Consider the following 57,671-nt stretch of genomic DNA (forward strand, 5'->3'; position numbering starts at 1 on the left):
CGGGCGTGGGCGTGGGCTCGGCGGTGCTGGCGGAGTCCTCGTGCACCTCGTCGATGAGGTCTCTGGGGGAGATCGCGGGCCGGGACGGCGTCCGGGGCGCCACGGGGGTGGGGCGCGGCGCGCTCAGCGCGAGGGCGGAAGCGGGCGGGGCCGAGGGCGGGGCCCCCAGGGGCCGGGTGGGCCGGGGCATGCCCACGGCCATCGACGCACTGCGGCCCGGTTGATACCTCCGGGGCATGCTGCCGCTGAGGCAATAGGAGAGGGCGGTGTTGCCCAGGTTGATGAGGTGCAGGCCCGTGCGGGCCAGCAGCTCGCTGGCGGCGCAGCGCACCCGGGTGAAGGCCACCAGCAGGTGCATGCAGTCCGTCTCGCGCGCCCCGCTGCTCTGGGCGATCTCCCTCGAGCGCATGCACAGCTCGCGCACCAGCCCGTCCTGCTCCGAGGGCTGGGCAGTCATCTTCTCGAGGAGGCTGTCCTCGTCGACGCCCTTCTCCTTGAGGAGCAGCTGGGCCCGGTTCTCCACCGTGAAGAGCGCCAGCAGCAGATGCGCCGAGGTGGCTTTCTGTGCCACGCTCTGCGCGATGTCGTTGGCTTCGTGGAGTACCTGAGCGAGATCCGTGCTGTCGACCATTCGTGCTCCGGCAAGCGGGCAGGCGAGCAAATACACCCTTCGGATCTCCCCGGCAAAATTTCCGCTACAGGTCGCTACACCTCCTACTCCCGGCATGGGTCGGGGCAGGGGAATGGGCCGCCTGCCTGCCTGTTCGGCCCAATTGTCACCCGGCTTGCAATAGGGGGTGCTCCTGGGCGTACATACCGTCGCCCGCCACCACACCTTATGAGCTCAATCGTCCAACCGACTCGCGTGCTCCTCGATCCGCTCGACGCGACGAGTGCCGCCATCGAGGCCCGCCGCTGGTTCTGGCCTCTCCTGCTTCTCGCCGTGTGCGTGTCCGCTTCTGGGACCGCCTTTTCCCTCCGCTGGGACGCCGGCCCCGCGGTGCTGCAGGAACTGCAGATGACCGGCAAGCTGGAGCGGATGACGGAGAGTGAGATCTCCGAGGAGATCCAGACCGCTTCGCGCAAGGCGCTGGTGGCGGGGATCGCCAAGGGCGTCTTCGTCATGCCCTTCTTGACGCTGGTGCTGGCGGCGGCGCTGTGGGTGGTCGCGTGGCTGTTCGACAGGAGCGCGCCCTTCGGCCAGCTCATGTCGGCGGCGGCGCTGGCCATGCTGCCCATCGCGCTCTACCACGGGGTCTTCACCCTCTGCGCGCTGGCGCAGCACTCGCTCACCGAGGCGCGCGTGATGGACCTGGTGCCCTCGAGCCTGGCGGTCATCGGCGGGCTGTCCAAGAAGATGGAGATGGTGCTGCGCGCCGTGGACTTCTTCAACCTCTGGAGCGTGGGCCTGCTGGGGCTGGGTTTCTCCTCGGCCACGGGGATGCGCAAGGACCGGGCGCTGCTGCTGTGCCTGGTGCTCTACGTGCTGTTCATCGGCGTGTTCTACATCGGCCTGCCCGCGATGATGGCCGGAGGGCCCGGTGGGCCGGGCGGCCGTGGTCCGGGAGGTGGCCGATGAGCGCGCTCATGCTGGCGATGGTGCTCAGCGCCACGCCCATTACCTTGGAAGATGCCCGTGCGCGCAGCCGGGAGAACACCCAGGCCCTGACGGCCGCGCTGCAGGCCTCCACGGCCGAGGCGGACGTGCGCATCGCCCGCTCGGGGCTGCTGCCCCAGCTGCGGCTCTCGACCGGGGCGAACGTGACGTACATCGGCCCGCAGCGCACCTACAACATCGTGCCCGTGGAGGGCGGTGGCTTCGAGCAGCAGCCCGTCGACGTGCCGAGTGTGACGATCCCCGGCTTCAACCTCGGCCTCTCCGTCACGCAGCTCATCTATGACCGGGCCGTGTGGGCGCGGCTGGCGCAGAGCGGCGCACAGGCGGAGGCGGCGCGGGGGGATGCCCTCGAGCAGCGGGCCTCCTCCGAGCTGGAGGGCATCCAGCGCTTCTTCGCGCTCTTCCGCACCCAGGCCACCATCCAGGTGCTGAATGCCAACGTGCAGCGCAGCGAGCAGCAGCTCGAGCGTGCCCGGGCGCTCTTCCAGGCGGGCCGGGTGGGCAAGGCCGAGGAACTGTCCGCGCAGGTCAACCTGGGCAACGATCGCATCGCCGTGGTGTCGCGCCAGTCGCAGCTCGCCACGGACCAGACGCAGCTGGCCACGTGGCTGGCCCTGCCGGGCGCGGAGGCCGTGGAGGCGGTGGATCCGGGCGTGCTGAACCAGGCGCCCGCGCCGGCGCCGTCCCTGGAGCAGGCGCTGCAGGAGGCGAGGGCCCGCCGGCCGCTGCTGGTGGCGCTGCGCGAGCGGCTGCGCGCCGCGGAGCTGCAGGAGAGCATCGCCCGCGCCGGGTACGTGCCGCGCTTGTCCCTCCAGGGCGGCTACCAGCGCAACGGTCCGGATCCAACCACGGTCTTCGGCGATCCGAGCCAGCAGAACTCGCTCAACGCCGGCATCGCCCTGCAGTGGGATCTCTTCAACGGCTTCAACACCCAGGCGCAGGCGAGCCGGGCGCAGTACCAGAGCCGGATCTCCGAGCTGAACCTGCGCCAGTCGGAGCGCGAGCTGGAGGGCGGGGTGCGCCAGGCGTACGTGGTGCTGCTGTCGCAGATGGCCTCCGCGGAGCTGGCCGCGACCAACCGCAAGGCGGCCGCCGACGCGTTGGTGCTCGCCGGAGAGCGCTTCAACGCGGGGGTCAGCTCGACGCTGGAGGTGCGCGACGCGCAGCTCAAGCTCACGCAGTCCGAGCTGACCCTGCTCGAGAACAGAATCAACGTGGAAATCGCCCGCTTCGCGCTGATGCGGGCCATGGGAGCTCTGGCCCCGAGGGAGTCGAAATGAAGTGGTGGAAGGCGGTCATCGCAGGCGGACTGTTCCTCGGCGGCGCGGCCATCACCGCGGGTGGGCTGAAGGACCGGCCCCCTCCCACGGTCGAGGCGCAGGTGACGAAGGCCCGCAAGGGCAGCATCACCCGCACCATCACCGGCGCCGGCAAGGTGCAGGCGGCCACCACGGTGAAGATCTCCTCCAACCTCTCCGGCGATCTCGTCGAGCTGCTGGTGAAGGAAGGGGGGCGGGTGACGAAGGGCCAGGTGCTCGGCCGCATCGATCGCAAGCGCTACGAGGCGTCGACGAAGCAGGCGCAGGCGGCGCAGAACGCGGCGCGCTCGGACGCGCAGGTGACGCAGGTGGAGGCGGACCGCACCGCCGCCGAGCTCGCCCGCGTGGACGAGCTGGGCAAGAAGGGGCTGGCCTCGGCGGCCGAGGTGGATCAGTCGCGGGCGGCCCGGGACTCCGCCCTGGCGCGCCTGGCCTCGGCCCAGCAGCGCCTGGCCCAGGCCTCCGCCGCCTACGAGGAGGCCCAGAGCAACCTCGCCAAGACGACGCTCCTGTCCCCCATCGACGGCAACGTCATCGAGATGTCGCGCGAGGTGGGTGAGCGCGTGCGTGGCTCGGACTTCTCCGAGGACGTGGTGATGACCATCGCCGCGCTCAACATCATGGAGGTGAAGTTCGAGGTGGGCGAGCACGAGGTGGTGCACCTCAAGCCCGGCCAGCCCGCGGACATCACCGTGGACGCGCTCGAGGGCGAGACGTACCAGGGCCAGGTGGTGGAGATCGCCCAGAAGGCGCTCATCAAGAACCCGGGCACCGAGGCCGAGGTCACCACCTTCCCGGTGACGGTGGCGCTCAGCACGCGGCCGCCGCGCGTACTGCCCGGCATGAGCGCCGAGGTGCGCATCACCGCCGAGAAGCATGACGACACGGTGCTCGTCCCCATCCAGTCGGTGACGGTGCGCCCGGAGAAGAGCCTGCCGGACTACCAGCCGCCGGTGGAGGGTGCCCTGGCGGTGGCCCGCCGCGCGGAGTCGCTGTCCAAGGTCGTCTTCGTGGTGGGCGAGGACAACAAGGTGCAGCTCAAGCGGGTGACCACGGGCATCGCGTCCGATACGGACCTCGAGATTCTCGAAGGCATCAAGCCGGACGAGAAGGTGGTGGAGGGCCCCTACCGCACGCTGTCCAAGGAGCTCAAGCACGGCGACATGGTGCGCGAGCCCAAGCCGGGCGGCCCGGGTGGCCCGGGTGGGAAGAAGTCGTGAGCGAGTCCAACGGCGCCGGGCCCTCCCGGCTCATCGATGTGCGGGACGTCACCCGCGTCTTCCACGTGGGTGGCGAGGAGGTGCGCGCGCTGCGCGGCGTCTCCTTCGGCATCGGCCGTGGCGAGTGGGTGGCCATCATCGGCCAGTCCGGCTCGGGCAAGAGCACGCTGATGAACGTGCTGGGCTGCCTGGATACGCCCAGCAGCGGCCGCTACATGCTCAACAGCAAGGACGTGTCGCGCATGACGGACGACGAGCTCGCCGTGGTGCGCAACGAGGAGATCGGCTTCATCTTCCAGACGTTCCAGCTGCTGCCCCGCGAGACGGCGCTGGCCAACGTGGAGCTGCCGCTGGTCTACCGGGGCATCCGCGCCAAGGAGCGGCGCGAGCGGGCCAGGGCGGCGCTGGCCAAGGTGCACCTGGAAAACCGCATGCACCACAAGCCCAACGAGCTGTCCGGCGGTCAGCGCCAGCGCGTGGCCATCGCCCGGGCGCTGGTGGCCGAGCCCTCCATGCTCCTGGCGGACGAGCCCACGGGCAACCTGGACTCGGCCACGGGCGAGGAGATCGTCCGGCTGTTCGAGGAGCTGCACCGCACGGGCAACACGCTGGTGCTCGTCACGCACGAGCCGAAGCTGGCGGCGCGCTGCCCGCGGGCCATCCGGCTCAGTGACGGAGAAATCGTCGCGGACGGTCCCGGGCGGCAGGTGGCCCTGGGCGACGCGGCCCCGGCCCCGGCGCAGGCCGCGGGGGGCGCATGAGCAAGAGCAAGGCGGTGCGAGTGGACATGCTCGAGGGGGCGCGCATCGCGTTCTTCTCGCTGGGGGCCAACCGCATGCGCACGGTGCTCACCACGGTGGGCATCGGCATCGGCGTGGCCACCCTGCTGGCCATCGTCGGCATCATCCAGGGGCTCAACAGCTCCTTCGAGCGGCAGCTGGCCAGCATCGGTGCCAACACCCTCTACGTCTCCAAGTTCCCCTGGGTCATCAAGGGGGACTGGTGGAAGTACCGCAACCGCAAGGACTTCACCCTGCCGCAGTTGGAGCAGGTCCGCTCGCAGGCGACGTTCCTCTCGGGCCTGGCGCCCGTGGTGAGCCGGCAGGGGGACGTGGCCTTCGGCGGCGAGCAGCTGTCCAACGTGGACATCTCCGGGACGACGCAGGAGTACTTCTCCATCGCCGCCTACGAGGTGGTGGCCGGACGCGCCCTCACCGACGCGGATGACGCCGTCACCCGGCCGGTGGCGGTCATCGGCGCCACCGTGGCCGAGGGCCTCTTCCCGGGGCTCAATCCCGTGGGCCGCACCATCCGTGTCGAGGGCAGGCCCTTCCAGGTGGTGGGGACGCTCGGGCGCAAGGGCAAGCTCCTGGAGATCGATCAGGATCTGACCGTGCTGATCCCCTTCAAGACGTTCTACGCCAACTTCGGCAAGGGCCGGCCCTTCAGCATGGCCATGTCCGTGGAGCCCGCGGATGATGTGCACAAGGCGGAGGATCAGCTGATAGGCATCCTGCGGCGCATCCGGGGCACGCCTCCGGGAGAGCCGGACGACTTCTCCATCAACAAGCCGGAGATGCTGGCCCAGACGTACGAGCAGCTCACCGGCGCCCTCTATGGCGTGGCGGTGGGCGTGGGCCTCATCACCATGCTGGTGGGCGGCATCGGCATCATGAACATCATGCTGGTGTCGGTGCGCGAGCGGACGCGGGAGATCGGCATCCGGCGGGCGCTCGGGGCGCGCAAGCGCACCATCGTGCTGCAGTTCCTCATGGAGGCCTCCGCCGTGTCCGCGGTGGGCGGCATGCTCGGCACCGTGGTGGGGCTGGGGACGGCGAAGGTGGTATCCCTCATCACCCCGCTGGCGGCGGACGTGCAGTGGCTCACCATCGTGGGCGGCGTGGGCTTCGCCGCGCTGGTGGGGCTGCTGTTCGGCATCTGGCCGGCGGCGCGCGCCGCGAACCTGGACCCCGTGGAAGCCCTTCGCTACGAGTGAGCACGACCGTGAGCACCAAGTCCCGACGCTTCCAGTCCAGCCTGTTGGCCGTGGTCGACAACCTGCGGCTGGCCATGGGCACCTTCCTGGGCAACCCGCTGCGCTCGCTGCTCACGCTGCTGGGCATCGTCATCGGCGTGACGACGGTCATCGTCATGATGGCCCTCATCGAGGGCCTGCGCCTCAAGGTGAACAACGATCTGTCGCAGCTCGGCGCCAACACCTTCCAGGTGAGCAAGTGGCCCATGGGCTTCGGCCGGGTGAACTGGCAGCAGTACGCCAAGCGCAAGGACCTGACGCTCGACGACATGCGCGCCATCCAGGAGTCGTGTCCGTCGGTGGGCGTGGTGTCCTCCGCGGACAGCCGGGGCGCCCAGAAGATCTCCACGGCGACGCTCGAGACGCGGCCCTCGGTGCGCGTCACGGGAGCCTCCGCCGAGTACATCGACACCAGCGGCATCACCATCGCCTCGGGGCGCTTCTTCGGCCAGGTGGAGGCGGTGGATGGGCGGCAGGTGGCGGTGCTGGGCCTGGACATCGTGGACACGCTCTTCCCGAACATGGAGCCGCTCGGGCAGGAGGTGCGCATCAAGGGCCGCCCCTTCACCGTGGTGGGCGTGCTGCAGCGGCGCGGCAGCTTCCTGGGCATGGCGAGCATGGACAACGTCGTCATCGTCCCGCTGCGCGCCTACGAGGTGCTCTACGGCACGGTGAACTCGGTGAGCCTGTCGGTGCAGGCCCAGTCGCCCGAGCTGCTCTCCAAGGCGCAGGACGAGGTGACCAACCTCATGCGCCGCCGCCGGGACGTGGCCCCGCTGGAGCCCAATGACTTCGAGGTGCGCACCAACGAGTCCATGACCGAGACCTTCAACCAGCTCTCCCAGGTGATCACGATCGCCAGCTTCGGCGTGTGCCTGCTGTCGCTGGTGGTGGGCGGCATCGGCATCCTCAACATCATGCTGGTGTCGGTGACGGAGCGGACGAAGGAGATCGGCATCCGCAAGGCGCTCGGGGCGCGCAAGGCGCGCATCCTCGGCCAGTTCGCCACCGAGGCGGTGATGATGTCGCTGCTGGGAGGCGCCATGGGCGTGGCGCTCGGCTTCGGGCTGGCCTTCCTCGCGCGGTGGATGCTGGGCTTCAACACCATCGTGCCGCTCTGGTCGGTGTGGCTGTCGCTGGCGATGAGCTCGGGCGTGGGCCTCATCTTCGGCATCTACCCCGCGGCACGCGCCGCGAGGTTGGATCCGGTGGAGGCCATGCGCTCGGAGTAGGGCGCACGGCCTCGGGCCGCCCTGCTACGGCGCGGCGGCCACGCCCACGGGGCAGCTCACGCCGGTGCCCCCCAGGCCGCAGTACCCGTTCGGGTTCTTCGACAGGTACTGCTGGTGGTAGTCCTCGGCGTAATAGAACTCGGGCGCCTGGCGCAGCTCCGTGGTGATGGCGTCGTGGCCCGCCTGCGTGAGCACCTTCTGGTACGCGTCGCGCGAGGCCTCGGCCGCCTTCCGCTGCGCCTCGGTGGTCCAGTAGAGGGCCGAGCGGTACTGGGTGCCCGCGTCGTTGCCCTGGCGCATGCCCTGGGTGGGATCGTGACTCTCCCAGAAGACCTTCAGCAGCTTCTCGAAAGACACCTGCTTCGGGTCGTACACCACGCGCACCACCTCGGTGTGGCCGGTGCGGCCCGAGCACACCTCTTCATAGGTGGGGTTGGGGGTGTGGCCGCCCGCGTAGCCCACCGAGGTGGAGTACACGCCGGGCGTCTGCCAGAACTTGCGCTCGGCGCCCCAGAAGCAGCCCAGGCCGAACACGGCCTCCTCGAGGCCCTCGGGGAAGGGCGGCTCCAGCGGCGCGCCGTTGACGTGGTGCTTCGGGGGGACGGCCATCCGGGTGGAACGGCCCGGCAGGGCCTCCTCCGCGGAGGGCAGCTTCAGCTTGTTGGGATTGAGGATCCGCCACATGCCCCGAAATTAACGCGGAGTCCGGGCGCGTGCCGGGAATGTGCCGCGCGTCCCGTCTCGTGGCTCACAGGAGGGGAGCACCCCAGGGGACGCTCCCCCTCCCGCCGGGGCTCCTAGCGCAGCTGCTTGCCGTTACCGGAGAAGACGCCGGGGACGCCCTCGAACTGGAGCTGCGCCTTGGACATGACGTGCCGCACGGCCACCACCTGGAGGGCGGAGTTGCGGATGCCCTCGGCCAGGGAGGGGTTGGCCAGCGCGCGGCGCGCCTCGTCCACCGACAGGCCGAAGGGCACCACCGCCTCCTCCAACACCTCGTTGAGCTTCTCCGGGGAGAGCTGCAGCCGGTCGCGCTCGATGATGGCCTTCAGGGCGAAGGCGATGCGCAGGCGGCGCTCGGCCTCCAGCCGCGTGTTCGGGTCCTCCAGCCAGCCGTCGAGCGCCTCCTGCAGCTCGTCCGGCGCGAAGTCCTTCTGGGCCAGCAGGCGGGCCTCGGTGGCGCTCCAGGCCTGGCGGATCTCCTCGTCCACCATCTCCACCGTGAGCTCCACCTCGGTGCGCAGCACCAATTCGTCCAGCACGCGCTCCTGCGCCTCCAGCCACATGTCATCGGCGCGCTCGTCGGCGATCTCGTCCGCGATGGACTCCATCACCGACTCGAGCGTGGTGCCGCGGCCGAGCGAGCGCACGAAGGCGTCGCTCTCGGCGTCCACCGGCATCGTCACCTCGCGGGCGGCCACCACGTCCACCAGGAAGGTGGCGCGCACGCCGCGCAGGTGCTCCACCGGGTAGGTGTCCGGCAGTGTCACCTCCACCTCCTGGCCACCGCCCACGGGCGTGCCCACCAGGCCCTCGCACAGGCCGGGGAGCAGATCCGACGGCGCCATCTCCAGCTCCAGGCCGCTCCGGGCGCTGAAGGGGATGAGGCGGCCCTCGGCGTAGCCGAGCGTGTCCAGCACCACGGTGTCGCCCATCTGCACGGGCTCGCCGGGCGCGCGCTCCCGCGTCTTCGAGCGCGAGCGGACCATCTCGTGGAAGCGCATGAGGAGCTCTTCCTGCGTGATGTCCGTGTCCTGGGGGACGGAGACCTGGATGTTGTCCAGCGAGGGCGCCTTCACCGTGGGCAGCTTCAGCTCGTTGGGCCTGGTCGCCCCGCCAGAGGCGCGCGCCGCCGAGGCCCGCAGCTCACCCGCCAGCGCCGCCGTCACCCCGCCGTTCCCCGTGCCAGTCCCCGTGGGCGCCGTGCCCTTCTGCTGCGCCGGCCGCTGGCTCGCACCGCCCCCGTTGCCCTCCAGCTTGCGGAGGATGTGATCGCCCTCGATGGAACCGGTGCTGCCGCGGCCGGATCCCGATCCATTGCCATCGTTGCGAGAAGACACCCTGACTCCTTGTGGCTCGTTGTCGAGCCCGGCTGCTGGTGCAAAACGGAGAGCGGGCGGCACCTGGGGGGCACCGCCCGCTCGGTATGCGGGATTAGAGCAGAATTCTGGATTGGATGGCACGGGGGGCTCTCACCCCCGGGGCGCCTAGAAGAGGCCGCCGATGAAGCTGGACACCATGGAGACGCCGGCGCCCACCTGGCTGACGATGGGGATGTTGGTGGCGGCGGCGATGGAGCCCAGGGCGGTGACGCCGCTGGTGATCTTCGCGCCGACGCTGGCCTTCGGGTCGCGCAGGGTATTGACGAACGAGGCCGTGTCGATGGCGGCCATGGCGATGTTGACGCCCGGGGCGAAGCGGCCCGCGGCCTTGCCCAGCGCCTTGGCTCCGGCCTTGGCGACGGCCGAGCCGGCCACCTTGCCCGCCACCTTGGTGAGCACCTTGCCACCGGCCCTGGCGGCGACCTTGCCGGCCACCTCGGCGACGCGGGCGGACACCTTGGGGGCCACGCGCTGGGCCACCTTGCCGAGCACGCGCAGGGCCTGGCGCGCCTTGGGAGCGGCCTCGGCGATGTCCTTCACCGAGGTGAGCACGCCCTTGGTGGAGGAGAGCGCCTTGTTCACGTCCTCGGCGGTGCGCGTCTTGATGGCCTGGCGGATGTCGCGGATGGCACCGGGGGCCTTGGTGGCGGCGCCGTAGACGCCCTGGCCCAGCTTGAGCAACTGGCCACCGGCCGCGCCAATGGCGCGCGAGTTCTGCTTCACCCGCTGCAGCGCCTTGCCCACGGGGGACTGGGTCGCGCGCGAGACGAGCTTGCCGAGGAAGCTCTTGCCACCCCCGGCGGCGAGGTTGCCGAGGCCGAGCTTCTTGGCGACGTTGCCCGCCGCGCTGGCGGCCTTCTGGTACTGCGCGCCGAGCCGGGAGGCGGTCTTCGGGAAGGTCTTCTTGAAGTCGTTCTTGATGGAGCGCAGGGCCTCGCGGGCCTCGCGCGATCCGGTCACCACGTCCTTGGCGGACTTCACCGCGTCCCACGAGGACTTGAGCGCCGTGCCCGCGTCCGAGAGGCTGCGGTTGCGGATGGCGGTGCGGATGTCGCTCGCGGCGGTGCGCGTCTTGCCGGCGAGCTGCTTCACCTTGCCCCCGAACTCCACCAACGTATGCGCGCTACCCAGGGTGCGCTGGGCAAATCCGGCGGTGCGCTGGAAGGCCTTGGCGGTGGGGTTGTGGGTGATGCGGCTGGTGAGACGCTTGACGGTGCTCGCGGCGCGGTCGACGCCCAGGCGCCGGGCGACGTTGCCCGCGGCGGTGGAGGCGCGCTTGTACTGGTTGGCCAGGCGCCCGGCCGTCGTCGGGAAGGTCTTCGCGAAGTCGTTCTTGATGGCGCGCAGGCTCTCGCGGGCCTGGGTGGCGTGGGCGACGACCTCCTTGCCGGACTTCACGGTGTCCGCGACGGAGTGGTACGCCTTGGAGATGTCCCCGAAGCTGCGGCTCTTGACGGCCTGACGCACGTCCCGGACGGAGGTGTGGGCCTTGTCGGACAGCCCCTTCACGCCATCGGTGAGCTTCTGGAAGTTCTCGGCGTGGCCGAGCGCGCGATGGGCGAAGCCGCCAGTGCGCTTGAGGGCCTTGGCGACGGGGTTGGCGTTGACGCGCGCGGAGACCTCATGGCCCACGCTCTTCGCCCGCTGCAGGCCGTGCTGGGCCGCGTGCTGGAGCTGGCTGGAGCCCTGACGCACGGAGCGGGTGATGCGGCTCGCGGTCTGGGTGGCCTTGCGCGCCGCGGAGGCGGCCTTGTGGAGCAGACCCCCGAACAGGCCATGAGACTGGGGCTGGCGGGCGGGAGCGGCGCTGGCACCACTGCGGGCGCGAGCGGCCTGGCGCGCCGCGGCGGCCGAGGTGCGGCCCGGCGTCCTGCGGGCGGTGGCGGAGGCGGCGGTGAAGGAGCTGCGGCCCGTGGTGGCCGGGCGGGCGGTGTTCCTCGCGGCGGCCGGGGTGGCGGGGCGGGCCGCGGGGTGCACGTGGGACAGGATGTTGCGGCGAAGACTGGTGAGGCGGTTGCCGCCAATCCGGTCGAAGAAACTCATGGGAGGTATTTCCTCGGGGGAAAAATGCCTGCCGGATTATCGGCGGGAGCCTCCGCGAAGGTGCGTCCTTCGTGTACGGAGCCGCCCCCCAGGGCGAAACCCTTGATTTTCCAGGGGGCTGGAAGAGTGGGGGCCGCGCTCAGCCGGTGCGCTCCGGGGTCTGCTGACGGTCCTCGCGAGTGTTGATGAGCTGCCGGTAGGGCACCACGCGCAGCAGCTCCGTGAGGGTTGTCTGCCCGGAGGCGATCTTGTCCAGCGCGTCCTCGACGAGCGTGCGGAAGCCGTGCGCGCGGGCGTGGCGGCGCAGCTGGACGCCGTGGGCGCCGCTGGCGATGAGGTCCTGCATCTCCGAGTCCACCACCAGCAGCTCGTAGATGCCCACGCGTCCGCGGTAGCCGGTGTGGCGGCACTCCTCGCAGCCCTGGCCCGCCTGGAACTGGAACCCATCCAGCAGCGGCCCGAGCAACTCGCGCTGCTCCGGCGTGGGCTCGGCGGGCGCCGTGCACTTCGCGCAGATGCGGCGCACGAGCCGCTGGGCCAGCACCGCGAGCAGCGAGTCCGCGATGTCCGAGCCCTCCAGCTCGAGCCCACGCAGGCGACCCACGGCGCCCACGGCATCGGCGGTGTGCAGCGTGCCGAGCACGACGTGTCCGGTGGCCGCCGCGTTGAGGGCCATGCTGCCCGTCTCCAGGTCGCGAATCTCTCCCACGAGCATCACGTTCGGGTCCTGGCGCAGCAGGGCGCGCAGCAGCACCTCGTGCGACATCTGCGGGGACACCTGCTTCTGGTTCACCTTGGGGACGAAGTACTCGATGGGGTCCTCGGCGGTGATGATCTTCTTGCGCCCATCGTTGAGCTGCGCGAGCGCCCCGTAGAGCGTCGTCGTCTTGCCGCTGCCCGTGGGGCCGGTGACGAGGATGAGGCCCTCGGGGTTGGACAACAGCTGGAGCAACAGCCGCTCCATGGTGGGGTTCATCCCCAGCTTGCTCACGGGCACGAGCCCCACGCTCGAGTCCAGCACGCGGATGACCACGTCCTCGCCGCCGGGGCTCGGCGTCACGCTCACCCGGTAGTCGATGACCTTCTGCTCGTCGCCCCGGACGATGACGGCGCGGATGCGGCCATCCTGGGGCCGGCGGTGCTCGGTGATGTCCATGCCCGCGAGCACCTTGATGCGGCTGACCACCTCCGGCACGGACTCGGGACTCAGCTCCGTGTGGGCCTGGTGGAGGATGCCGTCGATGCGGTAGCGCAGGTCCACGTCCTCGGCGTAGCTCTCGATGTGGATGTCCGAGGCCTTGCGCTCGACGGCACTGGCGAGGATGTCGTCCACCAGCTCGACGGGAGTGGGTGGACGGTTCGCGGCGGGGCGGCGGCGGATGACGAGGTCCGCCTTCGTCTGGGCGCCGACGCCGAAGCCGGCCTCCAGCGCCTTTTCGATTTCGTAGCGGTTGAGCCGCACCGCCTCGATGGGGCGCTGCAGGTAGTCGGCGAGCTCCGAGCGGAGGGTCGGATCCTCGGGGTTGAGCATGCCGATGGTGACGGGCGCATGCGGCGCCTTCGCATCGACCTTGCCGAGCACCACCACCATGTTGCGGCGGCAGAACGGCTCGGGCAGCCGCCGGATGGAGGGACGATCGAGGGTGTATTGCGCGAGCTCGGAGAAGGAATCGGATCCCTGGGCCATGGGCGGTGGGCATAGCACGCCCGGCCTGTTTCAGGCCTCCAGGCGCACGATGTTCGGGACGTCTCCCTCGAGCAGTGGCAACCGGGAGAGCTGCTCCACGATGGGGGCGGCGCCGCGCAACATGCCGGACAACTCGTCCTCCAGTGCGGCTCCCGCCGGCCGGGGGTCTATATGTGGCTTCCCGATCATCATTTAATGGCGACGGCGGGCCCTGGCCGGAGGGGCCCGACACCGTGGGGGTTTCATCATGAGGATGCGCCGAGTGTTCATCGCCACCGCGTTCGTGGCGGTGCTGGGGGGATGCCACGAGCCACCGAAGCAGCAGCCGGATCCTCCCGAGGATCAGGGGCCCTTCCTGTCCGACACGCCGCTCTGGACGCTGGAGGCACCCGCGCCGCTCCGGTCCTCGTGCTTCGGCAACTCGATTGCGCTCGGGGACGTGAACGGAGATGGCTCGAAGGACCTGGTGGTCGCGGCGCCTCCGTGCACGGGAATGGTGGGCAAGGGCTCGCTGGCCATCTACGCCGGCCATGGCTCGTCCTTCTCCTCCACGCCCGTCATCGCCGAGGTGGACTGGCAGAACTCCAACCCGTCCGCGAGCGGGCGCAACAGCGTGGTGTCCATCGGCAATGTGAACGGAGATGGCTTCGCCGACATCCTCGTGCGCTCGCAGACCGCGGGGACGCTCGTCTACGCGGGCGCGGCGGATCTCGGGGCGGTGCTCCAGACGCCCCTGTTCCGCGTGCCCTACCTGGGCGCCCATTACTTCGGCTTCCTCAGCGACCTGGATGGAGACGGGCTCGAGGACCTCATCGTCACCCAGACCGCCACGCGTAAAACAACCGTGTATCGCGCCACCCCGGGCGCGCAGACGCCGTTCACCGAGGCGCGGATCTTCCCGGACAAGGCGACGCGCGTCCTCCGGGCGGGCGACGTCAACGGCGATGGCGCGGGGGACCTGCTGTACGAGACCTCGGCGGGCTCGCAGTTGTACTTCGGTTGCAAGACGCCGCGGCCCGGTGTCTGCGAGGGCGGGTTGTCCGTCTCTCCCGCATGGTCGGCTCCCGAGGCGGTGCTGAGCTTCTTCCCGGACCAGAACGGGGATGGGTTCCCGGAGGCCGTGCTCGGCACCACGGGCCGCGTGGACGTGCATCTGCTCCAGCCGGAGGGCGGCGTCTCGCCCACGCCCATCTGGAGCGCCCTCGGGGACGCGGCGTACCCAGGCCTCTCGGCCACGCCCTATTTCGTGGGCGACCTGGACAAGGACAACCAGGAGAAGGAGTTCCTGCTGAGCGCAGCGGGCCGCCTTTACGCGTTCTTCCCACAGCAGGCGCTCTCCGCCGAGCTGCATCCGGGCTGGGCCTGGATGAAGAGCGACGCGATCGGGCCGGGGTTCCAGGACTACGTGCGCTACACGCCCGTGGCCGCCGGGGATCTCAACGCGGATGGCTACGCCGATTTCCTCGCGGGCCTCGCGCCGCCGTTCGACCAGCTGACTCCGGCGACACCGTCACGGCCGGGACGGGTGGTGGCCTACGGTGGAGGCAAGGTGCCGCCCCAGTCGCCCGCGCCCTTCATGCGCGGGGCCGAGTCGTGCGGCCTGGCGAGCGGCGGGGGCAAGCCGGATGTGACGGTGGACGCGGACGTCCTCTCGCGCACGGTGTACGTGGAGCAGCGCAACTTCCCCGAGACGGCCTGCGAGGTGATGGAGCAGTGCGTGGGCGCTCCCGGAGACCGCACGCTGCTGCGCTTCAGCGTCTCCATTCCGAACCTGGGCTCGGGCGCCGTGAACATCCCGGGCCCCGACCAGCGGCCGGACCTCTACCAGTTCGACACGTGCCACCAGCATGATCACCTCGTCGGGTTCGCGAGCTACGAGCTGCTCGACGCGCGGAACGCGGTGGTGGCGGTGGGCCGCAAGCAGGGCTTCTTCCTGGTGGACCTCGTGCCCTACTGCGGAGACGCGCCCGAGCCCTTCATCAACACCGATGGTTCCATGGGCATCTCGCCGGGCTGGGCGGACGTGTACACGGCGGACTTCCCGTGCCAGTGGCTGGACATCACCGGCCTTCCGGATGGCACGTACACGCTGCGCGTGGGCGTGGACAAGAGCAACATCGTCGACGAAGAGGACGTGCAGCCCAACTCCGTCGACGTGAAGGTGAAGATCTCCGGCGGCTCCGCGGAGGTCCTCCCGTAGCGAGGGCCCGTGCTCCGGGGGCTGCTCGTCCCCCGGAGCATCCGGACTCCACTCAGCTCGTTACGGCGTGGGCGCGGGCTGGCAGCCGCAGCCGCACTCGTCGAAGAAGGCCTCCTGGCCCGGCTCGCACACGAAGCGGATGGCCGCGCACCGGTCGGGATCCCTCGAGACGTAGGTGCGGTTCTTGTCGTTGCAGTCGGGTTTCGGCGTCTTCTGGCAGATGCCGCCGCAGTCCGCGCCCCCGTTATTCGGATCGCACGTGTCCGAGGGGTCATCCACACAGGTGTAGCCCGCGGGGCATTGGATGGCGGCGAAGCCTCCGCAGAACTGACCCTCGCTGCTCTTCCCCTCGAGGCCGGCCGATTGGTCCTGGGCCTCGGCCGTGTTGCTGCACCCCGTTCCGAAGAGTGCGGCCCCCGCGATGAGCGCGCCGCACGCAATCCATTTCCTGAACATGTCCCCTCCTTGCGGGAAGAAATCGGGCGTGGAAGGCCATTCGGGTAGGGGAGTGACGGGCCGGCGAGCGCTCGAACGGCCGGCCGGTGGGGCGCGGGCGGAGACGAAGTTTCCTCCCGGGTTGCTTCGATGTAGATGGGACGCCCACATGAGCAGTCGGACGATCAAGCTGAAGCAGGGCGCCTCGGGGAAGAGCTCGGGGAAGGTGAAGCTGGGGAACACGGGCAAGGCGAGCCAGGTGGCCAAGAAGGCTCCCGCGCGTGGCGGGTGGCTGGGGCGGCTGCTGATGCTGGCGTTCCTGGGGCTCGTGGTGTTCGCGTCCTACGAGTACGCGAGCCTCCCGTCCGCAGAGCCGCTGCTGAAGCAGAATCCGAAGACGACGGCGCTCATCGAGCAGCGCGCCGAGGAGGCGCGGGAGGCCGGCCAGAAGCCCCGGCGCAGGCAGTCGTGGGTGGGGCTGTCGGCCGTGTCCAAGCACGCCATCGACGCGGTGCTGCTGTCGGAGGACGCGAGCTTCTACCTGCACGAGGGCGTGGACACGAAGGAGCTGGAGAACGCGCTCGAGGACGCGATGCGCAAGGGGAAGCTGGGGCGGGGCGCGTCCACCATCACCCAGCAGCTCGCGAAGAACCTCTGGCTGTCCACGGACCGGAGCCTCTTGCGCAAGGGCAAGGAGCTCATCCTGGCGCACCGGCTGGAGGAGGTGCTGCCGAAGAACCGCATCCTCACCCTCTACCTGAACGTCGTGGAGTGGGGGAACGGCGTGTATGGGATTGAAGCGGGGGCGCGCGAGCACTTCGGCATCTCCGCCTCGGAGCTGTCGGCGGCGCAGGGCGCCCTCCTGGCGTCGATGCTGCCAGCGCCGCGCAAGCGCTCACCGGCCTCGGGCTCGAAGGCGCTGAAGAAGCGGGCGCATTGGATCATCGACCAGATGGAAGCGGTGCGGCGGCTCAGCCCGGCGCAGGCCCAGGCGGCGCATGCGGAGATCGATCAGCTCCTCAGCGGAAAGAAGACGGAAGAGTCCGAGGACGACGAAGACGGACTCTGAGCCGGGTACACTTGGCTCATGCGCGCTCGCCGCCTCGTGACCCTGGGTCTCGTGATCGCCAACCTGGTGCTGCTGGGATTCGCCCTGGCTCCGGCGGCGCAGGGACGGGTGCCCCCCGAGCGCGTGGTCGCCATCGTCCCGCTGGGCCCGGTGCGGCAGGCGTTCCTGGAGCGCGTCACCCAGGAGATCCAGGGGCGTATGAACGTGCGCATCCGCGTCGAGCCCGCCCGGGAGCTCCCGAAGGACGCCTGGTACGCGCCGCGCCGCCGCTGGAGGGCGGAGAAGCTGCTGGACTGGCTCGACGAGAACCCGCCCCAGGGCGCCTGGAAGGTCATCGCGGTGACGGAGGCGGAGATCTCCACCACGAAGGGGGACATCTTCGACTGGGGCATCGCGGGCCTGGGGAACCTCGGCGGGCAGAGCTGCGTGGTGTCCGCGTACATCTACAAGAAGCACAGCAAGACGGAGGAGGCCCTGCTGCGGCGGCTGGGAGACCTCGCGGTGCACGAGTTCGGGCACACGCTGGGCTTCCCCCACTGCGAGGAGAAGGGCTGCGTGATGTCGGACGCGAAGGGCAAGGCCATCTCGTCCGCGGACGCGAGCTCGGGGCACTACTGCGCGAAGTGCCTCGGGTTGCTGTCTGCCGAGGACCGGGCCCTGATGAAGTAGCGGCCCGGGTGCTTGATCCCTTTCAGGGAAGTCGGCGAAGGAGTGCCCCTGGGCCCGTGCACTGAACCGTGGCCCCGCCCCTCGCCCGAGGGGCAGGGCGAGTGCGTCTAAAGTCCAAGGAATTCCAGCGCTTGGTCGAGGCGGAGGGTATCCCGCCCCACGGGGTGCCCTCGTTTCACTTCTACGTGCGTAGAACCGGAATGGACCCCCCTCGTTTCACTTCTACGCGCGTAGAAGTGAAACGGACCTGCTGGAAACGGCGCCGGTCCCGGAACACGGATGGCGCGTCCTGAATCAAGACTCTCCAGTCAGTCCACCCGGGTGAGGATCAAGGGCGTTACAGATCGAAGTCCCCGGGCGACGGCGTCTTGTCCTTCATCGCCCGCTCGCGCGCCTGGCGTACCTCGTTGCTTTCCTGAAGGGATTTAGACGCCGGCCCTCGCGAGGTCTCGCAGGCGCACCAGCTCCGGCCAATCGTTACCCGCCGGAGCGATGGGCTCGCCGACGAAGAGCGTGATGCGGCCGGGACGCTGCAGGTGCCATCCGGGGCGCAGCAGGCGCCGCGAGCCCTCGAGGTGGAGGGGCACCACGGGCCTCCCGGTGTCCACCGCGGCCTTGAAGGCGCCCAGCCGGAAGGGGAGCAGGGCCGGCCCGCACGAGCGCGTGCCCTCTGGGAAGATGAGCAGCGAGGTGCCTCGCCGGAGGGCCTCGGTGACGTGCGCGGCTCCCGCGACACCCCGGCTCGTGTCGAAGCGGTCCACCGTGAGGTGCCCGGCCCGGCGCACCGCCGTGCCCACCAGCGGCCACGAGAGCACCTCCTGCTTCGCCACGGCTCGGAAGTCCACCGGCAGCGCCGCGAGGATCGCCACCGAGTCCACGTAGCTGACGTGGTTGCATACCAGCACCCACGGCCCGCTTCCGCGCAGGTGCTCGAGTCCCTCGACGCGCACCGGGCTCCCGGCGGCCCACAGCGACAGGCGCGACAGCCGGCGCACCCAGCGGTCCGTGGCGGGCCCCGATGGGACGAACAGCAGCCCCAGGCCCAGGGCCAGCACCGTGAGCACGAGCAGCACGGAGAAGTACACGGTGTAGAGCGCACAGCCCACCGCGATGGCGAGCCGGCCTCCCCGCGCCCGGAGATGCGCACCCGCCAGCCGTGCGTACTGGACGAGCACCGCGCGCCGGCCTCGGGAGAGCACTCCGCGCACGTAGGCCTCCCGGGTCGCGCTCCGGCGGATCTTCCCGCTGGAGGTTTTGCGCACCGCACCTGGAGGCACCAGCTCCACCACGTCCGGCGGCAGGCCGAGCACCGCGGTCACCCGATCGACGATCGCCGCGCGCAGCCGCTCACGTGCCCCGGGCTCGCGCTCGCGCGTCTCCGCGACCACGACGAGCCGCTCGGTTCCCAGCTCCTCGCTGGGCAGTCCGAAGGCGGCCACGCAACCCTTGCGGATGCCGGGGAGGTCTCCCACCACCTCCTCGAGCTCGGTGGGGTACAGGTTGCGGCCCGCCTTGATGATGAGGTCCTTGCTCCGCCCCGTGACGTACAGCTCCCCCTCGGCCACGTAGCCGAGGTCCCCCGAGTCCATCCACCCCTCGTGCATCACGGCCCGCGTGGCCTCGGGCGCGTGGAAGTACCCCGTGGTCATCGAGGGCCCCCGGAACTCGATGCGTCCCTCCTCTCGCTCCCCGAGGGCCTGCCCCGCGTCGCCGACGGTGCGCACCTGGTAGCCCGGCAGGGGGCGGCCGCAGGACACGAAGCGCAGCGCGGACTCGCCCTCGCGAGCGGGCCGGGCCTCGCGCTGATGCGTGAAGTGCTCGCGGCCGATGGACTCGAGGCGGGGCGGCCGTCCCACCGGAGGGAAGGTGAGGGCCACGCCGACCTCGGCCAGGCCGTACGCGGGGAACAGCGTGCCCGGGCGGAAGCCGTGCGGAGCGAAGCGCCGGGTGAAGCGCTCGACGGTGTCGGGGCTCACCGCCTCGGAGCCGTTGAGCGCCACGCGCCACGAGCCCAGGTCGAGCCCCTCCAGCTCCGCGTCCTCCACCTTCCGGACGCACAAGTCGTAGGCGAAGTTCGGCGCGGCGGAGAGGGTGCCCCGGTGGTGGTGCACGGCGCGCAGCCAGCGCGAGGGCCGCGAGAGGAAGGCCAGGGGCGAGAGCAGCGCGAGCGGGATGCCGTAGTAGAGCGGCATCAACCAGGAGCCGATGAGGCCCATGTCGTGGTAGAGCGGCAGCCAGCTCACCGCGGCATCCTCGGAGTGGACGTGGAGCGCCTGACCGATGGCGCGGATGTTGGCGAGCAGGTGCGCGTGGGAGAGCAACACGCCCTTGGGCGCGCCGGTGCTGCCCGACGTGTACTGGATGAGCCCCGCATCCGAGTCCTCCAGGCGCACGGGTGGGGCCACCGCGTCCTTCCAGTCCAGCTCGGCGGGAGTGAGGGTGCGCCGCAGGGAGGGCACCCGGGCCTTCAGGAGCGTGCCCACCCGCCTCGCCTCGTCGAAGGTGACGAGCACGCGCGCCCCGGCGTTGCGCAGGATGCCCACCTGCCGCTCGACGTACTCCTCCAGGTGGTCCATCCGGACGGGCGGGTAGAGGGGCACGGGGATGCCTCCGGCGAGCAACACGCCGAGGAAGCTCGGGAAGAAGGCGGGCTCGGTGCGCAGCAGGAGGCCCACGGTGTCCCCGTGCTGGAGGCCCTCGTGGAAGAGGGCGGAGGCCACGGCCGAGGCCGAGGCCCACAGCTCGCCGTAGTGCAGGGGGCGCTCCGAGCCGTCCTCCTGGCGCAGGAAGAGGTGGGGGCGCTCCGGGTGGTGCTCCGCGTGCCAGCGCAACACGTCCGTCAGCAGTCGGGCCGAGTCCGGCGCGGCCACGCCGGGAGCCAGCGGCGCTCGAGGCGTGGAGGCCCGCTCGTCGGAGAGGACGGGTCCCGCCGTGGCGACGGCCCCGGCCAGCTCGCGCGGGGTGGACGCACGGGCCACGGCGGCATCGGGCAGCACCACCCCGAAGCGCTGCCCCAGCCGGAGCAACAGCTCCACCCGCTCCAGGCTGCCGAGCCCGAGGTCATGGTCCAGCGAGTCATCGAGGCCGATCGCCTCCCCGGCGCGCGGCCCGCCCAGCTCGGCCACGAGCGCGCCGACGACGTCGAGCACGGTGCGCTCGAGCGCCTCGGGACGGCCAGCGGTGCCTTGCTGGAGCATGGGAGCGCCTCCAGTGTTTCAAATTGGGGCGTGCTCCCGGACGGCACACCGGGTGGGGGCCGGAGCGCCTGTCGGAGGGTTCGGGGGAGGGGCGCCAGAGCGGGCGCCTCCCTTGCTGTTCACCGCCGGGGCGAGTCCGCGCGCTGCATCACGTAGATCATCCGCCAGGCCGCCGAGTGCTCGAGTGGCACGTCCGGGGAGAAGTCTCCGTAGACACGAACGGTGCTGAATCCACCGACGCGCTGGATGGCCTCGTCGATGGCCTGCCGCTTCCACGCCCGGAGCCGCACCTGCTCCACGAACGACACCGGACGGCCAGCGATGTTCGCGTTCAGTTCCACGGTGTGGGTCCGGATGCGGTGCTCGCGATCGAGCGGATCTTCCAGCCTGCCCCAGCGGATATCGACGGTCGTCTGCCCTCGTTGGGCGCTCCACTGGCGCGGGGGCTCGCCTTCCGGATGATTCGCGTCATCCGCCGGGTGGGCCACCTCCATGACGTAGATGCCGCCTGGCGTGAGGGCGCGGGCGACGCACTCCAGGTGGCGGACCAGGAGTGCGTCCGTCATCAGGTGCCCGACGGAGTTGATCATCAGCAGCATCAGATCGAAGCGGCGGGCCAGCTCGAACGCCGTCATGTCCCCCATCACCACCTCGATCCGGACACCGTCCGCGGCGGCCCGCGCGCGCGCGTAGTCGGCCATCGCGGCGGACATGTCCAGCGCCCACCCCTCCGCGCCCCGCCGCACGAACTCACGCGCGTGTTGCGCGGGCCCGGCTCCGAGCTCCAGCACCCTCGCTGGCCCTGGACGGCCCGTCATGCTCCTGTACCACCCGGTCAGGACATCGACCTCGCCACCGATGTCCCGGAAGGAAAACGCGATGTCGTACAGCTCCGCCCGCTCGTAGAATCCCAAGTTGTCATCCACGCCGCGCTCTTTAGTCCCACTGCCTCCAATCGCCAGCAATATGTGGGGCCGCTACGGGGCGGCCACAAGGGAATGGGCGGCGAAGGAAACTTGCTGGTGCACGTATTGCGTGGATAACAGGGGCGCGCGTCTCAACCCGGAGGTGGGGGACGTGGCGGAGCGGAGGGCCCATCCGCTCCGTCAGCTCCGCCGGCTCCGTCCGCGCCCCGGGGAGCTTCTTCCTGTAGCTGTGCCTGGGTCTGGGGCTGGTTGTCCTGCTCGAAGAGCCCGCGCAGCTCCTCGCGCGCCTGCTGCGCCGTCTGCAGGAGCTGCTCTTCATCCAGGTGCACCGCGTACTGCCTGGCGAGCAGCTCCTCGTCGTAGACGCGGAACCGCTCCACGACGCTCCGGGCCCGCTCCTCGTCGAAGCCGAGCTCCTGGAGGACGCGCGCGGCCATGTCGAGGCTCGACAGCAGCGTCTCGCGGTTGAGCACCTTCACCCCCGCGTCCATCAACCGGTAGGCGTGGGCTCGGTTGCGCGCCCGGGCGTAGATGGGCAGCTCCGGGAAGTTGTGGCGCACCAGCTCCGCCGTCCGCACCGAGGCCTCCACGTCGTCGATCGCCAGCACGAGGAGCTTCGCCCGGGCCGCTCCCGCCGCGCGCAGCAGATCCAACCGCGAGGCGTCGCCGTAATAGATTTTGTTGCCGTAGCGGCGCAGGAAGTCGACCTGCTCGGGGCTCACCTCCAGCGCGGTGAAACCGATGTCCAGCATGTTCAGCACGCGCCCGATGATCTGCCCGTACCGGCCGAAGCCCGCGATGATCACCGGCTGCTGGTGCGCGTCCTCCATCCGGTCGTACTCCACGGGGACGGAGCGCTGGAGCAGCCGGTTGACCACGCCGTCGTGCACCGCGAGCAGGATGGGCGAGACGGCCATGGACAGGGACACCACCACCACGAGCAGCTCGGAGAGGCTTCGCTCCAGCACCCCGGCCGTGGCGGCGACGCCGAACAGCACGAAGGCGAACTCGCCGCCCTGGGCGAGCGCCAGGGCCATGACCCGCCGCCCCTGCAGCATCAGCCCCATGGGCCGCCCGAGCCAGAAGAGCACTCCAGCCTTGAGCACCATCAGGCCCAGCACGCACCCGGCGACGAGCAGCGGCCGCTCGGTGATGAGCCGCAGGTTCATCGACATGCCCACCGCGATGAAGAAGAGCCCCAGCAGCAGGCCCTTGAAGGGCTCGATGTCCGCCTCCAGCTCGTGGCGGTACTCGGAGTCCGCGAGCAGCACGCCCGCCAGGAACGTGCCGAGCGCCATGGAGATGCCCGCGTAGTTCATCAGCACCGCCACGCCCACCACCACCAGCAGCGTGGTGGCGGTGAAGAGCTCCTGCATCTGCGTGGAGGCGATGAGCCGGAAGACGGGGCGCACCAGGAAGCGCCCGCTCAGCACCACCGCGACGAGCACCGCCGCCACCTTGAGCAGGGGCAGCAGGAAGCCGTGGCTCTCTCCGGTGTCCGCGGACCGGCCGGACAGCAGGGGGATGAGCGCCAGCAGGGGGATGACGGCGAGGTCCTGGAACAGGAGGATGGCGAAGCTCTCCCGGCCGTGGCGGGCGGCGAGTTGCTGGCGCTCGCCGAGCAGTTGCAGGGCGATGGCCGTCGAGGACAGCGACAGCCCGAGCCCGACGATGATGGCGGCCTTGAGGGACAGGCCGAGCACCACGCCCGCGGCCGCGAGCAGGGCGCCGCTCAGCAGCACCTGCGCCAGGCCCAGCCCGAAGACGGAGCGCCGCAGCGCCCACAGCCGGGCCGGTTGCAGCTCGAGGCCGACGATGAAGAGGAACAGCACGACGCCAAACTCGGCGAAGTGGAGGATGTCCTCGGGATCGTGGATGAGCCCCAGCACCGAGGGGCCAATGAGGGTGCCCGCAGCCAGATAGCCCAGAATGGAGCCGAGTCCCAACCGCTTGAAGAAGGGGACCGCGATCACCGTCGCGATGAGGAAGACGGCGACATCGTTGAGGACGTTCATCCGTGGGACTCCAGGGGTGCGAGCCTGGGTTTAAGAGGCGCCATCGGCCGTCGCAAGCGCGTCGATGCGCCTCCGCTCACGGGGAGATAGTCCGCGAGCCCCCGCGATGAGGCGGCCCGGGGGACGGCTTGTCCGGCGAGAGGTGGCGCTGGAGGAACTCGACCAGCGGACGGAAGGCCTCGGAGGAGAGGACGTACTCGAGATCGGACTCGGACAGCTTCTTGACCAGCTGCTTCGCGCCATGTCCTGAGCGGGGTTTCGGCAGGAGCTTCTGGAGGGCGGCTCGGGGACACAGCGCGGCCCGGGCCACGTCGAGTTCCGAGACCTTCTTCCCGGTGGCCCGCTCCAGCAGCGCGCGGTCGGAGAAGAAGACCGCCTCGACCTCGGGTTTCGCCAGCACGAGCACCCACATGGAGCGGTGTGCACTGGTCCCGAGGAGATATTCGTAGGTGCCTTGTTGCTCATCTGTCAGGTCATCATCGATGGTGTCCGCGTCCACGATGATCGCCGTGGGAAGCCCCTTTTCGGGGAGGAGCGCGCACGCGCCTGTCCACGCATGTTGCTTGTCGCGAGCCGACAAGACGCCGATCTCCCGAGCACGTCTGCCAAAGTGTCTGGCCAGGAGTGATTGGATCAACTCCTTGTCGAGACGGGCTCAACTCGTCACGTCAGGTGGAGGGGTCTACCCGATGGGTGATGCCCGGGGGGCTCCGGCGCTCTTGAATACAGGCCCCATCTGCCGCAGGCTGTCCGCCGTTCCTTCCTCGACAGGACCCGCTCGCGATGCTGCCCGTTCTCCTGGCCGTGCTGCTCACCCAGGCCCCGATCGCCAATCCCCGCCAGCAGGGCGTTCCCATCGGCAAGGGCAAGACTCTGCCCACCGTGCGCCTCACCGCTCCCTCCGGCGGCTGGACCGTGGACCGGATGCTGCTCGTGGAAGGCACCCTCAGCGACACCACCATCGATCCGGTGGTCCTCTCCATCAACGGCGACCGCTACCTGATGCGCACCTTCAGCGGCCGCTTCAAGCGCAAGTTCCCCGCCGCCAGCGGCAAGAACGTCGTCACCGTGCTCGCCACCAACCAGGCCGGCACCGCGCGCGTCCAGGCCACCAGCTACGCGCAGATTCCCCCCGTGCCGCTCAAGACGATCCTCACCAGCGACACCGAGGGCGTCTACACCGACCTCCACATCTACGAGCCCACCCAGGGGAGCGTCACCGCGGCGCAGGAGGGCTCGGGACAGACGCTCGACGTGAAGAAGATGGCCCACGTCTACTGGGCCAACACCGAGAGCCCCAGCGGCGGCACCTTCTTCCTCAACGAGCAGGGCGGTGACTTCGACGACCCCGCCTACGGGCCCTACCTCTACGTCCACCGCGCTCCCCCCAAGGGCGTCTACCTGATCGCCACCAACTACTGGCCGAGCGGCGACAAGGCCCACACCGTGGCCACCCTCAACGTCGTCCTCTACGAGGGCACCCCCCAGGAGGTGCGCCGCATGGTGCGCATTCCGCTCGCCACGCCCGGCACCACGCGCGTGCTCGCCTGGGTGAACGTGCTCGGTGACGGCAAGGCCGAGGTGTACGTGCCCTCGCAGGACCCCACCCCCAAGTCCGCCGCGTGGCCCCGCAACCTGGAGGACGCCGTGAAGACGCTCTCCAGCGGCGTCGACTCGGACTACTGAGGCTCCCGGCACGCCATGCGCGTCCTGCTCCTGCTCCTGTCGCTCCAGGCGGCTTCGCCCGCTCCGGCCGAATCCCTCGAGACGTTGCTGCGGCGTGAGCTCGCCCAGACGGCGCTCGCCCAGGTGCGCCGGATGGACCCCACCTGGAACCCGGACCAGCGCGACTGCGGGGGGCTCGTGCGCTTCGCCTTCCGCGGCGCGTACCGGCGCTTCCAGCCCGAGCGGCTCGCCAGGCCCCTGTGGCGCGATGACCGGGGCCAGCCCGCCGACTTCGCCGATGCCGAGACACTGCTCACGCACAGCTTCGTCCCGCTCGGCCGAGACGAGGCCGCTCGCGAGTCCCTGCGCACCGGAGACCTGGTGGCCTTCCGCCAGGAGCGCGACGCGGGCCCCGTCTTCCACCTGATGCTCGTGGTGCGCCCGGAGGACAAGGCGCATGCCCCCACGCGCGTCGTCTACCACCCGGGCGACAAGGGGGCCGCGGTGCGCACCGGCCTCCTCCAGTCGCTCGTCACCGACGCCCCGCTCGAGTGGCGCCCGGTGCCCCAGAACACCGCCTTCCTCGGCTTCTTCCGCTTCAAGGAGTGGATGTGATGAACCCTCCCTCGTCTCCGCCCGGCGCGCCTCCTCCGCCGCCGGCACCGCCTCCCCGGAGCGGTCCTTCCCGGGCCGTCCTCTTGGGCGCGGGTGTCGCGGTGCTCGTCGTCGTGGCCGCTGGCGCCTTCTTCCTCGGCCGTCGTTCCTCGGGTCCCTCGGGCCCCGGCGCGGGGGGGCCCTCCACCGCCTCCAGCGGGCCGGGCTCCGGCTCGAGCTCCGTGCTCCAGGCCCTGCCTCCCGCTCCCGACAAGCCGCAGCAGATGGAGGTCCCCACCGAGCCCGTGCGCGCCGCCTTCTGGGCGGACGTCTATGCACCGGGCAAGGTGCGCGAGGCGCTCGCCGGCAACCCGTGGGTGAAGGACCAGTTGCAGAAGCCGCTCGGCAAGGGCTTCGTGGGCGGGTGGGCCGCGTTCCTCGACACGCGCGCCGAGGACGTGGGCGCCAACTTCAAGGGCGCCATCTTCGACGTGATGGCCGGGCAGTTGCTGGCCTCGCCGTTCCGCATGGTGTGGTTCTCCGGAGACAACCGCGCGGGCACGCCCGCCATCATCGTCCCCGAGCCCGGCAACGCCGCCATGGCCGCCTTCGACTCGATGAACGGCGTGGTGCGCCGCAGCGAGATGGTGGCCCAGTCCTGTCCGGGCGGGCAGGGCGAGGTGCCCTCGGAGGGCTTCAAGCTGGAGCGCTGGCTCGTGGCCGAGCAGGGGCTGTGGGCCGCGCGCACGGATGATCGCATCGTCTTCGGCCGGCACCCGGCGGTGGTGCTCCAGGGCCTGTGCGAGTCCCATCTGGACCTCGAGGCGCCCCAGGGCGTGGACGTGGAGCTGGGCTTCGCTCCCGAGCCGCTCGGCCGCGAGGCGCAGCTGCTCACGCACGTGATGGGCGTGGCCAATGGCATCCGCCTTCAGTTCGCCGTCGAGGGCAACCGCCTGGTGGGCCGCGGCATCTCCGGGCCCGTGGCGGACGAGCCCCGCCTGGACAGCGCGCCGCTCTCGGACGACTTGCTGAAGCTCGTCCCCGAGGAGACGCCGGTGCTGCTCACGCTCCAACTCAAGCTGCCCGAGCAGCTGGACGCCAACACGCTCAAGGCCTGGTGGTCCGGCAAGCGCGTCTCGGGGGCCGTGCGCACGCGCCAGGTGGCGATGGTGTGGACGCCCCGGGGTGATGTGAGCCTGCCCTCCGAGGTGGCCCTGCTGTGGGGCCGGCCCGAGGACGCGGCGGCGCTCGGCCAGCTCTTCTCCGGGCCCAACCGGATGGAGACCGCCACGCTGTGCGGACACCACGTGCTGGCCTCGACGCCGGACGTGCTCGCGCGGCTGAGCAAGGCGTGCGAGGGCCAGGCGCCCAACCTGCTCCACGCCGCGGGCCCGGTGGTGCAGGGCCTGCGCGCGCCGGGCTCGGTGTCCTTCGGCGTGCACCTCGGGCGGGTGCTCGGCACGCTGATGGCGGATGGGTATCTGTCGCAGCTCACGGAGGCGGATCCGAAGAAGCCGCAGCCGCGCGTGGCCCCGCCGGAGATCGAGGCGGCGCGGCGTGACTTGGAGACGCTGCCGTACATCGGCCTGCGCGGCACGGTGGATGGCAACAAGCTGGTTCCGGGAGGGTTTGGCTCATGAGGTGCTTCGCTCGCATCGCGGCCCTGGCCGCAGTGGTGCTCGCTGGCGTGGCGGCCGCCAAGCCGCTGTACATCACCGTGCCCCGGGCCTACGGCAGCAGTGAGCCGGTGGGCGTGGACGTGGCCTTCGAGAGCAAGGGCCCCGTCGAGCTGCGGGTGCTGAAGCCCGCGGATGTGGACGCCTTCATCCGCGCGCAGGGGGACATCCGGCGCGCCTATCAGGCTCCGCCCACCATGGCGAATCCGGGCAACGCGCTCAGCCGTGGCCTCAACGCCGCGCACACGCCGGGTAGCTTCCTGTTGTTCGCCCTCAACGAGGACTTCCGCAAGGCCGTGGCGCCGGGGCTCCCCGCGCGTCCGCCTCCGCCGCCGGGCCGCCCGCTCGCCCGCGTGTCCGAGGGCCCCGAGAAGCTCGTGGGCGTGCCCGCGGGCTTCACCGTGGTGCGCAGCCAGTGGCTCAACCTGGACCTCGGTGGCTCCGATCGCGAGTTCAGCGTCCCGGGCTTCGACACCACGTATTACAGCAGTGGCTACGAGGAGCGCCGCGTGACGCTCCCGCCGCTGCCCGCGGGCACGTACATCCTCCAGCTCGTCCAGGGCCGCGTGGAGGGGCAGGTGGTGCTCGTCGTCACCGACCTCACCGTGCAGCTCAAGCAGACGGATGGGCAGGTGCTGGTGCGCGTGGCGGGGAGGGATCAAAAGCCGCGCGCGGGTGCCCAGGTGCAGGTGTATCTGTCCTCGGGCAAGGGGCCCGCGGGTACCACGGACGACAAGGGCGAGGTGACGCTCGCCGTCCAGGAGCCGCGCCTCATCGCCACGGCCACCTCGGGCGGAGACACCGCCATTGTCGACACGGACTTCTACTCGTCGCTGGCAGTGGCACCGGACGTGTTCATCTACAGCGACCGCCCCATCTACAAGCCGGGCGACGAGGTGAAGTTCCGCGGTCTGGTGCGCCAGCCGGACAGCTACCTCGCGCGGCTCTTCACGCCTCGCAAGCGCGACGTGACGGTGAAGCTCGTCTCCGCCGAGGGCCGCGAGGTGCAGACGCGCGCGAAGGTGGACGAGTTCGGCGCCTTCAACGGCAGCGTGGCGGTGCCAGCGGACCTGGGCACGGGCGTGCTGCGGGTGACGGCCGAGCTGGACACGCAGCCGCACCAGGGCGAGGCGCGCGTGCAGGACTACGTGAAGCCCACCTTCTACGTGGAGCTGCAGCCGGAGAAGGAGACGGTGGTGCCGGGCGAGACAGTGAAGGCCACGGTGAAGGCGCGGCGCTACGCGGGCGGAGTGCCCCCGGGCGCGAAGTACGAGGTGTTCCTCTACCGCACGCTGCTGGATGCGCCGGCCTGGGTGGATGACTCGGGGATGGGCGGGCAGGGGAGCGCGGTGACGTACGGCACGGCCTCCACCACCGAGGGCAAGCTCAGCGTCCCCGAGCGTCTGTTCTCCACGGTGGCCCAGCGCGGTGCCGAGGAGGATCCGTGGGCGAGCGCCGCCACCTTCGACGCCGAGGGCAACGCGGAGATCGAAATCCCCGTGCCCCCGCTCAAGCCGGGCGAGGAGCGCCTGCCGTACCGCTACTCGCTCACCGTGCGCGCTCGGGATGACCAGCAGACGTTCGCCAACGCGAGCGCCTCCTTCTTCCTCTCCAAGGTGGAAGTGCTGGGGGCCACGCGCTACTCGGCGCCCGTGGTGAAGAAGGGCTCCGAGGCAACGCTGGGCATCCGCGCCACCACGCTCGGCGGCAAGCCCTACGGCGCCACGCCGGGCGAGGTGGAGTTCGTGTTGCGCAAGGCCGATGGCTCCGAGAAGAGCCTGGGCAAGAAGGCCTTCACCACGGCGGCGGATGGCTCGTACCGCGAGAAGGTGCCGACCTCGGACGTGGGTGCGGTGGTGGCCCGCGTCACGGTGAAGGACAAGGGCGGTGAGGCCTGGAAGGGGGAGGAGCAGGTGCTCGTCATCGGCGACGCCGATGAGCCCGTGGCGCAGGTGCCCAACCTGACGCTGGCCTCGCTCTCGGGCACGCTCGAGCCGGGAGACTCGGCGCAGCTCGTGGCGCTGCTGCCCAATGGCTGGGGTCCGGAGGGCTCGGACGAGGGCCCGGTGTGGGTGACGCTCACGGGCGCGGGCGTGTACGGCACGCAGCTGGTGGAGCTGAAGGGCCGCACGCTGGTGCACGCCTTCGAGGTGGAGAAGCGCTTCGGCAGCGCGGTGTACGCGTCCGTGGCGTACCCGACGGCCGAGGGCCGCTGGGAGGAGCGCACGGTGGGCTTCCGCATCATCCCCGCCGAGCGCACCCTCTCCGTGTCGCTCCAGCCCCGCCGCGCCGAGGCCACGCCCCTCACCGAGCAGGTCATCGATCTCCGCGTGACGGACCACGAGGGCCAGGGCGTGGTGGCGCAGGTCTCGGTGGGCGTGGTGGACAAGGCCGTCTACGCCATCCAGAACGAGTTCCGCCCCAAGGTGCTCGACTTCTTCTACCCGGTGGGCCGCAACAACGTGGCCACCTTCTTCTCCGCCGAGTTCCAGGGCTACGGCTATGGCGAGGCGCTCGCGCGGAAGATGGCCGGGCTGCCGGACCATGCCTTCGCCTCCATCAAGCCGCCCACGCGGCAGGCCAGGGACCTGGACCGCGACACGGCGTACTGGAGCCCCACCGTCGTCACCGACAGGGACGGGCGGGCCACGGTGCGCTTCAAGCTGCCCTCCAACCAGACGCTGTGGGTGGTGACGGGCGTGGCGGCGGACACCTCGGGCCGCTTCGGCGAGTCCACCTCCGAGTTCGCCACGCGCGGTGGGCTCAACCTGTACGCCGCGCTGCCGCAATTCCTCCGCCAGGGGGACGAGGCGCTCGCGTCGGTGCGTCTGTCCGCGGGCGAGGCCTCCAAGGGCAGCCAGTCGCTGGACGTGCGGCTCGCGGCGGCCGGAGTGCTCGAGTCCGCCGAGTCCAAGCAGAAGGTGGAGCTGGCCCAGGGCGGCGAGCAGGTGCTGCCCATCACCCTGAAGGCGAAGGGCTCGGGCACGGCGGAGCTGGCGGTGGAGGTGGCGGGTGGCAAAGAGCCGCTGCGCGACAGGCGCGCGGTGGCGGTGCGGCCCGCGGTGCTCGACGAGCCGGTGAAGGTGTCGCAGTGGGGCGGCGGTGAGCTGTCCCTGCCCGCGGCTCCGAGCGCCACGGTCTCCGAGGTGGAGCTGGTGCTGCAGCCCTCGCTGGTGGACGCGGCGCTCACCAACGTACGCGAGCTGCTCACCTACCCGTACGGGTGCGTGGAGCAGTTGGTGTCCACCACGGTGCCCAACGTGGCGCTGTACCAGACGCTGAAGAAGGCGGGCTCGCTGGAGTCGCTCGACACGGACAGCCAGGGGCTGCTCGCCGAGGCCCGCAGCCGCGCGGTGCAGGGCACGGCCCGCATCCTCGACGCCTCCGTGCGCGGCGGCGGCTTCGCCTGGTTCAGCGGCTACAACGAGCCGGATCTCCCCATGACGCTCATCGCCCTGGACGGGCTGGCGTACGCGGTGGAGGCGGGGCTCGTGGACCGCAACGACACTCGCATCACCGAGAGCCTGCGCTGGCTGGAGGCCCAGGAGGGGCTGCCCTTCGAGTGGGATGCCACGCGGGCCTGGGTGCTGGCGCGGCTGGACGGAGAGCGGCAGGCGGGCCGGGTGCGCGCGCTGGTGCAGGCCGCGCAGCCGGGAGACCTGTACCCGCTCGCCATGGCGGTGCTGGCCGCGGAGAAGGCCGGCGTCATGAAGGAGCCCGAGCTCAAGGGCCGCATCGACGAGCTGGTGGCCGCGAGCAACCAGGGCTTCGTCACGCTCGCCAACCTGCCCGCGCCGAGCGAGGCCATGTGGCGCTACCCGCTGCGCCGGGTGGGCCTCACCGCGATCCTCGCCCACGCGGCGTCCTTCGGGAAGCTGGACGTGGACAAGGCGCGCCGCCGCCTGCTCGAGGCGCTCTCGGAGCCGGAGCTGTCCACCTTCGACCGCAGCACCGCGCTGCTGCACTCGCTGTGGCTCATCGAGCGCGATGCGAAGGCATTCCGCAAGCTCGCGCCGCCCACGGTGAAGGGGGCGAAGGGACAGGTGCGCTTCACTCCTCGGGGCATGGGACTGGTGGCGACGCTCGAGCCGGGCACGCGCTCGGTGGACGTGGGCGGCTTCGAGGGCGTGGCCACGCTGCGCGCCTCGGCGGCCACGCCGCTGGCGGACGTGAAGCCCGTGGCCGAGGGCATGAGCCTCCAGCGCGCGTACTACGTGCTGCGCGAGGGCGGCCGGGTGCGGCTCGAGCCGGGCACCGGCGTCAGCCAGGGCGAGAACGTGTACGTGGAGCTGACGGTGGACGCGCACGGCGACAACCGCAACCGCTCGGCGTACTACGTGGTGGAGGACGCGGTACCCGCGGGCTTCGTGCCGCTCGTGGAGGACAAGGAGTTCCGCGGCCCTCCGCACGCGCTGCCGCTGGCACCCGAGGCCCTCAAGCGCCGCTCGCTCAACCCCGAGCGCGCCACGTTCTTCTTCGAGGAGCCGGCGTGGTGGAGCGACAGTCCGCGCACGGTGGGCTACGTGATGCGGGCGCAGTTCGCGGGCACCTTCTCCGCGCCGCCGGCCTTCATCGAGGACATGTACGTGCGGAGCATCCGCGGCCGCACGGGCACGGACGTGCTGAAGGTGGCGCCGTCCCAGCGCCCCTCGGGCGGCATCAGCCGGGACGAGTGGTGAGGACGTGATGGGGTGGGCCGCCGTGACGGTCGCCTTGCTGGCGGCCACCCCCGTCTTCCTCACGAAGGGAGACGTGACGCCCGAGGCCGCGCTGCGCTCCGAGGCCGAGGCCGCGTGGAAGGCGCTCGAGGCGCGCTACGTGGCCGAGGCCGGTGGAGCCCCTGGCCGGGCACCTGGAACCATCTCCCTGCAGCGGGGCGAGGCGCTGTTGCCCTCGCGCAACGGGCAGGGACGGCCGGGTGTGGTGGAGCTGCGCCAGGGCACGCCCGGGGTGCTGGATGCGCGGCTGCGCGTGGCGCTCCGGCATGAGTTGGCGCATCAGCTGTTGTGGTGGGCCTGTCCGGCCTCGGCGGAGGACCGGCTGTTCCACGAGGCCTTCGCGCTCTCGGTGAGTGGCGAGCTGGCCGAGTGGCGCGAGGGGCCCTACCTCTCGTTGTCGAGTGCCTCGGCGGAGCTGGCGCACAACCCGGACGTGGACACGCCGCGTGCCCGCCGGGCCCTGGCGCGCGTGCTGAACGAGGACTCGGGGTTTCCCAAGGCGCTGACGCGCCGGTTGAGGCAGTGCCAGGACGGGGCGCGCTGGACGGTGCCCCTGTCCGTGGACGAGCTGGTGGGCGTGGCGGTGCAGGCGGCGGCGAGTGCCACGGTGGTGCTCAGCCGCCACTCGGGCGAGGTGCTGCTGGCCGAGGGCGACATCCGCACGGCGATGCCCTTCGGCTCGACGCTGAAGCCCTTCGTGGTGGCGGGGAGCGCGGCGACTCCGCCGGTGCTGTCTCCGCGCGCGGAGGTGGCGGAGTGGCTCTGCGGTGACCGGCTGCCCGTGAAGGTGGACGTGCGGACGGCGCTGCTGCGCTCGTGCAACGGGTACTTCCTGGACTGGGAGGGGCAGGGGAGCGCGCCGAGGAACTTCGGCCCCTGGGGCGCGGTGCTGGCCTCGGTGGGCCTGTCCAGCGAGCCCCTGGACATGGCGGATGCCATTGGCCTGCGCTCGACGCTGCGGCTCTCTCCGTGGGGACTGGCCCAGGCGTACCGGTTGCTCGCCGAGGCGCGGCCGGACCTGATGGCGGTGCTGGCCGACAACGCCGCGCGCGGGACGCTGTCCGAGCTGCCCGCCTCGAAGGCCTACGCGGGCGTGGCGACGAAGACGGGTACGGTGCGGGACGCGGACAGCCGGCCGAGGCTCGGGTGGATTGTCGCGGTGGACGCGGACCTGGTGGCGGTGGTGGCGAGGCCGGGGAAGATGCCGCGCGCCTTCGCGGACGAGGTGCCCGAGGTGCTGAAGAAGGTCCGCGAGAAGCGCGGCGGACTGGAGGCCGCGCGGGTGCAGGTGCTGGGCCTGGTGCAGCCCGGGGCGGTGGAAGCGCAGTGCCGGGGCTCGGGCTTCTCCCTGGAGGACGGCTCGCCGCGAGCCCTCCCCGAGGGCTTCTCGAAGCTGGAGGCGCTCGTGTCGAAGGGCGCGGCGGTGTGCCTCGGGAGCCCGTGGCGGGTGCGCTTCCCGGACGTGCCGGCGGGGCGCGACTACGCGGGCGTCTTCTCGTGGTCCTCTCCGCCGCCCTACAAACCGCCCCCGGGAGTCCCCGTCAGCCCGAATGCCGTCAAGGCGAGGCGGGGCTCGGACTTCCTCTTCCGCACCACGCGCCTGCAGTACACGGCGGGCGTGGTGACGGCGGAGGACGCGGCGTTGAAGGGAGAGGCGAGGGTGGCCCTGGCGCGCGTGGTGGCGCACAACGAGCGGCATGCCGACAGCCGCCATCCGGGCCGCCCCGTCTGCGACACGACGCACTGCCAGAGCTTCCAGGGCACCGTGCGCGTGCAGCCCGAGGAGGAACGGGCGCTCGCGTCACCGCCGCTGCGCTGGCACGAGTGGTTGCCGTTCTCCCAGGGAGGACAGGAGCCATGGCGCGAGACGCGAGCGCGAGGCCAGGTGGAATCGCTCCTGGGCAGTGGCGTCACGGGAGTGCGCTTCGCGGAGGGTCGCGTGCATTACCTGCACACGAAGCGCGAGGGCGGCGCGGTGTTCGACGCCGCCGAATCCCAGCCCTGTGAGGCGCTCCGTTCCGCGCTGAAGCTCCCCGCGTGCCCACGCACCGCTGTCTTCAATGACGGCGAGGTGCTCTTCGAGGGGCGAGGCCAGGGCCACGGTGAGGGCCTCGACGTGGAGCAGGCCAAGGCGAGTAGCCTGGACTCCGAGCAGCTCCTCGAGCGGGCCTATGGCACCGGCTCGCGGGCGGCCTACCCCTGAAAGGTGGGCTTGTACGTGCCGGGCCGGGACTCGGTGGCCTGGCGCACGGCCTGCTCGAACTCCTCGCGGCCGGTGAAGGTGTGGATGCCGCCCAGCTTGAGGCTGGCCAGGGACACCCCCATCAGCACCACCTTCGAGCCGAACAGCACGCTGAGCGAGTTGAGCTTCGGCGCCATGGGGATGGCGCGCTCGGTCATGATGTTGCGCGCCTCGGTGGCGTACAGCTCCATCTCCTCCCAGTCGTGGAAGACGTCCGTCTTCGCCTGGTTGGTGACGATGCCCTCGATGGTCGTCATCGCGAGGTGCGCGAGGTGGGCGTCGTACATCGCGCCCTTGAATCGCGTCACGATGACGTGCGGGGCGGGTTGCCACAGGCGGAGCTCCCCGTTCGGGGTGGTCCAGCTCCGGGTTCCATTCACGACCGAGTGAGCGAGCATGGTGGGGCAGTTAGGGCAGCCGGTTACCGGAAGCAAGCGGCGGCTTCCGCGACTGTGATGTACGAGAGGGTAGGGGTGGTACGGGCGATCATACGTCAGCGCCCGCCGGGTTGTTCCTTCCAATCGAGAAGGAGGCCGTCCCGTGGCAGGACGGGCCGCTGGGCAGGCTGCCGAGCCGAGGGGTCCACCCGGGCCTCCACCGCTTCGAGCACGCGCGGCACCCGGGTCCAGCCCCAGGCGCCGTGGCCGAGCCGCCCAGGGACTGGGACCAGGTACTGCTTCAGGGAGGCGTCTCCACCGGGCGGCTGGTCACCGTGCGCTCGATGCGCTCGCTCACCAGGGCGCGCTCGGCACCCGCGGCGGTGATGGGCACGACGGGGCGATGCACCGTGCGGTACACGGCCGCCGCGAGGCCTCCGCCCAGCAGGGGCGCCACGATGAACAGCCAGAGCTGACTCAACGCCCAGCCCCCGACGAAGAGCGCCGGCCCCAGACTGCGCGCCGGATTGACGGAGGTGTTGGTGATGGGGATGCCCACCAGGTGCACCAGGGTCAGCGCCAGACCGATCGCCACGCCGGCGAAGCCCACGGGCGCGCGGGCATCGGTGGCGCCCAGCACCGTCAGCACGAGGAAGAAGGTGAGGACCACCTCGGTCAGGAAGGCCGCGCCGGCCCCGTATCCGCCCGGGGAATGGGCACCGAAGCCATTGGCCGCGAGCCCTCCGTCCGCCGCCGAGTACCCTCCTGGCGCTCCCCTGGCGATCAGCAGCACCACGCCCGCGGCCACGATGGCGCCGATGCACTGGGCCACGATGTAACCGAGCGTGTAGCGCTTCTCGAACTTCCCGCTCAGCAGCAGGCCCACCGTTATCGCGGGATTCAGATGCGCGCCGGAGATGGGACCGACGGCGTACACCATGGCGAGGACCGATAGCCCGAACGCGAAGGACACTCCGAGGAAGCCGATCTTCTCCCCGGCGAGCACGGCGGAGCCCGCTCCGCCGACGACCAGGACGAACGTCCCCACGAGCTCCGCCAGATACCGACGCAACGCATCGGCGCCCCCGGCGGGCGACGCGGACTTCACCTCGACCTTGTTCATGTCCAGCCTCATCCGACGGGACACCGGTCCCAGCTCCGGCTCACCGTCATCCGGTTTCTCAGGTGACTCTGTGTACGTGTCCCCGAGGGGCAATGGCTCGGGGGATGGGCGCGTTTCCTCCCCCGGACCTCGAACGTCCAGGAGGGCGCGCGGGCCGTGGCCTCACGGTGCGGCACTGAAAATGTCCTTCGCCCGCTATAGGGTGAGCACCCCATGAGCCTTCCTGACGCGACCGCCTGGACGCTCCCCTGGAGGGGACTGGGCCTCAGCAGCAACCTCGACGCGGCGGATCAGCCGCACCCCTACCGGTTGCTCGCCGAGTCGCCCGGCCTCTTCGACTTCGTGGAGTACAGCGCGCCCCTGTCGCTCGACGAGACGCGCGAGCACGCCTCGCTCTTCCCCCGCATGTGGGAGCGCCGTCAGGACGTGCCGGTGCTCTTCCACCCCGTGCACCTCAACCTCTACGGCCCCGAGCTGGAGCCCGTGACGGCGCTCGAGGCGATGGATGCGCACGCGCGCGCCGTGGGCAGTGCCTGGGTGGGCAATGACATCGGCTGGTGGCACTCGGGTGGACAGCCCTTCCCGGGCTACCTCTACTTCACGCCGCCCTTCACCGAGGCCGGCGTCCGCGACAGCGTGGCCCACGCGCTCCACGTCCAGTCGCACCTGTCCGTCCCGCTCGCGCTGGAGAACCCCGCCGCCTTCGCCAAGCGCGGCGAGCTGCACGTGCTCGACTTCATGGCCCGCGTGCACGCGTGCACCGGCCTGCCGCTGCTGCTCGACCTGGGGCACCTGCTCAGCTACCAGCTCGCCGCCGGGCTGCCGCTGGAGGCGGGGCTCGATGGCTTCCCGTTGGACAAGGTGATCGAAATCCACATCGCCGGAGGCGTCATCACCCGGCGCCACGGGCGGGGCTACTACGTGGACGACCACACCCAGCCCGTGCGCGAGGAGCTCTTCGGCCTGCTGGAGTCGCTGCTGCCGCGCTGTCCCTCGCTGCGCGCCGTCACCTTCGAGGGCGACGGGCACCCGGACGAGGTGGCGGTGCTCACGCTGCGCCGCCTGCGCGCGCTGGTGCCCGCCACGCCGAGGCCTCCACTCGCGCTCACCCCGGTGACGGCGCCCGCGCCGGCCCTCACGCGTGGCAGCGAGCCCTGGGCCCTCTTCGAGACCGGCTATGGCACGAAGCCGGAGACGGGAGGGGACGTGGAGGGCGCCCGCGCGGAGACGGACTTCCGCCTCGCGGTGGTGGCCGAGACGCTGGACCGGGACTGGCCCATCTCCCGGCTGTTGCTCGCGGGATCGCGGGAGGACCTGCGTGCCTTCACCGCCTCCCCGGAGTTCCGCGAGCTCTTCGAGGGCCAGGGCCGCTCGCCGGGACATGCCTTCGCGTCCTGGACGCGGCGCCGCCTGCGCGAGCATCCGGACGAGGGCACGGCGGCGGCGGTGACCTTCGAGACGTTCCTGCCCAACGCCTTCATGACGCGGCCGCCTCCCGCGCCCGGGCCGGGGCAGGTGGGGTTGTCCGAGGACGTGCGCGTGGGCTCCTTTCCCGTGGACCTCACCGAGCTCGTCTTCGCGGCGAAGGCGCTGCGCCGTCACCTCATGGGGCGGGCCTGGGCGTGCGAGGTGCTCGACGTGAGTGGCCTGGAGTCGCTCGCGCAGGTGGCGCGGCGTCCGGGGCGCGGCCCGTGGAGCTTCGTCGTGCGGCGCAGGGGCCGGGGGCTGGAGGTGCTGACGGTTCCCCCGGCGGTGCTGGAGCTGCTGCGCCCGCTCGCGAAGGCGCCCCGGGCGGTGGAGGAGGTGCCCGCCGCGGTGCTGGCCGAGGGCAGGGCGCTCGGCCTGTTGCGGCGAGGGTGAGCCTCAGGGCGCGGGGCAGGGGCCGCAGTCCCGGCAGTCGTCCGGGTCGTCGCCCGTGCCGCACGACTCGGTGTACTGACACACGCCGTCCCCGCACTTGAAGACCTCGTTCGTGCGCATGCGCGTGGTGATGGCCCGGTAGGCGACGCCGTTATAGGTGCACGTCGCGTAGAACTCCTTGTCCGCGTCCTTCTCGCAGAACTTGTCGCACTTGGACCTGATGCGGACGATCGGCAGGCACGGCTGGCGCTCGTCGTTCTTCTCGTCCGAGCGGGCGCAGGCGCGCGCCGAGCTGTTGTTGTGGTGCATCATGCGCCCGTCATTGCCGGTGAAGACGCCCTCGCCGGTGAAGAGGTTGCCGAAGAAGCAGGCCTCCTTCTCCTTGAAGTCCTCGAGCTCCTCCTTGGTGTAGGGGACGGCCTCGCCCCGCGCATCGCGCCCCAGCACGGAGATGGGGACGCGCACCCCGAACTTGTTGGTGTGGGCCGCCAGGCACGCGGAGATGAGCTGCTGCTCGGCCACGGTGGCCGGCGAGCCATTGGCCCAATCCGGCGCCAGCCCGAGGTTCCCCGTCCACGAATAGGTGATGCCCGTGGCCGGCGCGGTGTAGCTGCGCGTCTGCCCGGCGGGCACGGCGCACTGGACGACGTAACGCATCACCCTATTGCCCAGGTCGGGGTCCGTCTGGAACCAGGCGGTGAACTCGGCGGTGGACAGCCCGTTGAAGGCCAGGCCGTTGAAGGCGAGCCCGTTGAAGGCCAGGCCGTTGAAGGCGAGCCCGTTGAAGGCCAGGCCATTGGGCGACAGGCCGTTGAGGTCGTAGAGCGCCTGCTGGTGGGCGGCGAGCTCCTGGGCCTCCTCGGGCGGAGCCACCGGGCCGCACGCCAACGACGCGCCGAGCAGCCACACCGCGCTCATCAGCGCCAGCGGGGAGGGAACGGCTGGAGAGGCCTTCACACGACGAGACGGGGCAAGGGCTCGGTCTTTCATGGCGTGCTCCTGGTCTGGAACGAGGGGGGCTCGGTGGCGGACTCCTCCGCCAGGATGGGACTCACGCTCGGAATCAGGAAGTCCGGTGTTCCCGGGAGCAGTGTTCCGGCCGATGACGGACAGTGGCGGTGTGCACTCGCGAGCGTCACAGTGCCCGCCCCCGGGCCGGTGATGGAGGGAGCCGGGCCCTGGCCCTCAGGGGCAGGGGCCGCAGTCCCTGCCGCAATTGTCGTACGTCTCGCCGGTACCGCACTGCTCGGTGAACTGACAGACGCCGTCCCCGCACGTGTAGATGTCCGATGGGAGCATCCGCGTCGTGATGGCCGGGTACGCGATGCCGTTGGCGGTGCACGACACGTAGAACCTCCGCGAGGCATCCAGGGTGCAGAAATTCGCGCAGTCCTGCTCGACGCGCACGAGCGGCGGGCACTCCGGGTCCGCCCCGCTCCCGCTGGAAGAGAGGGCGCAGGCGCGCGGGCTGCTCTCCCTGCCGGTGAGCAGAGGCCCGTCCTCGCCGACATAGAGGCCCTCGGCGCTGTTGAAGAGGTTGCCGAAGAAACAGGCCTCCTTCTTCGAGAACAGCAGGAGCTCCATGTGGGAAACGGGGATGGCCTCTCCCGTGGCTCTCAGCCCCATCACGGAGATGGGAACGTGGATGCCGTACTTGTTGGCGTGGGCCGCCAGGCAGGCGGAGACGATCCGTTGCTCGGCCAGGGTGGCCGGTGTGCCGCTGGCCCAGTTCGGCGCGAGGCCGAGCCCTCCCGTCCAGGTCCGGGTGAGGCCCGTGAGAGGGGACGTATAGGTCCGCACCTGCCCGGCCGGCACGGCGCACAGGACGAGGTACGTCATCACCGCGTCGTTGAGCTCCGGATTCTTCTGGAACCAGGAGTCGAACGCGGCGGTGGACAGGCCATTGAGCGACAGGCCATTGAGCGACAGGCCGTTGATGCCCACCAACGCCTGGGCCCGGGCGCGCGGAGCCTCGGGTGCGCTGGCACCTTCCGAGGGGGCACAGGCGCTGGCCGCCACCAGCGCAAGCGCGAGAACCCACCCTCCAGCCATGGCCTCCCGACAGCGAGAGACCTCGAGCGAGCCGGTATTCATGTCTTCCCCCCAGGGCAGGTGTGGCGGCCGGGAGCGCCATGACGGCGCCATTCCGGGGAGCCTCGGGAGGACGGGCAATGAGGGAAATGCTCCAATTACAGATTAAACGACTTATTGGATTTTAATAGCCCTGCTTATTTGCGCGGAAAGAAGATGTTGGGGGCCAGACAGGGAAGTCGGGGCCTACCCGATGGACCCGTGGCGTCCAATGTTGGCTTCCCGACGGAGCCTTGCGCCCGCCCATCCGGTGCGGTAGTTCGCGCCCATGTCGTCACCCCTCGTCGTTGGCATCGCCGGTGGTACCGCCTCCGGCAAGACGACGGTCGCCCGGAAGGTCCGCGATGCACTCGCTGACTGCCGCGTGGCCTTCATCGACCAGGACTCGTACTACCGGGACCTGTCGGACATGACGCTCGCCGAGCGCCGGGAGATCAACTTCGATCACCCGGACGCCTTCGACACGGACCTGCTCGTCGAGCACCTGCGCGAGCTCAAGGCGGGCCGCCCCATCCAGAAGCCCGTCTACGACTTCGTCACCTCGACGCGGCAGAATCACACCGTGCGCGTGGACCCCGGGGACATGATCCTCATCGAGGGCATCCTCGTGCTGCACATGAAGCCGGTGCGCGACGAGATGAACGTGCGCATCTACGTGGACACCGACGACGACCTGCGCATCCTCCGCCGGCTCGAGCGCGACATCCACGAGCGCGGCCGCGACTTCGACCACGTGGTCAGCCAGTACCTGCGCCACGTGCGCCCCATGCACATGGGCTTCGTCGAGCCCTCCAAGCACCACGCCGACATCATCGTCCCCCACGGCGGCAACAACGACATCGCCATCGGGATGATCGTGGGCGCGCTGCGCGCCAAGCTGCTCCAGCCCCAGGCGCAGCGCTGACGGCTTCAACCCCGGCGGCGCAGGAAGTCGCGCATGGGGCCGTGCAGCCGCTTCGCCTGCGCCAGCAGCCCCGCGTGATCGCACGGCGCCGGCAGCTCGTGGTAGTGCGCCCGGGCCCCCGCCGCGCTGAGCAGGTGATACGTGTCGCGCACCCGTGATGGGGGCGCCAGCGCGTCGTCCGCTCCCGTCGCCAGCAGCACGGGGGCGCGCACCTTGGACAGGCTCTCGGTGACGTCTCCGCCCGCGTACGCCGTGCACAGCAGCGCCCACGTGTTCGCGTCGAAGCCCTCCGAGAAGGCCTCGGCCTCGGCCTCGGCCTCCAGGGCCCGCTCGGCGGCGGACGGGGTGGCGCGCGGGGACTCGGACCCGTGCCGCAGACGCAGGTACTCCAGGTAGTGCTTGCGCAGCGTGCGCTTGGGGCCCTGGCCCGGGGCGTAGTGGCCCTCGTGGAAGTCCGGATCCATCCGCAGCAGGTGACGGATGAGGCCGAGCCGCTCGCGCAGCGGTTCGGGCAGGGCCCTCGCGGCGCCGAGCACCACCACCGCGGACACCTGCTCCGGGAAGAGCGCCGCGAGCTGCAGCGCCACCAGCCCTCCGAGCCCCACGCCCACCAGCGCTCGCGCGCGCTCCACCTGCATGCCGCGCAACATGGCCGACACCGAGCGCGCCATGTCCAGCACCGTCACCGTGGGCAGCGCCGCGCCGTAGGGCCGGCCCGCGCGCGCGTCCACCGTCACCGGCGACGTCGAGCCGAAGGGACTGCCGAGCAGGTTGGGCACCACCACGTGCAGCGCCGAGGTGTCCAGGGGCCGGCCCTCGCCGACGAGCTCCGCGCCCCAACCCGAGGGCTGGAAGGCCGCCTGCTCGCCCGGCCCGAGCGCCCGGTGCGAGTGCGCCAGGTCGTGCAGCAGCACCGCAACATTGTCGTCCGAGCGCTCACCGTAAGCAGACCAGGCGACCTGGGCACCGCCCAGCAGGCCGCCCTCCTCCAGAGGGAGTGCAACCGGTAACGAGTAGCTGCCGGTGGTCTGGTACACGCGAAGGAGGTCTCATATCACTACGGCCGTCATTTCCAGCGACAGGAGCAGCTCCGCGTGAAGCGTTATTTCGGACTCATCGTCCTCATCGCCGGCATCTTCGCCGGCGCGGTGATTTCCTACCGCAGCGCGAGCGCCAAGGCGCTCGAGGCGCAGCGTGAGGCGGACTTCACCCACATCCAGAAGGACTACCTGGAGCGCGTGGGGTGGATGCGCACCAACCCCGACGAGGCCTCGTACCGTCAGGCGGTGGCTCCCTTCTTCAAGACGTACTTCGAGCAGGTCACCTCGCACCGCGGCAAGTACAAGCTGGGCAAGGAGTTCGACGCGTACCTCGAGGAGCTCGACAAGCGCGGCGACAAGGACGAGCGCGCCGGGGACAAGAAGGCCTACTACGAGTACACGCGCAAGGTGTTCGACCAGATGCGCGAGGGCCGCTACAAGCCGCAGTGGAGCGCCACCGACAAGGGCATGCGCCTGGACGTGCTGTCCTCGGACGTGGTGATGGTGCTCGGCAAGCCGCAGGTGCGCCTGCAACTGGTGCTCTGGGGCGCCCAGCGCGAGGAGCGCTCCGACGGCAAGCTGAAGAAGATGGTCACCAGCGCCTCGTTCAAGACGCAGTGGAAGCTCACCGACGAGAAGGGAAAGCTCGTCGGCGAGATGACGGGCGAGGACCCGGCCATGAAGGTCGACTTCCCCGAGCGCTACATCGCCGAGTTCCCCCCGCAGATGGTGCTGGGCCACTACGACATGGACCTGGTGCCCAGCGAGGTGAAGAAGATGGAGATCACCTTCAACGTGAGCTCGCGCGCGAGCTCGGGCGGCGAGGCCACGGCCGCGTACGCGTGGAAGCTGGACGTGCCTGGCGAGTGGCGGCTCGGCGCGGGTCAGACGTGGGAGGGCGCCGAGGTCACCGAGCGCCCCGAGGACGAGATCGATCCCTCGAAGGCCGGGAAGAAGTAGCCGCGCACCACGCACCACCACGGGGGGCCCTGGAGCCAGGCTGGCGCTCCGGGCCCCCTTCGTGTTTCAGCGTTCGGTGGCGGCGCGCTCCAGGAGGCGTTGAATGGCCGTGGCCTGCCGCGCTTCGTTGCCCGTGAAGCGCAGGCCCACGCCCCGCTCCTCGCCTTTCTCGCCCTTCCAGATGACGCGCGCCTCGAGCCAGGTCCCGCCCATGCCGAACAGGCCCCCGTCCACCTTCAGCCACACTGGCTCGCCCACGTTGAGCTTCGTGAGCCTGCGGCAGGCGACGAACGCGCCCGTCTGCGACAAGTCCCGGAGCTCCCCGTCCACCTGATCATCCTCCGCCACCTTGAGGTGGCAGCTCTTGCGGATGGCGAGGCGCTCGCGCGAGGCGGTGCCCATGGGCGACGGGCGCCCCGCGCAGAGCGCGACCATCTCCGCGGCCCGGCGCTTGTGCTCGCCCTCGAAGCTCGCCAGGAAGCCGCCCGCGCCATCGCGGCCGACCCTCTGCGTAGGGTTCAAGGCCAGCCCCTCGAGCTCGAAACGCTCGGTGGCGTCTTCGCAGGTGATCGTGAGCCGCACGCGTACGCCTTGAGCGACCCTGCGTAAGGTCGGCACGAAGAGCGTCAGCGTTCCCCGATCGGCCTTCGCCGAGGACAACAGGGCGCGGCGGGTGGCGTACCGGACCTCGATGGGAATGACGGGTGGGGCGTTCCTCGGGTCCGTGCTGCTCATGGCGACCACTCCTGGGGCTCGAAGGTGAGACGGCCGTCCGCCGTCGTCCGGATGAGCCAGGAATACACGGTATCCAGCGCTGGGAACAGCGACCGTTGACCCTGTGTCCTCCCGTGGAAGACGCACCCCGCGCCATGACGGGGGCCTGGAGCCAGGTGGGCGCTCCGGGCCCCCGTCGTGTTTCAGCGGCGTCCGCTCAGAGTGCAGTCCTACCGGCACGCCGGAGCGCGTCGAGTCCCGCTTCCACGTCCTCGGGGTTCAGCTCGCGGAACTTGAGCGGCGGTACGGAGAACTGGCCCTCCTCGTAGACCATCGCGCGGGGCCGCACCTTCTCCTGCCGCAGTACGTCCGTGAGGAAGCGGACCCGCTCCTGCTCGTCGGCCTGCGCGAGCACCTGCTCGTGTTGGGAGACGACCTCGGCGAGCTGCTCCTCCAGCCGCTGGCGATCCAGCTCCGACTCGGCGGCGCCCACGATGAGCGGCACCAGCATCGGCACCTGCGTGAGCGGGAGGTAGAGGCCCCGCGTGGTGTGGGCCACCGTCTTGAACACGTCCTCGGCCCCGGTGAAGCCGCGCAGCCCCGGCAGGCAACCCACCGAGTAGACGGTGATGCCCATCTCGCGGCAGCTCTCGGCCTGCACGTACCAGTGGTGCCCGCAGGGGCAGCCCTGGGGGAAGCCGTCGCCCGAGGGCTCGACTCCGTGCGGCGGCGCGTCGCCGAACCACACCACCACCCGCGCCGCCTTCGGCCTCCAGTCGAGCCGCACCAGGTCGTAGAGGCCATCGGTGACGGACTCGGGACCATCGCCGCCGCCCGAGGCCTGCATGCGCTCGACGCCCTGGCGGATGGAGGGGATGTCCGAGGTGAGCGGCACCACCCGGCTCGCGAAGGTGAGGTCCTGCGGCGGGTGGTCCCGGTAGCTGACCAGCCCCAGCCGCAGGCTGCGGCACAGCGGCGCGTTCTCCAGCGCGTCGATGATGTCGAGCAGCCGGCCCTTCACCTCCTCGATGTACGCGCCCATGCTGCCGGTCTCGTCCACCAGGAAGACCAGGTCCAGCTCGCCCACGCCCTTCTTCGCCGCGTAGTCGAGCAGTTCCTTCGAGTAGGTGTCGGAGTCCTCCGAGCGCAGGGGCATGCCGCCGCGCCGCGCTTTCTTCTGCTGCTTCGGGGTAGGCGTGTCGTCGTCGCGTCCCTTCACCAGGCGCTTGAGCGAGTCGAGCACTCCGCTGCCCCGGCTCTTCTCCGCGCTCGCGCCCTCCAGGTCCTCGGATTCCTCCGCGTAGGCGTCCGCCGCGGGGCTGGCGCCAGACGCGGCCTCCTCGAAGAGCTCCTCCTTCACGACGGGTGCTTTCCTCCGTACCGGAGCCGCCATGCTCGGAGCCGCCATGCCCGGAGCCGGCATGGGCCGGGCCGCCGGAGCGGGTGAGGGCGGAGGCGGAGCCTTGGGGGCCACCGCGGGGCGCATCGGAGCAGGGGCGCCGACAGGGGCCCTGGAGGGGGCGGGCATCGGAGGCGCCGCGGGCATCACGGGCTCGGCGCGCACGGGATGCGAGCCGGTCACCTCCATCGGGTCGAAGGCTCCATCGAGCGCGTCCTCGGGCGCTGACTCCGCGGGCGCGCCGAACATGACTTCCTCGTCCACCAGCCCCGACAGCACCGAAGCCCCTCCCGGCGCTTCGTCCTCCAGCGCGCCGCCCAGCGATGGCTCCGCACCCAGGGAGAGCTCGGACTCCTCGGCTCCCGCGGGCTCGGCGGGGGCCACCTCCACGCGGCGGGGAGGCACCTGCACCCGCTTCTCACTGTCCTCGGCGACGAGCGCCGTGTACGGGCTCAGCAGCGAGTGTTTGAGCGCCAATCCGAGCACCTCCAGCCGGATGTCCGATGCCTCCGAGGGCTCACGCGCGAGCCGCTCCAGGCGCGAGTCGATGCGCAGCCGTGCCCACATCCGCTCGAGGCCCGGCACCTGCTCGGACTCGTCGGGCAGGTCCACGTCCACCTCCTGGCGGAAGGGCTCGCCCGTGACCGTCTTGCCGGTGAGCACGAGCCGGCTCCGGCCCGAGCCGCTGAAGCGTCCGATGACCTGCACCGTCTGGCCGCCGAAGAGGTCCGGAATGGGCTTCGGGTAGACGTCGGCGGGCAGCGCGTCCTCCCAGGACAGGTGCAGCTCGGTGAGCACGGGCCCGGCCTGGCGCACGCGCCGCGCGAAGCGGGGGACCACGGTCTCGATGTCCTCGGTGGGGAGCAGCACGTCGCTCGCGCCGCCGCCCGCGCGGGCCAGCTTCTCCACGAGGTAGCGGTTGACCGCGGGCCCGATGCCGAGCACGTACAGCCGGGTGTCGCGGCCGAGCAGCTCGGGAGCCCGGCGCAGCAGCCGGCCCTCGTTGCCCACGGCGGCATCGGTGAGCAGCACCACGATCCGCGTGCGTCCCTCGCGCACGGGCAGCTTCGCGGCGCGCTCGAGGGCCTCCTCCAGCTCGGAGCCGCCGCGCGCCGACAGCCCGGCGAGGAAGGCGTCGATGCGGCCGATGCTCTCGGGCGAGCGCGGGAGGAAGGCATCGCCGAGCCCATCCGCCGGGATGCGGTCATGGTCGAAGGCGAAGAGCTGCACGCCGTCCTCGGGCCCGAGCGTGTCGAGCATCATCCGCACCGCGCGCCGGGCCTGGGGCAGGCTGCCGCCGCGCATGGAGGCGGAGCGGTCCACGAGGAAGATGACATCGCGAGGCAGGCCCACCTTGCGGCCCGTACTCCTGGGCGAGGCGGAGACGACGGCACCGCAGTAGGTGCAGCGCCACGCGGGGCCGATGCCGGGCACCTCGCGGACGGCGCCGGGGTCCTCGAGCGTGCCGCCGCAGTTGCCGCAGCGCACCGCCTTGCCGCCGGTGGCCTTCGCCTCGATGGCATCGGGCGGGGCCTCGACGGGCGGGGTGATGGTGAGGAGGAAGGTGCCGGGCTTGTCGGCCTTGCGCTCGAAGAAGGCCTGGGGACGCACCCCGCGCTCCGCGGCGCGCCAGGCGAGCACGAAGTCGCGGTTGGGCAGGGAGTCGGAGGGGCTGAGCCGCACGCGCCAGCCACCGGAGACGGGCTCGCTGAGCACCTGGTGCGAGGGCGAGCGGGGTGCGTCGATGGCGCGTCCCGGCCGCAGCTCCAGCTCGAGGGAGATGTCACCCGCGCGGTCCTTCGAGGCGGGCAGGGGAGGGCGGATGCGAGCCCCATCGCGCACCTGGTCGGTGCCGCCCGAGGCCATGGGCTTGCCGGGCTGGTAGCGCTCGGTGGAGACCATGGGGAAGACGAAGCGCCACTCGCCGTCATCGAAGGCGAGCCGCTCCTGGTAGCCGAGCGTCACTTCGATCTTCTCGCCGTTGGGGATGTTGGCCACCGAGAGCGTGAAGAGGTTGGGGCGCTCCTGTTCGAGCAGGGTGGCGCTGCGGCCCTCGCTGCGAGCGGCCTCGTAGGCGCGGCGGGCCTCTTCCTTCTCCTTGATGACGCCCTGGACGGTGCGCTCGCCGATCTGGAAGCTCATCCGGTAGACGGAGGCCTCGTGGGGCATCGGGAAGAGGTAGACGGCCTCGATGGGTCCGCCGGTGTCATTGCGGAACACCTGCCGGACCTCGACGCTGGCCACGGGCCCGGCCAGACGTGCCTTCACATCGGTGTGCTCGAGTGGCAGCGGCTGGCCCGTGGAAGTGCGCAGCGTGCCCTGGGTGATGCGCTCGGTCTGCGGTTGCATGAGTCCCCCTGTGCTGATGCGGGGGACGACGTTAGCCGATTCGCGGGGCGTGGATGCGGTGGTGGTGTTCGCGTAAGGTTCCGCGCCCCATGCACGTGAGCCTTCTCCCCGTTCGTGCGAGTGCCAGCCTGGTCCTGCTGCTCGTGGCCTCCACCGCCTGTCAGAACCGGGCGCCCGCGCCGAAACCCACCCAGGCCACCCCCTCGACGCCCGGCTCCACCGCCTCGACGCACCTCAAGAACATCTACGCCGCGGATCCGTCGAGCCTGCTGAGCATCATGGGGAACTTCTCCACGGGCGCGGCCCTGGTGGACCTCGACCAGGACGGCTGGACGGACCTGGTGCTGGCCAACGGGAACGACGTCGCGCCCCAGGGGCTCGTGGCCTTCTACAACCGCAAGTCGCCGCAGCAGCCGTTCCCCGGCGGCGCCACTCCGGATTGGTACTCGGCGGGCTACGACTACCACGGTGGGCTCGCGGTGGGTGACGTCGATGGCGATGGCCTGCTCGACGTGGCGGTGGCGGTTCCCTTCGACAAGCTGCGCAAGGGGGGCTCGGGCCGCGTGGACGTCTTCTTCAACCGGGGCGGCAAGCTGGAGCCCGCGCCCTCGTACCATACCGACTCGGGCTTCATGCCCACGGGCTGTGCCTTCGCGGACGTGGATGGAGATGGGGATCTCGATCTGGCCGTGTCGGTGCTCTCGGAGCTGTCACCCGATGGCCTGGCCATCCCGGGCGGCTTTCAGCGCGTCTATCTCAATGACGGCCATGCGCTGGGCAACACGCCGGCCTGGAAGAGCGAGGCGCGGCTGCGCGCCACCTCGGTGCTGGGCGCGGACATCGATCAGGACGGACGGATGGACCTGGCCTTCGCCGCCCCGAGCATGGCGATCTTCTACGGCCAGCCGCGAGCGGCCACGGGCGTCCCCCTCCACGGCAAGCCGGATTGGACCTCCGCGTCTTTCAACACGCCCCAGTCCGCGTTCTACGGCTTGGATGTCGGGCGGGTGGGGAGCGACTCCACGCTGGCCCTCGTGGGCGGCCTGAACTGCGAGAACGCCTCTCCCTGCACCAACGGCTTCTTCCTCTACCAGCCGGCCCAGGGCAACCAACCCGTCTGGAGCCATGCCGCCAGCAACAGCTCGAAGGTCCTGCTCGCGGACGTCAACGCGGATGGCCTGCTGGATCTGCTGACGAGCCAGATGGGCATCCAGTTCTCCGGCGCGCCCGTTGCCTTCTTCCAGGGCACGGCCACCTCGTTCGAGAACGCCCCGGGTTACCAGGGCAGCCTGAACGTCATCGGCCAGCAGCTGGCGGTCGGAGATCTGCGCAACCGGGCCCCGTGCTCCCGCACCGCGTCCTTCCAGTCCGACACACCGCGCTCGGTGGTGACGCTGCGCGAGCGGCAGGTGTTCTCGGTGACGTCGGTGAAGCGTGACGGTGTTCCCGTGACGCGCTTCGCCTGGGCGCCCGGCGGCAACTGGATCTCCCTGGATGTGCCGCTCGGGCCGGGAGAGCGGCTGGAGGTGGAGTACACCACCTCGCAGGTGATCGACGTCTTCACGGCCGTCTCCACGCCCAACCTGTCCAGCTTCTTCCTCTACAGCTGGTACACGCCGGCGCCGGGCTCGTGCGGTAATCCTTGAGGGCCGCGTCTGGATCACCTGGGAGCGCTCTGGCAAGCTGCCGCATCTCTTTCAGGAGCGCCGCGTGCTCATCCATCTGCTGTCGGACTACATCAAGGACCCCAAGGTGCGGAAGCAGTTCTCGGACAAGCCCGAGGCGACGCTCGAGAAGTACGGCCTCCCGCGCGAGTTCGTGAAGCTGCTGCAGTCGGGTAACAAGGACGTGGTCGTCAAGCGCATCACGGACGAGCTGAACTTCCATGCCCAGTCCAGCAGCCAGAAGGAGACGACGCAACGGGTGTTGTTCTGGGGTGGCGCCGACATCACCGTGACGTCGATCTCGCCCGACGAGGGGAAGGTGAATACCCCGGTGGACGTGACGATCTCCGGCGCCAACTTCCCGACGGATGCCCAGGTGGTCCTCCAGCGGCCCGGCACGAGCATCGAGGCGAAGTCGGTGAAGTTCGTGAGCGCGACGAAACTGCAGGCGACCGTGCAGGTCGCCCAGGCCGGCACGTACGACGTGGTGGTGAAGGATCCGTCCACGGGTACCTTCGGGACCCTGGTGCAGGGCTTCACCGCCACCGCGAACACCAAGAAGTCGGCCACCCAGAAGTCCAAGGCCTGAGCAGCCCACTCCACCGAATCCCACGTGGCGGCCTTTCCCTTCCAGGAGCAGTGGTTCGCGCTGGAGCCCTTCCTGCCCGCGGAGCTGGTGTCCGAGGGCGCTCGGCGGCGGCTGCTCCAGCAGGCCGGGCAGCTCCCCTCGCTCTGGCAGGGGGGCGCGTTCGAGTGCCGGCTGGAGTCGGGGCTGGAGCGCGTGGACGTGTTGCTCTGCGCCACCCGTGAGACGGGAGGCCAGGACGCGCTGCGCGAGGTACTCGCCTCGGGGGAGTGCCCGCCCGCGTTGCGCTCCTGCCAGGCGTATCTCGAGGCCTGGTGCCGTCCGGGCAGCCGGGTGGAGCGCGAGGTTCCCCTGCTCTGGCTGGAGTACGACCTGCATCCGGGCCGTGCGACTCCGGCGCCGCTCGTCTTCCTCGGGTTGGATCCGCACCAGCTCGAGCGCATGTATGGGGACGCGGCCCAGGGACAGCGGCCGTCCGCTTCCGAGATTTCCGGCCTGGCGCGAGATGGCTTCACGCTGCTCAACGGTCAGGCGCCGGAGGAGGCGCAGCTCGCGGTGCTCGAGCGGTGCGCCGCGCTCCTGCCACCGGGCGGGCGGATGCATCACTCGGTCACCATGCCGCACCGGGGGAGCCCCAACGTGCGGCTGGGCGCGCTGCTGCCGGGGAACAGGGTGGACGCGTGGCTGCGCGAGGTGGGCTGGACGGGCTCGGCCGGGCAGCTCGAGTCACTCTGGGCGGTGGTGGGGCGGACGCCGGGCATCCGGCACGTCCAGCTCGAGGTGGAGCCCGAGGGGCGGCTGCGGCCCACGCTGGCCTTCGACTACTACTTCGACGATGCGCTGCCGCAGCTCGCGGGGGAGGAGGCGCGCGTCCTGTCGGAGCTCGTCCGCCGGGGAGCGTGTTCCAAGGGGCGAGCCGAGGCGGCGCTGCGCTGGCGCGGCGGAGAGACCGGATCGCTTCCGTCCTCCGAGTGGCGGGTGCGCCTGGAGCGCACCGTCTTCTTCAAGCTCACCGCGCACGAGGACGGGCGGCTGGAGGCCAAGGCCTACCTCTGCTTCGACGGCCACCGCGTCCTCTTCTGAGCCGCGCGAGCCTCAGCCCGGGGGCAGGGGCAGCACGTGGCAGTCCGTCCAACGCCGGGGCTCGCGGATGCCCTGGCGCGCCATCCAGGCGTCGGCCTCGGCGACCAGGGCCGCATCGCCGGTCAGCTCGCCCTTGCGGCGTTGCAGGTAGCGCACGTAGAGGCCCATGTCGGCCGCGTTGAAGCCCGCGATGGCTTCGTCCAACAGCGCCACCGCTCGCGAGCGATCGCCCGTCACCATCGCGGCTCCCGCGCGCAGCAGCGCCGCGTGCGGCTTGCCATCCAGACGCACCTCCCGCTCCAGCTTGCGGGCGAGCTGCTCGCACTCCTTCAGGTGCGGCGCCCGCTCCGACGGCTCCCGGGCCGCCCGCATCAGCCGCAGGGCGCCCTCCAGGGTGAACACCTCGATGCGCGAGAGGATCAACCGCAGCAGGTTGGCCCGCTCGATGTCACGCCGCTGCCCCTGGTAGCGCCGCCACGCCTCGTCCACCTTCCCCTCGTGGAGATCGCACATCACCTCCAGCTGCATCACGTAGAAGTGCTGGATGGAGTAGCTGGAGGACCAGCCGCGCATGTGGAAGGCCATCAGCTCGCGCGCGCTGGTGGGCTCCCCGGCCGCGAGCTTCTCCATCGCGATGGGGTAGGCGAGCATGGCCTGCTCGTAGCGGTCTCCGCGCTCGAGGGCGTCGCGCATCCAGGCGTTCACCCGGACGTTCATCTCGGCGAGGTGGCCCCGGCGCTCCAGTGCCTTGGCCAGGGTGGTCTTCCCCAGGGCGCACTCCCAGCTCACCCCGGTGTAGCGCTCCTCGAGCAGGCGCCTGCCTTCCTCGGCATGAGCGCCAGCGATGCTCCAGCGTGCGGCCTGGGCCGTCTCGGCGAGGGCCCGGAACACCTTCACCGCGCCGCGCAGGTACGCATCCCGGGTCTCCTCGGCCAGCCGCTCCGCGCGCGTGAGGAAGCGCTCGCCGCGCACGGCGTTGCCGCCTCCCATGAGGATGAGGCTGGAGCCCAACATGCCCAGCACCCGCCCGGCGCGCGAGGCGTCCCCCAGCCGCAGGGCACCGGCCAGGCTGCGCACGAAGAAGACGATGCCCTCGGCCGGGTGGACCGTCGCCAGCCCCTTGCCGCTGGACCAGCTCAGGTCGACGGCGAAGAGCGCCTCGGGTGACACGCCCTCGCCGGAGCGCGGCCGCAGCTCCGTGCCCGTGACGGACATCCACGCGACGCGCCCGAGCAGCTCCAGGATGGCCCGCGCCGGCGAGGCCGGGTAGCGCTGCCCCACCTCGGCCATCAGCGGCTTGAGGAGGGCGATGCCCTCGTCCGTGTGTCCGCCGATCAGGTAGCTCTCGGCGGCCAGCCGGCGCAGCTCGCGCTGATGGGGTACGGGCGCGCCTTGGGTCGCGCGCAGGTACCAGGGGGCCGCCTCGGGTCCGCGGCCGGCGTTGAAGAGGGAGCGGGCCAGCTTCTCGTGCAGCTCGCGGGCCTGTGCCGAGCCCTCGCCGCCCCACTCCAGGGCGTTGCGGTAGTGCGTGGCGGCGCGCTCGAAGGCGAGCGAGGCGAAGGCCTGATCCGCGGCGCGCAGGGCGTAGGTGCGGGCCTTGTCCTGCTCGCCCGCGCCGTGGAAGTGGTGGCTGAGCACGCCGGGGTTGATGTCCTCGCGGGGCTCCAGGGTGTGCGCCAGGGCCGCGTGCACCGCGCGCAGCACGTCCGGCGCGAGCCCGGCCACGACGCTCTGGCGGATGCGATCGTGGTAGGGCTCCACGAGGTCATCCCCCCGGGGCCCGGTGGTGCGGATGAGGGAGTGGGAGCGCAGCTGGGCGAGCGTGCCGGGGCCGTTGCTCGAGATGTGCGCGGCCTGGAGGGCGAGATCCTGCTCCGGGAGGCGTCCGGCCACGGCCACCACGCGCAGGACGTCGCGGGCCTCCGAGGGCAGCCGCTCCACGCGCGCGCGCAGGGCCTGCTCCAGGGTGAGGGGCTGGCCGTCGCTGGGGCCGCCATCCCGCGCGTAGCGGACGAGCTGCTCCACGAAGAAGGGGTGGCCATTGGCCTCGCGGGCGAGGGCCTCGGCGCGGGCGGGCTCCACGTCCGCGCCCCAGAGGTTGCGCGCGAGCGCGGCCGCGTCCTCGAGGGCGAGGGGGCCCACCTCCAGCTCCCGCCGCTCGACGGAGAGCCGCTGCGAGCGGAACAGCGCCTGGAGCTCCAGGAGGAAGGGGCTGCGCTCCTCCTCGTCCGAGCGGCAGCTCGTCATGAAGAGGATGGGGGGAGGCTCGGGGGGCGCGAGCAGCTCCATGAGCAGACGGGCGCCGTCGGTGTCTCCCCACTGCACGTCATCGAGGAAGAGCACCACCGGGCCGGTGCGGCTCAGCCGGGTGAGGAGGTTCTTCAGTCCCTGGAAGGCGCGGCGCCGCTGCTCGGAGGGCTCGAGTGCCTCGGAAGGGGTGCTCGCCTCCTGGAGCGACGGGAGGCTGCGCATCACCGGGAAGAGGCGGGCCGTTTCCGCGGTGGAGGCATCCAGCAGCTCCAGCTGGACGTCCAGGGGGAAGAAGTGGAGGTTGCGGCACAGCTCGTCCACCGCCGCGTCGAAGCCCTTGTAGGGGACCGACTCCCACTCGAAGCAGCGGCCGGTGAGGACGAGCGCCTCGTCCCGCTTGCGCAGGCCCTGGAGGAAGGACTGCACCAGCGCGCTCTTGCCCACGCCGGAGGCGCCGCGCACGTGCAGGTACACCGGGCCCTGCCGCGAGCGCTGGTAGGCGTCCTCGAGCGCTCGCAGGTGCGAGGCGCGGCCCATGAGGGACGGGCGGACGGCTTCGCCCGGGATGACGGGGCGGGCGCGGGAGGGCGCCAGGAGGCGGAGGAGGTCCTCGCCCTCGGCGCGGGTGGAGGGGTTGCGGCTGAGGAGCCGGGCGCAGAGCTCATCGAGCTCCGGCGGCACCGCGGGGTTGAGGCTGGAGGGGCGCGGGATGCTGTCCTGCTGGCTGTGGTTGCGCAGGAAGTCCTTGAGGCTGCCGCCCTCGTAGGGCACCTGTCCGGTGAGCGCCTCGAAGAGCGTCACGCCCACCGCGTACCAGTCCGAGGCCGTGGAGAGGGGCCGGCCCAGCGCCTGCTCCGGGGACAGGTAGCGGGGAGTGCCGCGCAGCGCCACGGGGAGCCGCTCCTCGGGCACGTAGCGCAGCACCACGCCGAAATCGAGCAGCACCACCCGGCCCTCGGGCTCCACCATGATGTTGCTCGGCTTGATGTCGAGGTGGAGCAGGCCGTGGGCGTGCACGGCGCAGAGGCCCTCGGCCAGTTGCACCAGCGCGGCGCGCAACCGCTCCAACATGTCGGGCGCGAGCGGCTCGCCGGAGCGCGGAGGCGTGGGGCCCCAGACGTGCTGCAGGAAGTCCTGGCCCTGGAGCCGCTCCATGGTGAAGAACCCGGAGCCATCGCCCTCCACCTTCAGCTCGTAGAGGCTGATCACGTTGGGGTGGGCGACGTTGGCGATGCTGCGGAACTCCTTCTTGAACTCGTAGAGGGCGGCGGGGGACAGCCGGGGCATCGTCTTGAGGGCCACTCGTTGCTGGCGCGCCTCGTCGAGCGCCTCGTAGACGACGCCCATGCCGCCCATGCCGAGCCGCCGCAGCACCCGGTAGGGGCCGAACCGTTCCGGCAGGGTGTCGGTCTCCACGGCGGGGGCGCGGGGCGTGGAGTGCCCGGGAGTGGTGTGCGTCTGCGCGTCGGAGGAGATGAGCGCGGAGGTGACGGTGTCGGAGCTGCGCGCGGAGGCGATGGTGTCGGAGATGCGCGTGAGGGCCTCTCCCGGGGATGGGTGTCCGTCGCGCGCCGTCACCTCGACGATGAGGCCCTCGCGCGCCAGGCGCTGGAGGGCGTCACGGAGCTGCGCGGCGGTGGCTTGCGGCTCGAGGGCGCGGATCACCTCGCGGATGGTGCTCCGTCCATCGAGGCGCTCGGACAGCAGGGGCGCGAGCCGATCGGCGGTGGGGACGGTGACGGTGGACAGGTGCTCGTCCCAGGTGTCGCGCGAGGTCTCGAGGGGACCTGCGGGCTTGAAGACGCGATCGAGGAAGTCCATGGGGTGCTCCCGCCGGGTGGAGGACCCATGGAACCTACCACGTCACCCCGTTCAATCGACGCTCTCAGTTGCCCACCACCGCGAAGTGCGAGCCGAGCCGGTAGGCCGAGATCGTCCCGAGCTCATCCAGGAAGAAGAGGTTGAGCTGGGGGTCGGCCTGTAGCGCCATGAGTCCCGGGCCCGCGCGCACCTCCGCGAGCACGTCGCCGCTGTCGGGGTCCACCGCGCGCACGCGCTCGCCCGGCACGAGCACCACGCCGCGCGAGATGATGGGCTGCAGGGCCCGGGTGAGCTGCTCGCCCGAGGCGCCCACGCGCCAGTCCACCTCGCCGTCGTTGTTCAGCCGCGCCGCCGCGCCCAGCGCCGAGGTCACCAGCACCGCGCCCGGCAGCCGCGCCAGCGCGAAGGGCCCCGGCCCGAGGTGCAGCGCGCGTTGCCACTTCGTCTGCCCGTTCGCATCGAGGCACAGCAGCACGCCCTCGCCCTCGAGCTCCCCGGCGACGTACAGCCGCTTGCCGCTCGGCAGCGGCGCCGAGGGCAGGGCGAGGGACATCTCGAACGTCCACACGGCCTCGCCGGAGTGCGCGTCCGACAGCAGCAGGGCGAAGTTGGAGCCCTGTCCCAGCATGGCCAGGAAGCGCTTGCCCCAGGGCACCGGGGCGCCGAGGAAGGGCAGGGACGCGCTGATGCGGAAGCGCACCTGTCCATCCGACATGCCCAGCCCGTAGAGGTAGCCCGAGTCCGTCGCCAGCAGGGCGCGGTGTGAGTGGATGCTCAGGTAGCTGCGCCGCGTACGCGGAGGGGACAGGCGCCACATCTCCCGGCCCGTGGCCTCGTTGAGGGCGAGCGCCACCCGCTCATCCGAGAGGGTGAACAGCAGCCCGTACTGGCGCAGCAACGTCGGGCCGATGCGCAGGCCGTCGTGGTTGCGCAGCCAGCGGGCCCCGGCGCCCTTGCCCTCGAAGCCGCAGACGCGCACGGCGCTCGCCGCGAGGCTGTAGCCGTCCACCGAGGCCGCCACCCCGTGCGTCGCCGCCCTCCGCCACAGCTGCTTGCCCGTCTTGCGCTCGAAGGCGCAGGCCATCTGCGGCGACGAGTACACCAGCCCCTGCTTCCCCATCATCAGCTGCCCCGCGTCCGCGTCCGCCAGCTTGCGCTGCTCCCACAGGCTCTCGAAGCGCAGGCGGCGCAGGCGTCCCGGCACCTTCAACGGCCGCGAGGGGAGGGCGGGGGTCACCGTCCTGGGCAGCGGGGCCTCCTTCTCCTCGGGCGGCTGCACCGGCTCGCGCAGGTGCGAGAGGCCCTCCCGGCAGCGCTCCGTCAGCTCCACCAGGTACGGGTTGCCCGCCAGCGAGCGCTCGCGCTCGGACATGGCCACCGCCAGCCCCTGGCCCAGGTGGAACATGGCCGCGACCATCGCCTCGCCCTGTCCCGCCTTCAGGTCCAACGTCAGCTCCGGGCGCAGGCCCGCGGGCTCGAAGGTGTAGCGCGGCTCGCCGAGCTCCACCGCTCGCGCCAGGTCCGCCGCCTGCCGGGCCAGCTCCAGCGCGGTGAGGAAGGGCGGCCCCGGTGCACGCCACGCCACCGGACGCTCCGGCAGCGCCAGCCACACCTCTCCGGGGCACAGCAGCGAGGCCAGCGCCGGTCCCTTCTCCCTCGCCGAGCGGCGCAGCACGTCCTCCGCGTCGTCCAGCGCGAAGCCGAAGCCGGGTAGGGCAGGGGGCGCCACCCGCCGGGTGAAGGGCTCGGGGCGCGGCTCCTCGCGGTGCCGGGGCGGCTCCTCCAGCTGTCTCAGTGCCCGCTCGAGCGTCTGCTCCTGCTCCTCGGTCCTCCGCCCGCGTGCCACCCGCGCCAGGTCGTCCTGGAAGCCCTGCCCGCAGGCCCGCGCCGCCTCCGCCAGCTCCTCCGCGTCCAGCCGCAGGGGGGGGCGCAGCAGCCGGGCCGGCCTCGAGAGGCTCGCCACCTGTAGCTCGATGTCCGTTCCTGAACGTCTCAGCACCAGCTCCAGGTGGGCCTCGGCCAGCGACACCTGGGCCACCCGCCCGCCGGCGTGCAACGCGGCCACGGCCCCCACGAGCGCCGGCACCGTCTCGACGAGCGGCTCCTCCACCGCCCCAGGCAGCAGATTCACCCCGTCCAGCTCCAGCGCGACGGAATCGTGCGGAGGGTCCGCGGGTTCGCGCTTCCATCGATGTCCGATGCGAAAGCGGATCATCCCTTCCCCATTCGTTGACAAGCCAGAATAGCGATGGCTAGCATCCGCCGCCCATACGGACCTACATTTTTGTAACCGTTCGAAATTGTTGGGGAATCGCCGATGACTTTTTATGAGGCCGCTCTCCGTGTGCTGGAGAGCGAAGGTCGTCCCCTCTCCTTCCTCGAGATCACCGAGAAATCGATCGCCCAGAACCTGCTGTCCCACGTGGGCAAGACGCCCGAGCTGACGATGCTGTCGCGGCTCGCGGCGATGGCCCGCCGGACGCGCGATCGCAAGGTGGTCGTCACCGCCAAGGACACCTTCGCGCTCGCCGATTGGGCGTTGCCGGAGGATGCCGAGGCGTTGGCGCTGACGGGGGTGCCGGAGGCGCATGAGGAAGAGAGCCTGCCGCCCTTGCGGCCCGTCGAGCGCCACCCGGAGCCGCGCACGGACAACGTGCGGGTGGCCGGGCGGGGCAGCGAGCGCAAGCGCCGCCGGGAGGACGAGGAGGAGGGACGGGGTGGACGCCGCCGCCGCTTCCCGCCCGTGCCGGAGGTGGTGTTCGAGATTCTCAGCGAGGCCGAGACGTCG

40 protein-coding genes (1 of these 40 running past the window's edge) are annotated in these 57,671 nt (G+C 71.0%); 21 read left to right on the plus strand and 19 right to left on the minus strand.

Annotated features, from left to right (window positions below):
- Positions 1 to 631, minus strand: a 631-nt coding sequence (locus tag ACJ8AN_RS06940) for a Clp protease N-terminal domain-containing protein (RefSeq protein ID WP_407754452.1), incomplete at its 3' end; no start/stop codon positions are given.
- A 207-nt stretch (positions 632 to 838) separates the two neighbouring features.
- Between ACJ8AN_RS06940 and ACJ8AN_RS06945 the strand changes: the two genes are divergently transcribed.
- Genes ACJ8AN_RS06945 through ACJ8AN_RS06970 form a run of 6 tightly spaced genes read left to right on the plus strand, consistent with a single transcriptional unit; the run spans position 839 to position 7,424 of the window.
- The gene (locus tag ACJ8AN_RS06945; RefSeq protein ID WP_407754453.1) at positions 839 to 1,579 is read left to right on the plus strand and encodes a YIP1 family protein; all 741 of its coding nucleotides are present in this window, start codon (positions 839 to 841) and stop codon (positions 1,577 to 1,579) included.
- Positions 1,576 to 2,898 carry a TolC family protein gene (locus tag ACJ8AN_RS06950; protein ID WP_407754454.1) on the plus strand — a complete coding sequence of 441 codons (1,323 nt, stop codon included), beginning with the start codon at positions 1,576 to 1,578 and terminating at the stop codon, positions 2,896 to 2,898. The genes ACJ8AN_RS06945 and ACJ8AN_RS06950 overlap by 4 nt, the downstream gene beginning before the upstream one ends.
- A complete protein-coding gene (locus ACJ8AN_RS06955; RefSeq protein WP_407754455.1) occupies positions 2,895 to 4,157 on the plus strand; it encodes an efflux RND transporter periplasmic adaptor subunit in 1,263 nt (420 codons plus the stop codon). The genes ACJ8AN_RS06950 and ACJ8AN_RS06955 overlap by 4 nt, the downstream gene beginning before the upstream one ends.
- Positions 4,154 to 4,918 carry an ABC transporter ATP-binding protein gene (locus tag ACJ8AN_RS06960; protein WP_407754456.1) on the plus strand — a complete coding sequence of 255 codons (765 nt, stop codon included), beginning with the start codon at positions 4,154 to 4,156 and terminating at the stop codon, positions 4,916 to 4,918. Before ACJ8AN_RS06955 ends, ACJ8AN_RS06960 begins: the two co-directional genes overlap by 4 nt.
- Positions 4,915 to 6,153, plus strand: coding sequence for an ABC transporter permease (locus ACJ8AN_RS06965; RefSeq protein ID WP_407754457.1), 1,239 nt, complete (start codon positions 4,915 to 4,917; stop codon positions 6,151 to 6,153). Before ACJ8AN_RS06960 ends, ACJ8AN_RS06965 begins: the two co-directional genes overlap by 4 nt.
- Positions 6,154 to 6,194: 41 nt before the next feature.
- Entirely contained in the window at positions 6,195 to 7,424 is a 1,230-nt protein-coding gene (locus ACJ8AN_RS06970) for an ABC transporter permease (protein WP_407754685.1), read from the plus strand.
- A 24-nt stretch (positions 7,425 to 7,448) separates the two neighbouring features.
- Here ACJ8AN_RS06970 and msrA read toward each other — a convergent pair whose 3' ends face one another.
- The 4 genes from msrA to ACJ8AN_RS06990 all read right to left on the minus strand — a co-directional run bounded on the left by msrA (position 7,449) and on the right by ACJ8AN_RS06990 (position 13,256).
- Positions 7,449 to 8,108 carry a peptide-methionine (S)-S-oxide reductase MsrA gene (gene msrA / locus ACJ8AN_RS06975; protein WP_407754458.1) on the minus strand — a complete coding sequence of 220 codons (660 nt, stop codon included), beginning with the start codon at positions 8,106 to 8,108 and terminating at the stop codon, positions 7,449 to 7,451.
- A gap of 113 nt (positions 8,109 to 8,221) precedes the next feature.
- Complete coding sequence (locus ACJ8AN_RS06980) at positions 8,222 to 9,484, minus strand: peptidylprolyl isomerase (RefSeq protein ID WP_407754459.1); 1,263 nt, start codon at positions 9,482 to 9,484, stop codon at positions 8,222 to 8,224.
- A 147-nt stretch (positions 9,485 to 9,631) separates the two neighbouring features.
- Positions 9,632 to 11,569, minus strand: coding sequence for a hypothetical protein (locus ACJ8AN_RS06985; protein ID WP_407754460.1), 1,938 nt, complete (start codon positions 11,567 to 11,569; stop codon positions 9,632 to 9,634).
- 139 nt (positions 11,570 to 11,708) lie between these two features.
- The gene (locus tag ACJ8AN_RS06990; RefSeq protein ID WP_407754461.1) at positions 11,709 to 13,256 is read right to left on the minus strand and encodes a GspE/PulE family protein; all 1,548 of its coding nucleotides are present in this window, start codon (positions 13,254 to 13,256) and stop codon (positions 11,709 to 11,711) included.
- A gap of 247 nt (positions 13,257 to 13,503) precedes the next feature.
- On the opposite strand from ACJ8AN_RS06990, the gene ACJ8AN_RS06995 reads away from it, so the two are divergent.
- A complete protein-coding gene (locus tag ACJ8AN_RS06995) occupies positions 13,504 to 15,456 on the plus strand; it encodes a lysyl oxidase family protein (RefSeq protein ID WP_407754462.1) in 1,953 nt (650 codons plus the stop codon).
- A gap of 60 nt (positions 15,457 to 15,516) precedes the next feature.
- Here ACJ8AN_RS06995 and ACJ8AN_RS07000 read toward each other — a convergent pair whose 3' ends face one another.
- A complete protein-coding gene (locus tag ACJ8AN_RS07000) occupies positions 15,517 to 15,912 on the minus strand; it encodes a hypothetical protein (protein WP_407754463.1) in 396 nt (131 codons plus the stop codon).
- 148 nt (positions 15,913 to 16,060) lie between these two features.
- On the opposite strand from ACJ8AN_RS07000, the gene mtgA reads away from it, so the two are divergent.
- The gene (gene mtgA, locus ACJ8AN_RS07005; protein ID WP_407754464.1) at positions 16,061 to 16,960 is read left to right on the plus strand and encodes a monofunctional biosynthetic peptidoglycan transglycosylase; all 900 of its coding nucleotides are present in this window, start codon (positions 16,061 to 16,063) and stop codon (positions 16,958 to 16,960) included.
- A gap of 18 nt (positions 16,961 to 16,978) precedes the next feature.
- Entirely contained in the window at positions 16,979 to 17,629 is a 651-nt protein-coding gene (locus ACJ8AN_RS07010) for a hypothetical protein (protein WP_407754465.1), read from the plus strand.
- 425 nt (positions 17,630 to 18,054) lie between these two features.
- Here the strand turns inward: ACJ8AN_RS07010 and ACJ8AN_RS07015 are convergent, their stop codons facing one another.
- The 4 genes from ACJ8AN_RS07015 to ACJ8AN_RS07030 form a co-directional block, all read right to left on the minus strand.
- On the minus strand, positions 18,055 to 20,826 hold the full coding sequence (locus ACJ8AN_RS07015; protein ID WP_407754466.1) for an AMP-binding protein: 2,772 nt from the start codon (positions 20,824 to 20,826) through the stop codon (positions 18,055 to 18,057).
- A gap of 119 nt (positions 20,827 to 20,945) precedes the next feature.
- A complete protein-coding gene (locus ACJ8AN_RS07020; protein WP_407754467.1) occupies positions 20,946 to 21,752 on the minus strand; it encodes a class I SAM-dependent methyltransferase in 807 nt (268 codons plus the stop codon).
- 131 nt (positions 21,753 to 21,883) lie between these two features.
- Positions 21,884 to 23,767: a monovalent cation:proton antiporter-2 (CPA2) family protein gene (locus ACJ8AN_RS07025; RefSeq protein WP_407754468.1), complete on the minus strand. Its 1,884-nt coding sequence runs from the start codon at positions 23,765 to 23,767 to the stop codon at positions 21,884 to 21,886.
- Positions 23,768 to 23,843: 76 nt separating this feature from the next.
- Positions 23,844 to 24,347 (minus strand): hypothetical protein, encoded by a 504-nt coding sequence (locus ACJ8AN_RS07030; RefSeq protein ID WP_407754469.1) that lies wholly within the window; start codon positions 24,345 to 24,347, stop codon positions 23,844 to 23,846.
- Positions 24,348 to 24,550: 203 nt separating this feature from the next.
- Between ACJ8AN_RS07030 and ACJ8AN_RS07035 the strand changes: the two genes are divergently transcribed.
- The 5 genes from ACJ8AN_RS07035 to ACJ8AN_RS07055 are packed head-to-tail and all read left to right on the plus strand — an operon-like array spanning position 24,551 to position 34,623.
- The gene (locus ACJ8AN_RS07035) at positions 24,551 to 25,453 is read left to right on the plus strand and encodes a DUF2135 domain-containing protein (RefSeq protein ID WP_407754470.1); all 903 of its coding nucleotides are present in this window, start codon (positions 24,551 to 24,553) and stop codon (positions 25,451 to 25,453) included.
- 15 nt (positions 25,454 to 25,468) lie between these two features.
- The gene (locus tag ACJ8AN_RS07040; protein ID WP_407754471.1) at positions 25,469 to 26,047 is read left to right on the plus strand and encodes a DUF1175 family protein; all 579 of its coding nucleotides are present in this window, start codon (positions 25,469 to 25,471) and stop codon (positions 26,045 to 26,047) included.
- Positions 26,047 to 27,666 (plus strand): hypothetical protein, encoded by a 1,620-nt coding sequence (locus tag ACJ8AN_RS07045; RefSeq protein ID WP_407754472.1) that lies wholly within the window; start codon positions 26,047 to 26,049, stop codon positions 27,664 to 27,666. Before ACJ8AN_RS07040 ends, ACJ8AN_RS07045 begins: the two co-directional genes overlap by 1 nt.
- Positions 27,663 to 32,381, plus strand: a complete 4,719-nt coding sequence (locus tag ACJ8AN_RS07050) for an MG2 domain-containing protein (RefSeq protein ID WP_407754473.1) — start codon at positions 27,663 to 27,665, stop codon at positions 32,379 to 32,381. Before ACJ8AN_RS07045 ends, ACJ8AN_RS07050 begins: the two co-directional genes overlap by 4 nt.
- Before the next feature lie 7 nt (positions 32,382 to 32,388).
- On the plus strand, positions 32,389 to 34,623 hold the full coding sequence (locus tag ACJ8AN_RS07055; protein ID WP_407754474.1) for a hypothetical protein: 2,235 nt from the start codon (positions 32,389 to 32,391) through the stop codon (positions 34,621 to 34,623).
- Here ACJ8AN_RS07055 and ACJ8AN_RS07060 read toward each other — a convergent pair.
- Together ACJ8AN_RS07060 and aqpZ are read right to left on the minus strand one after the other, a co-directional pair.
- Positions 34,614 to 34,970, minus strand: coding sequence for a hypothetical protein (locus ACJ8AN_RS07060; RefSeq protein ID WP_407754475.1), 357 nt, complete (start codon positions 34,968 to 34,970; stop codon positions 34,614 to 34,616). The two genes, ACJ8AN_RS07055 and ACJ8AN_RS07060, sit on opposite strands and share 10 nt — an antisense overlap.
- 370 nt (positions 34,971 to 35,340) lie before the next feature.
- Complete coding sequence (gene aqpZ / locus ACJ8AN_RS07065) at positions 35,341 to 36,162, minus strand: aquaporin Z (protein WP_407754476.1); 822 nt, start codon at positions 36,160 to 36,162, stop codon at positions 35,341 to 35,343.
- Between the two features lie 213 nt (positions 36,163 to 36,375).
- Here aqpZ and ACJ8AN_RS07070 point away from each other — a divergent pair, with 213 nt between their 5' ends.
- Positions 36,376 to 38,022, plus strand: coding sequence for a DUF692 family multinuclear iron-containing protein (locus ACJ8AN_RS07070; RefSeq protein WP_407754477.1), 1,647 nt, complete (start codon positions 36,376 to 36,378; stop codon positions 38,020 to 38,022).
- Between the two features lie 3 nt (positions 38,023 to 38,025).
- Here the strand turns inward: ACJ8AN_RS07070 and ACJ8AN_RS07075 are convergent, their stop codons facing one another.
- Together ACJ8AN_RS07075 and ACJ8AN_RS07080 are read right to left on the minus strand one after the other, a co-directional pair.
- The gene (locus tag ACJ8AN_RS07075) at positions 38,026 to 39,012 is read right to left on the minus strand and encodes a hypothetical protein (RefSeq protein WP_407754478.1); all 987 of its coding nucleotides are present in this window, start codon (positions 39,010 to 39,012) and stop codon (positions 38,026 to 38,028) included.
- A 195-nt stretch (positions 39,013 to 39,207) separates the two neighbouring features.
- A complete protein-coding gene (locus ACJ8AN_RS07080; protein ID WP_407754479.1) occupies positions 39,208 to 40,074 on the minus strand; it encodes a hypothetical protein in 867 nt (288 codons plus the stop codon).
- Positions 40,075 to 40,381: 307 nt separating this feature from the next.
- On the opposite strand from ACJ8AN_RS07080, the gene udk reads away from it, so the two are divergent.
- A complete protein-coding gene (gene udk, locus ACJ8AN_RS07085) occupies positions 40,382 to 41,017 on the plus strand; it encodes a uridine kinase (protein WP_407754480.1) in 636 nt (211 codons plus the stop codon).
- A 5-nt stretch (positions 41,018 to 41,022) separates the two neighbouring features.
- Here udk and ACJ8AN_RS07090 read toward each other — a convergent pair whose 3' ends face one another.
- Entirely contained in the window at positions 41,023 to 42,054 is a 1,032-nt protein-coding gene (locus ACJ8AN_RS07090; RefSeq protein WP_407754481.1) for an alpha/beta fold hydrolase, read from the minus strand.
- Between the two features lie 57 nt (positions 42,055 to 42,111).
- Between ACJ8AN_RS07090 and ACJ8AN_RS07095 the strand changes: the two genes are divergently transcribed.
- A complete protein-coding gene (locus ACJ8AN_RS07095; protein WP_407754482.1) occupies positions 42,112 to 43,017 on the plus strand; it encodes a hypothetical protein in 906 nt (301 codons plus the stop codon).
- A 66-nt stretch (positions 43,018 to 43,083) separates the two neighbouring features.
- Here the strand turns inward: ACJ8AN_RS07095 and ACJ8AN_RS07100 are convergent, their stop codons facing one another.
- Positions 43,084 to 43,752, minus strand: coding sequence for a PilZ domain-containing protein (locus ACJ8AN_RS07100; protein WP_407754483.1), 669 nt, complete (start codon positions 43,750 to 43,752; stop codon positions 43,084 to 43,086).
- 196 nt (positions 43,753 to 43,948) lie between these two features.
- Positions 43,949 to 47,479, minus strand: coding sequence for a VIT domain-containing protein (locus ACJ8AN_RS07105; protein ID WP_407754484.1), 3,531 nt, complete (start codon positions 47,477 to 47,479; stop codon positions 43,949 to 43,951).
- 89 nt (positions 47,480 to 47,568) lie between these two features.
- Between ACJ8AN_RS07105 and ACJ8AN_RS07110 the strand changes: the two genes are divergently transcribed.
- The 3 genes from ACJ8AN_RS07110 (at position 47,569) to ACJ8AN_RS07120 (ending at position 50,812) form a co-directional block, all read left to right on the plus strand.
- The gene (locus ACJ8AN_RS07110) at positions 47,569 to 49,125 is read left to right on the plus strand and encodes an FG-GAP and VCBS repeat-containing protein (protein ID WP_407754485.1); all 1,557 of its coding nucleotides are present in this window, start codon (positions 47,569 to 47,571) and stop codon (positions 49,123 to 49,125) included.
- 64 nt (positions 49,126 to 49,189) lie between these two features.
- Positions 49,190 to 49,732 carry an IPT/TIG domain-containing protein gene (locus tag ACJ8AN_RS07115; RefSeq protein ID WP_407754486.1) on the plus strand — a complete coding sequence of 181 codons (543 nt, stop codon included), beginning with the start codon at positions 49,190 to 49,192 and terminating at the stop codon, positions 49,730 to 49,732.
- A gap of 24 nt (positions 49,733 to 49,756) precedes the next feature.
- Positions 49,757 to 50,812, plus strand: a complete 1,056-nt coding sequence (locus tag ACJ8AN_RS07120) for a hypothetical protein (protein ID WP_407754487.1) — start codon at positions 49,757 to 49,759, stop codon at positions 50,810 to 50,812.
- Positions 50,813 to 50,824: 12 nt separating this feature from the next.
- Here ACJ8AN_RS07120 and ACJ8AN_RS07125 read toward each other — a convergent pair whose 3' ends face one another.
- Positions 50,825 to 54,883: a serine/threonine-protein kinase PknK gene (locus ACJ8AN_RS07125; RefSeq protein WP_407754488.1), complete on the minus strand. Its 4,059-nt coding sequence runs from the start codon at positions 54,881 to 54,883 to the stop codon at positions 50,825 to 50,827.
- 64 nt (positions 54,884 to 54,947) lie between these two features.
- Positions 54,948 to 57,014: a PQQ-binding-like beta-propeller repeat protein gene (locus tag ACJ8AN_RS07130; protein ID WP_407754489.1), complete on the minus strand. Its 2,067-nt coding sequence runs from the start codon at positions 57,012 to 57,014 to the stop codon at positions 54,948 to 54,950.
- Positions 57,015 to 57,227: 213 nt separating this feature from the next.
- Here ACJ8AN_RS07130 and ACJ8AN_RS07135 point away from each other — a divergent pair, with 213 nt between their 5' ends.
- On the plus strand, positions 57,228 to 57,671 hold the 5' portion of the coding sequence (locus ACJ8AN_RS07135) for a restriction endonuclease (RefSeq protein ID WP_407754490.1). It continues 1,572 nt past the right edge of the window; only the first 444 of its 2,016 coding nucleotides appear in the window; it begins with the start codon at positions 57,228 to 57,230; the stop codon falls past the right edge of the window.

The organism is Archangium sp. (assembly GCF_045802675.1).
GTDB lineage: Bacteria > Myxococcota > Myxococcia > Myxococcales > Myxococcaceae > Archangium.

Coding starts and splice junctions, on each gene's coding strand:
- ACJ8AN_RS06945 (WP_407754453.1), top strand. CDS start 839: ATGAGCTCAATCGTCCAACCGACTCGCGTGCTCCTCGATCCGCTCGAC.
- ACJ8AN_RS06950 (WP_407754454.1), top strand. CDS start 1,576: ATGAGCGCGCTCATGCTGGCGATGGTGCTCAGCGCCACGCCCATTACC.
- ACJ8AN_RS06955 (WP_407754455.1), top strand. CDS start 2,895: ATGAAGTGGTGGAAGGCGGTCATCGCAGGCGGACTGTTCCTCGGCGGC.
- ACJ8AN_RS06965 (WP_407754457.1), top strand. CDS start 4,915: ATGAGCAAGAGCAAGGCGGTGCGAGTGGACATGCTCGAGGGGGCGCGC.
- msrA (WP_407754458.1), bottom strand. CDS start 8,108: ATGTGGCGGATCCTCAATCCCAACAAGCTGAAGCTGCCCTCCGCGGAG.
- ACJ8AN_RS06985 (WP_407754460.1), bottom strand. CDS start 11,569: ATGAGTTTCTTCGACCGGATTGGCGGCAACCGCCTCACCAGTCTTCGC.
- ACJ8AN_RS06990 (WP_407754461.1), bottom strand. CDS start 13,256: ATGGCCCAGGGATCCGATTCCTTCTCCGAGCTCGCGCAATACACCCTC.
- ACJ8AN_RS06995 (WP_407754462.1), top strand. CDS start 13,504: ATGAGGATGCGCCGAGTGTTCATCGCCACCGCGTTCGTGGCGGTGCTG.
- ACJ8AN_RS07000 (WP_407754463.1), bottom strand. CDS start 15,912: ATGTTCAGGAAATGGATTGCGTGCGGCGCGCTCATCGCGGGGGCCGCA.
- mtgA (WP_407754464.1), top strand. CDS start 16,061: ATGAGCAGTCGGACGATCAAGCTGAAGCAGGGCGCCTCGGGGAAGAGC.
- ACJ8AN_RS07010 (WP_407754465.1), top strand. CDS start 16,979: ATGCGCGCTCGCCGCCTCGTGACCCTGGGTCTCGTGATCGCCAACCTG.
- ACJ8AN_RS07015 (WP_407754466.1), bottom strand. CDS start 20,826: ATGCTCCAGCAAGGCACCGCTGGCCGTCCCGAGGCGCTCGAGCGCACC.
- ACJ8AN_RS07025 (WP_407754468.1), bottom strand. CDS start 23,767: ATGAACGTCCTCAACGATGTCGCCGTCTTCCTCATCGCGACGGTGATC.
- ACJ8AN_RS07035 (WP_407754470.1), top strand. CDS start 24,551: ATGCTGCCCGTTCTCCTGGCCGTGCTGCTCACCCAGGCCCCGATCGCC.
- ACJ8AN_RS07040 (WP_407754471.1), top strand. CDS start 25,469: ATGCGCGTCCTGCTCCTGCTCCTGTCGCTCCAGGCGGCTTCGCCCGCT.
- ACJ8AN_RS07045 (WP_407754472.1), top strand. CDS start 26,047: ATGAACCCTCCCTCGTCTCCGCCCGGCGCGCCTCCTCCGCCGCCGGCA.
- ACJ8AN_RS07050 (WP_407754473.1), top strand. CDS start 27,663: ATGAGGTGCTTCGCTCGCATCGCGGCCCTGGCCGCAGTGGTGCTCGCT.
- ACJ8AN_RS07055 (WP_407754474.1), top strand. CDS start 32,389: ATGGGGTGGGCCGCCGTGACGGTCGCCTTGCTGGCGGCCACCCCCGTC.
- aqpZ (WP_407754476.1), bottom strand. CDS start 36,162: ATGAACAAGGTCGAGGTGAAGTCCGCGTCGCCCGCCGGGGGCGCCGAT.
- ACJ8AN_RS07070 (WP_407754477.1), top strand. CDS start 36,376: ATGAGCCTTCCTGACGCGACCGCCTGGACGCTCCCCTGGAGGGGACTG.
- ACJ8AN_RS07075 (WP_407754478.1), bottom strand. CDS start 39,012: ATGAAAGACCGAGCCCTTGCCCCGTCTCGTCGTGTGAAGGCCTCTCCA.
- ACJ8AN_RS07080 (WP_407754479.1), bottom strand. CDS start 40,074: ATGGCTGGAGGGTGGGTTCTCGCGCTTGCGCTGGTGGCGGCCAGCGCC.
- udk (WP_407754480.1), top strand. CDS start 40,382: ATGTCGTCACCCCTCGTCGTTGGCATCGCCGGTGGTACCGCCTCCGGC.
- ACJ8AN_RS07100 (WP_407754483.1), bottom strand. CDS start 43,752: ATGAGCAGCACGGACCCGAGGAACGCCCCACCCGTCATTCCCATCGAG.
- ACJ8AN_RS07105 (WP_407754484.1), bottom strand. CDS start 47,479: ATGCAACCGCAGACCGAGCGCATCACCCAGGGCACGCTGCGCACTTCC.
- ACJ8AN_RS07110 (WP_407754485.1), top strand. CDS start 47,569: ATGCACGTGAGCCTTCTCCCCGTTCGTGCGAGTGCCAGCCTGGTCCTG.
- ACJ8AN_RS07125 (WP_407754488.1), bottom strand. CDS start 54,883: ATGGACTTCCTCGATCGCGTCTTCAAGCCCGCAGGTCCCCTCGAGACC.